This is a genomic window from Streptomyces sp. NPDC091682 (assembly GCF_044756625.1).
GTDB lineage: Bacteria > Actinomycetota > Actinomycetes > Streptomycetales > Streptomycetaceae > Streptomyces.
Genome location: NZ_JBIVTH010000030.1, coordinates 1 through 56,109, shown reverse-complemented (window position 1 = coordinate 56,109; position 56,109 = coordinate 1). Strand labels below are relative to the sequence as shown.

Annotated in this window: 52 protein-coding genes (1 of these 52 only partly in view); 28 read left to right on the top strand and 24 right to left on the bottom strand. The window is 72.2% G+C overall.

From position 1 onward, the window contains the following. Positions 1-1,446, top strand: the 3' portion of a protein-coding gene (locus tag ACIQK6_RS38945) for a Na+/H+ antiporter (RefSeq protein WP_402697192.1). The gene continues 135 nt to the left of window position 1, outside the view; only the last 1,446 of its 1,581 coding nucleotides appear in the window; its start codon lies off the left edge, out of view; it ends in the stop codon at positions 1,444-1,446. A gap of 11 nt (positions 1,447-1,457) precedes the next feature. Here the strand turns inward: ACIQK6_RS38945 and ACIQK6_RS38940 are convergent, their stop codons facing one another. The 4 genes from ACIQK6_RS38940 to ACIQK6_RS38925 all read right to left on the bottom strand — a co-directional run bounded on the left by ACIQK6_RS38940 (position 1,458) and on the right by ACIQK6_RS38925 (position 5,183). Continuing rightward, positions 1,458-2,366: a pyridoxal-phosphate dependent enzyme gene (locus tag ACIQK6_RS38940; RefSeq protein WP_329099107.1), complete on the bottom strand. Its 909-nt coding sequence runs from the start codon at positions 2,364-2,366 to the stop codon at positions 1,458-1,460. 293 nt (positions 2,367-2,659) lie between these two features. Beyond that, a complete protein-coding gene (locus ACIQK6_RS38935) occupies positions 2,660-3,250 on the bottom strand; it encodes an N-acetylmuramoyl-L-alanine amidase (protein ID WP_329099106.1) in 591 nt (196 codons plus the stop codon). A 125-nt stretch (positions 3,251-3,375) separates the two neighbouring features. Continuing rightward, positions 3,376-4,572, bottom strand: a complete 1,197-nt coding sequence (locus tag ACIQK6_RS38930; protein WP_402697190.1) for a globin domain-containing protein — start codon at positions 4,570-4,572, stop codon at positions 3,376-3,378. Between the two features lie 155 nt (positions 4,573-4,727). After that, on the bottom strand, positions 4,728-5,183 hold the full coding sequence (locus tag ACIQK6_RS38925) for an RrF2 family transcriptional regulator (RefSeq protein ID WP_402697188.1): 456 nt from the start codon (positions 5,181-5,183) through the stop codon (positions 4,728-4,730). 256 nt (positions 5,184-5,439) lie between these two features. On the opposite strand from ACIQK6_RS38925, the gene ACIQK6_RS38920 reads away from it, so the two are divergent. From ACIQK6_RS38920 to ACIQK6_RS38900, 5 genes are all read left to right on the top strand, one after another. After that, complete coding sequence (locus ACIQK6_RS38920) at positions 5,440-6,846, top strand: family 2B encapsulin nanocompartment shell protein (RefSeq protein ID WP_329099103.1); 1,407 nt, start codon at positions 5,440-5,442, stop codon at positions 6,844-6,846. 5 nt (positions 6,847-6,851) lie between these two features. Continuing rightward, positions 6,852-7,895 (top strand): family 2 encapsulin nanocompartment cargo protein polyprenyl transferase, encoded by a 1,044-nt coding sequence (locus tag ACIQK6_RS38915; RefSeq protein ID WP_402697186.1) that lies wholly within the window; start codon positions 6,852-6,854, stop codon positions 7,893-7,895. A gap of 163 nt (positions 7,896-8,058) precedes the next feature. After that, entirely contained in the window at positions 8,059-8,661 is a 603-nt protein-coding gene (locus tag ACIQK6_RS38910; protein ID WP_329099102.1) for a GNAT family N-acetyltransferase, read from the top strand. A 107-nt stretch (positions 8,662-8,768) separates the two neighbouring features. After that, positions 8,769-9,356 carry a dihydrofolate reductase family protein gene (locus ACIQK6_RS38905; protein WP_329099101.1) on the top strand — a complete coding sequence of 196 codons (588 nt, stop codon included), beginning with the start codon at positions 8,769-8,771 and terminating at the stop codon, positions 9,354-9,356. Between the two features lie 36 nt (positions 9,357-9,392). Next, a complete protein-coding gene (locus ACIQK6_RS38900) occupies positions 9,393-9,596 on the top strand; it encodes a hypothetical protein (protein ID WP_327383332.1) in 204 nt (67 codons plus the stop codon). Position 9,597: 1 nt separating this feature from the next. Here ACIQK6_RS38900 and snpA read toward each other — a convergent pair whose 3' ends face one another. Beyond that, a complete protein-coding gene (gene snpA / locus ACIQK6_RS38895) occupies positions 9,598-10,266 on the bottom strand; it encodes a snapalysin (RefSeq protein WP_329099100.1) in 669 nt (222 codons plus the stop codon). 208 nt (positions 10,267-10,474) lie between these two features. Here snpA and ACIQK6_RS38890 point away from each other — a divergent pair, with 208 nt between their 5' ends. The 3 genes from ACIQK6_RS38890 (at position 10,475) to ACIQK6_RS38880 (ending at position 13,327) form a co-directional block, all read left to right on the top strand. Then, on the top strand, positions 10,475-11,410 hold the full coding sequence (locus ACIQK6_RS38890) for a LysR family transcriptional regulator (RefSeq protein ID WP_189972299.1): 936 nt from the start codon (positions 10,475-10,477) through the stop codon (positions 11,408-11,410). Positions 11,411-11,576: 166 nt separating this feature from the next. After that, on the top strand, positions 11,577-12,206 hold the full coding sequence (locus ACIQK6_RS38885; protein ID WP_329099099.1) for an RNA polymerase sigma factor: 630 nt from the start codon (positions 11,577-11,579) through the stop codon (positions 12,204-12,206). Continuing rightward, positions 12,203-13,327, top strand: coding sequence for a CU044_5270 family protein (locus tag ACIQK6_RS38880; protein WP_329099098.1), 1,125 nt, complete (start codon positions 12,203-12,205; stop codon positions 13,325-13,327). The genes ACIQK6_RS38885 and ACIQK6_RS38880 overlap by 4 nt, the downstream gene beginning before the upstream one ends. 26 nt (positions 13,328-13,353) lie before the next feature. Here the strand turns inward: ACIQK6_RS38880 and ACIQK6_RS38875 are convergent, their stop codons facing one another. Next, the gene (locus ACIQK6_RS38875; RefSeq protein WP_402697183.1) at positions 13,354-14,175 is read right to left on the bottom strand and encodes a hypothetical protein; all 822 of its coding nucleotides are present in this window, start codon (positions 14,173-14,175) and stop codon (positions 13,354-13,356) included. Between the two features lie 148 nt (positions 14,176-14,323). Here ACIQK6_RS38875 and ACIQK6_RS38870 point away from each other — a divergent pair, with 148 nt between their 5' ends. Both ACIQK6_RS38870 and ACIQK6_RS38865 read left to right on the top strand, forming a co-directional pair. After that, positions 14,324-15,271, top strand: coding sequence for a DUF4097 family beta strand repeat-containing protein (locus ACIQK6_RS38870; protein WP_329099097.1), 948 nt, complete (start codon positions 14,324-14,326; stop codon positions 15,269-15,271). A gap of 1 nt (position 15,272) precedes the next feature. After that, positions 15,273-16,166: a helix-turn-helix transcriptional regulator gene (locus ACIQK6_RS38865; RefSeq protein WP_402697181.1), complete on the top strand. Its 894-nt coding sequence runs from the start codon at positions 15,273-15,275 to the stop codon at positions 16,164-16,166. Positions 16,167-16,242: 76 nt separating this feature from the next. Here ACIQK6_RS38865 and ACIQK6_RS38860 read toward each other — a convergent pair whose 3' ends face one another. The 4 genes from ACIQK6_RS38860 to ACIQK6_RS38845 form a co-directional block, all read right to left on the bottom strand. Then, complete coding sequence (locus tag ACIQK6_RS38860; protein WP_402697180.1) at positions 16,243-16,815, bottom strand: Clp protease N-terminal domain-containing protein; 573 nt, start codon at positions 16,813-16,815, stop codon at positions 16,243-16,245. Further along, a complete protein-coding gene (locus ACIQK6_RS38855) occupies positions 16,815-17,024 on the bottom strand; it encodes a helix-turn-helix domain-containing protein (protein WP_030013034.1) in 210 nt (69 codons plus the stop codon). The genes ACIQK6_RS38860 and ACIQK6_RS38855 overlap by 1 nt, the downstream gene beginning before the upstream one ends. A gap of 57 nt (positions 17,025-17,081) precedes the next feature. Beyond that, positions 17,082-18,044: a zinc-binding dehydrogenase gene (locus ACIQK6_RS38850; protein ID WP_328788787.1), complete on the bottom strand. Its 963-nt coding sequence runs from the start codon at positions 18,042-18,044 to the stop codon at positions 17,082-17,084. A gap of 177 nt (positions 18,045-18,221) precedes the next feature. Continuing rightward, the gene (locus ACIQK6_RS38845) at positions 18,222-19,424 is read right to left on the bottom strand and encodes an NADP-dependent malic enzyme (RefSeq protein ID WP_384827995.1); all 1,203 of its coding nucleotides are present in this window, start codon (positions 19,422-19,424) and stop codon (positions 18,222-18,224) included. Between the two features lie 526 nt (positions 19,425-19,950). Here ACIQK6_RS38845 and ACIQK6_RS38840 point away from each other — a divergent pair. The 3 genes from ACIQK6_RS38840 to ACIQK6_RS38830 are packed head-to-tail and all read left to right on the top strand — an operon-like array spanning position 19,951 to position 22,658. Beyond that, on the top strand, positions 19,951-20,913 hold the full coding sequence (locus ACIQK6_RS38840; RefSeq protein ID WP_329099093.1) for an ABC transporter substrate-binding protein: 963 nt from the start codon (positions 19,951-19,953) through the stop codon (positions 20,911-20,913). 39 nt (positions 20,914-20,952) lie between these two features. Then, positions 20,953-21,894: an amino acid ABC transporter permease gene (locus tag ACIQK6_RS38835; protein ID WP_402697177.1), complete on the top strand. Its 942-nt coding sequence runs from the start codon at positions 20,953-20,955 to the stop codon at positions 21,892-21,894. Next, positions 21,894-22,658: an amino acid ABC transporter ATP-binding protein gene (locus ACIQK6_RS38830; protein ID WP_328788785.1), complete on the top strand. Its 765-nt coding sequence runs from the start codon at positions 21,894-21,896 to the stop codon at positions 22,656-22,658. Before ACIQK6_RS38835 ends, ACIQK6_RS38830 begins: the two co-directional genes overlap by 1 nt. 130 nt (positions 22,659-22,788) lie before the next feature. Here ACIQK6_RS38830 and ACIQK6_RS38825 read toward each other — a convergent pair whose 3' ends face one another. Beyond that, a complete protein-coding gene (locus ACIQK6_RS38825) occupies positions 22,789-23,577 on the bottom strand; it encodes a methyltransferase domain-containing protein (protein ID WP_402697175.1) in 789 nt (262 codons plus the stop codon). A gap of 82 nt (positions 23,578-23,659) precedes the next feature. Here ACIQK6_RS38825 and ACIQK6_RS38820 point away from each other — a divergent pair, with 82 nt between their 5' ends. Further along, a complete protein-coding gene (locus ACIQK6_RS38820; protein WP_314243938.1) occupies positions 23,660-24,289 on the top strand; it encodes a CGNR zinc finger domain-containing protein in 630 nt (209 codons plus the stop codon). Here the strand turns inward: ACIQK6_RS38820 and sodX are convergent. Then, positions 24,193-24,615 carry a nickel-type superoxide dismutase maturation protease gene (gene sodX / locus ACIQK6_RS38815; protein WP_329099083.1) on the bottom strand — a complete coding sequence of 141 codons (423 nt, stop codon included), beginning with the start codon at positions 24,613-24,615 and terminating at the stop codon, positions 24,193-24,195. The genes ACIQK6_RS38820 and sodX overlap by 97 nt on opposite strands. Positions 24,616-24,786: 171 nt before the next feature. On the opposite strand from sodX, the gene sodN reads away from it, so the two are divergent. After that, positions 24,787-25,182, top strand: coding sequence for a superoxide dismutase, Ni (sodN, locus tag ACIQK6_RS38810; RefSeq protein WP_030009413.1), 396 nt, complete (start codon positions 24,787-24,789; stop codon positions 25,180-25,182). Between the two features lie 112 nt (positions 25,183-25,294). On the opposite strand, the gene ACIQK6_RS38805 is transcribed toward sodN, so the two are convergent. Together ACIQK6_RS38805 and ACIQK6_RS38800 are read right to left on the bottom strand one after the other, a co-directional pair. After that, the gene (locus ACIQK6_RS38805; protein ID WP_328788777.1) at positions 25,295-25,873 is read right to left on the bottom strand and encodes an HD domain-containing protein; all 579 of its coding nucleotides are present in this window, start codon (positions 25,871-25,873) and stop codon (positions 25,295-25,297) included. 12 nt (positions 25,874-25,885) lie between these two features. Next, complete coding sequence (locus ACIQK6_RS38800) at positions 25,886-26,980, bottom strand: helix-turn-helix domain-containing protein (protein ID WP_402697200.1); 1,095 nt, start codon at positions 26,978-26,980, stop codon at positions 25,886-25,888. A gap of 128 nt (positions 26,981-27,108) precedes the next feature. Between ACIQK6_RS38800 and ACIQK6_RS38795 the strand changes: the two genes are divergently transcribed. The 3 genes from ACIQK6_RS38795 (at position 27,109) to ACIQK6_RS38785 (ending at position 29,199) form a co-directional block, all read left to right on the top strand. Beyond that, positions 27,109-27,588 carry a hypothetical protein gene (locus tag ACIQK6_RS38795; RefSeq protein WP_329099081.1) on the top strand — a complete coding sequence of 160 codons (480 nt, stop codon included), beginning with the start codon at positions 27,109-27,111 and terminating at the stop codon, positions 27,586-27,588. Beyond that, positions 27,585-27,884, top strand: coding sequence for a hypothetical protein (locus ACIQK6_RS38790; protein WP_329099080.1), 300 nt, complete (start codon positions 27,585-27,587; stop codon positions 27,882-27,884). The genes ACIQK6_RS38795 and ACIQK6_RS38790 overlap by 4 nt, the downstream gene beginning before the upstream one ends. A gap of 211 nt (positions 27,885-28,095) precedes the next feature. Then, positions 28,096-29,199 (top strand): hypothetical protein, encoded by a 1,104-nt coding sequence (locus ACIQK6_RS38785; protein WP_329099079.1) that lies wholly within the window; start codon positions 28,096-28,098, stop codon positions 29,197-29,199. A gap of 564 nt (positions 29,200-29,763) precedes the next feature. Here the strand turns inward: ACIQK6_RS38785 and ACIQK6_RS38780 are convergent. Beyond that, positions 29,764-29,949: a DUF6104 family protein gene (locus tag ACIQK6_RS38780; protein ID WP_030190019.1), complete on the bottom strand. Its 186-nt coding sequence runs from the start codon at positions 29,947-29,949 to the stop codon at positions 29,764-29,766. A gap of 105 nt (positions 29,950-30,054) precedes the next feature. Between ACIQK6_RS38780 and ACIQK6_RS38775 the strand changes: the two genes are divergently transcribed. The 7 genes from ACIQK6_RS38775 to fxsT all read left to right on the top strand — a co-directional run bounded on the left by ACIQK6_RS38775 (position 30,055) and on the right by fxsT (position 43,102). After that, on the top strand, positions 30,055-32,238 hold the full coding sequence (locus ACIQK6_RS38775; protein ID WP_329099078.1) for a trypsin-like peptidase domain-containing protein: 2,184 nt from the start codon (positions 30,055-30,057) through the stop codon (positions 32,236-32,238). Between the two features lie 68 nt (positions 32,239-32,306). Next, entirely contained in the window at positions 32,307-33,362 is a 1,056-nt protein-coding gene (locus ACIQK6_RS38770; protein WP_402697172.1) for an AAA family ATPase, read from the top strand. Positions 33,363-33,367: 5 nt separating this feature from the next. Beyond that, positions 33,368-36,700, top strand: a complete 3,333-nt coding sequence (locus ACIQK6_RS38765) for an SAV_2336 N-terminal domain-related protein (protein WP_329099076.1) — start codon at positions 33,368-33,370, stop codon at positions 36,698-36,700. Between the two features lie 128 nt (positions 36,701-36,828). Beyond that, positions 36,829-37,023, top strand: coding sequence for an FxSxx-COOH cyclophane-containing RiPP peptide (gene fxsA / locus ACIQK6_RS38760; RefSeq protein WP_327383312.1), 195 nt, complete (start codon positions 36,829-36,831; stop codon positions 37,021-37,023). Positions 37,024-37,163: 140 nt separating this feature from the next. Then, positions 37,164-38,762: an FxsB family cyclophane-forming radical SAM/SPASM peptide maturase gene (locus ACIQK6_RS38755; protein ID WP_402697169.1), complete on the top strand. Its 1,599-nt coding sequence runs from the start codon at positions 37,164-37,166 to the stop codon at positions 38,760-38,762. After that, positions 38,759-40,015 (top strand): aKG-HExxH-type peptide beta-hydroxylase, encoded by a 1,257-nt coding sequence (locus tag ACIQK6_RS38750; protein ID WP_329099074.1) that lies wholly within the window; start codon positions 38,759-38,761, stop codon positions 40,013-40,015. The genes ACIQK6_RS38755 and ACIQK6_RS38750 overlap by 4 nt, the downstream gene beginning before the upstream one ends. A 63-nt stretch (positions 40,016-40,078) precedes the next feature. After that, complete coding sequence (fxsT, locus tag ACIQK6_RS38745) at positions 40,079-43,102, top strand: FxSxx-COOH system tetratricopeptide repeat protein (protein WP_329099073.1); 3,024 nt, start codon at positions 40,079-40,081, stop codon at positions 43,100-43,102. 510 nt (positions 43,103-43,612) lie between these two features. Here the strand turns inward: fxsT and ACIQK6_RS38740 are convergent. Then, entirely contained in the window at positions 43,613-43,822 is a 210-nt protein-coding gene (locus tag ACIQK6_RS38740; RefSeq protein WP_402697167.1) for a hypothetical protein, read from the bottom strand. Between the two features lie 423 nt (positions 43,823-44,245). Here ACIQK6_RS38740 and ACIQK6_RS38735 point away from each other — a divergent pair, with 423 nt between their 5' ends. Together ACIQK6_RS38735 and ACIQK6_RS38730 are read left to right on the top strand one after the other, a co-directional pair. After that, positions 44,246-44,605 (top strand): hypothetical protein, encoded by a 360-nt coding sequence (locus ACIQK6_RS38735; RefSeq protein ID WP_329099067.1) that lies wholly within the window; start codon positions 44,246-44,248, stop codon positions 44,603-44,605. After that, positions 44,602-45,267, top strand: coding sequence for a nucleotidyl transferase AbiEii/AbiGii toxin family protein (locus ACIQK6_RS38730; protein WP_329099066.1), 666 nt, complete (start codon positions 44,602-44,604; stop codon positions 45,265-45,267). The genes ACIQK6_RS38735 and ACIQK6_RS38730 overlap by 4 nt, the downstream gene beginning before the upstream one ends. Positions 45,268-45,378: 111 nt before the next feature. On the opposite strand, the gene ACIQK6_RS38725 is transcribed toward ACIQK6_RS38730, so the two are convergent. From ACIQK6_RS38725 to ACIQK6_RS38690, 8 genes are all read right to left on the bottom strand, one after another. Then, positions 45,379-45,753 (bottom strand): hypothetical protein, encoded by a 375-nt coding sequence (locus ACIQK6_RS38725; RefSeq protein WP_329099065.1) that lies wholly within the window; start codon positions 45,751-45,753, stop codon positions 45,379-45,381. Between the two features lie 346 nt (positions 45,754-46,099). After that, the gene (locus ACIQK6_RS38720; RefSeq protein ID WP_329099064.1) at positions 46,100-46,741 is read right to left on the bottom strand and encodes a hypothetical protein; all 642 of its coding nucleotides are present in this window, start codon (positions 46,739-46,741) and stop codon (positions 46,100-46,102) included. Positions 46,742-47,044: 303 nt separating this feature from the next. After that, a complete protein-coding gene (locus ACIQK6_RS38715; RefSeq protein WP_402697165.1) occupies positions 47,045-47,944 on the bottom strand; it encodes a hypothetical protein in 900 nt (299 codons plus the stop codon). Further along, positions 47,944-48,897, bottom strand: coding sequence for a hypothetical protein (locus ACIQK6_RS38710; protein ID WP_329099062.1), 954 nt, complete (start codon positions 48,895-48,897; stop codon positions 47,944-47,946). The genes ACIQK6_RS38715 and ACIQK6_RS38710 overlap by 1 nt, the downstream gene beginning before the upstream one ends. Then, the gene (locus ACIQK6_RS38705; RefSeq protein ID WP_402697164.1) at positions 48,894-49,598 is read right to left on the bottom strand and encodes an ABC transporter ATP-binding protein; all 705 of its coding nucleotides are present in this window, start codon (positions 49,596-49,598) and stop codon (positions 48,894-48,896) included. Before ACIQK6_RS38705 ends, ACIQK6_RS38710 begins: the two co-directional genes overlap by 4 nt. Before the next feature lie 214 nt (positions 49,599-49,812). After that, positions 49,813-53,724 carry a multifunctional oxoglutarate decarboxylase/oxoglutarate dehydrogenase thiamine pyrophosphate-binding subunit/dihydrolipoyllysine-residue succinyltransferase subunit gene (locus ACIQK6_RS38700; protein ID WP_329099060.1) on the bottom strand — a complete coding sequence of 1,304 codons (3,912 nt, stop codon included), beginning with the start codon at positions 53,722-53,724 and terminating at the stop codon, positions 49,813-49,815. A gap of 270 nt (positions 53,725-53,994) precedes the next feature. Next, positions 53,995-55,086, bottom strand: coding sequence for a HAMP domain-containing sensor histidine kinase (locus ACIQK6_RS38695; RefSeq protein ID WP_329099059.1), 1,092 nt, complete (start codon positions 55,084-55,086; stop codon positions 53,995-53,997). Further along, the gene (locus ACIQK6_RS38690; RefSeq protein WP_030011297.1) at positions 55,083-55,823 is read right to left on the bottom strand and encodes a response regulator transcription factor; all 741 of its coding nucleotides are present in this window, start codon (positions 55,821-55,823) and stop codon (positions 55,083-55,085) included. The genes ACIQK6_RS38695 and ACIQK6_RS38690 overlap by 4 nt, the downstream gene beginning before the upstream one ends. Positions 55,824-56,109: the final 286 nt, after the last annotated feature.

Here is a 56,109-nt window from a genome sequence, read left to right as displayed (position 1 = left end):
GCCTACGCCCTCGACCCGCACATCGTGCTGCCGCTGCTGCTGCCGCCGCTGCTGTACACGGCCGCCGTGGACAGCTCGTACCTGGACCTGCGCGCGAACGTCCGGCCGATCGCCATGCTGTCGGTGGGCTACGTGCTCTTCGCGACGGTGGCCGTCGGGTACGCGGCGTACTTGCTGGTGCCGGGGCTCTCGCTGCCGGTGGCGCTGGTGCTGGGCGCGGTGATCGCCCCGCCGGACGCCGTCGCCGCCACCGCCATCGCCCGCAAGCTGCGGCTGCCGAACCGCATCACGACCATCCTGCAGGGCGAGTCCCTGGTCAACGACGCCACCGCGATCACCGCGTACAAGGTGGCGCTGGCCGCGGCCGTCGGGGTGAGCGCCGGCTGGGCGGGCGGCATCGCGGAGTTCCTGCTGGCCTCGGTCGGCGGCATCGGCGTCGGCCTGCTGCTGATGGTGCCGATCCACCAGCTGCGCACGCGGCTGAAGGAGCCGCTGCTCCAGAACACCCTGTCGTTGCTGATCCCCTTCGTGGCGTACGCGGCCGCCGAGCGGGTGCACGCCTCCGGGGTGCTCGCGGTGGTCGTGGTCGCGCTGTACCTCGGGCACCGGAACTGGCAGGTCGACTTCGCCACCCGGCTCCAGGAGGAGGCGGTGTGGAAGGTGGTCGCCTTCGTGTTGGAGTCGGTGGTCTTCGCGCTGATCGGGCTCCAGCTGCCGGTGGTCCTCATGGGGCTCGGGGAGTACGACGGCCTGCACGCGGCCACCTACGCGATCGCCGTGTTCCTCGCGGTGGTGGTGGCCCGGTTCCTGTGGGTGTTCCCGGCGACCTTCGTGCCCCGCTGGCTGTCGCCGCGGATCCGGGACCGGGAGACGGAGACCGACTGGAAGGCCCCGGTGATCGTGGGGTGGGCCGGGATGCGGGGCGTGGTCTCGTTGGCCATCGCCTTCTCGGTGCCGATGTCGGTGCCGCACCGGAACCTGATCCTCTTCCTGACCTTCACCACGGTCATCGGGACGCTGGTGGTGCAGGGGCTGACGCTGCCACCGCTGATCCGGGCGTTGAAGTTGCCGCCGAAGGACGTGCAGGCCGAGACCCTGGCGGAGGCGCAGGCGCAGAGCGAGGCCTCGCGGGCGGCCGAGGAGCGGCTGGCGGAGCTGCTGGAGGAGCCGGAGAACAGCACGCTGCCGCCGCCGCTGGCGGACCGGCTGCGGACGGTGATGGAGCGCCGGCGCAACGCGGTGTGGGAGCGGCTGGGCGAGGTCAACCCGGAGACGGGGGAGTCGGCGGACGACGTCTACCGGCGGCTCGCGCGGGAGATGATCGCGGCCGAACGGGAGGTCTTCGTGACGCTGCGTGACGACCGCCGGATCGACGACGAAATGCTGCGGGCGCTCCTACGCAGGCTGGACCTGGAGGAGGCCGCGGCCTACCGCGAGGAGGGCTGAGCGCGCACCCCCTACGGCCGGCCCGTGACGACGGCGGCGAGGACCGTGCCGCGCGCGAAGGCGCCGGCCGCGGTGAGTTCGGTCAGCGCCCAGAGCAGCTTGGCCACGTAGATCCGCTCCACCGGGAGGCCGTGGCGGGACCCGAAGTCGGCGGCGAAGGCCTCCAGCTCGGCCGGGACCCGGGCGTAGCCGCCGTGGTGGAAGTCCTCGGCCAGGGTCCACGCGCCGGCCGGACCCCCGAAGGCGGCGGCCTGGAGGGAACGTATCTCCGCGGTCAGGAAACCGCCCGCCAGGACCGGAACCCCGAGCGCGCGCTGCCCGGGGGCCAGCCCGGCCGCGAGGCCGGCCAGCGTTCCGCCGGTACCGCAGGCCACTGCCACGACGTCGGCGGCGCCGCGCAGTTCACGGCCGAGCTCGGCGCAGCCGCGCAGGGCGAGGGCGTTGCTGCCGCCCTCGGGGACCACGTACGCGCCGCCCGCGCCCGCCGCGTCCACCAGCCGGGCCAGTTCCCGCGGCTCGGCCTTGCGGCGGTACTCCGACCGGGACACGAAGTGCAGCCGCATTCCGTCGGCGGCGCACCGGGCGAGCGACTCGTTCAGGGGCCGGCGGGCCAGCTCGTCCCCGCGCACGATGCCGACCGTCCGCAGCCCGAGCAGCCGCCCGGCGGCCGCGGTGGCCCGCAGGTGGTTGGAGTACGCCCCGCCGAAGGTGACCAGGCCGTCGTGGCCGGCGTCCACGGCCGCGCGCAGGTTGGGCGCGAGCTTGCGCCACTTGTTGCCGGGCAGTTCGGGGTGCACGAGGTCGTCGCGCTTGAGCAGGAGCCGTACGCCGTGGCGCTCGAACCCGTCGTCGTGGACCTCCTGCAGGGGCGACGGCGGGCGGGGCTGTAGGAGCACGTCAACGTTCGCGGGGCGGTTCACCCTTCCATTGTGGGGCGCCGCGCTCCCTGACACCGCATGCCGGAGCCGGAGCCGGAGCCGGAGCGTGAAGGCGCGGCCCCGGCACCGCGGGTGACGCGCGCGTGATCGGTGACCACGCGCCGGAACGGGCGGTGCCCGGTCCGCCCGGCGTGCCGAAGGGCCCGGTCCCGGGCACCCACCCGTTCGTCGTGAGCACCGAACCCGGCCCCGCAGCCCGCGGCGACACGGAACGCCCCGCGGAGGCATGACTCCGTACCCCGGCTGCCCCCGCTGGTGTTCGGCAACCGGTGGGATTACTTCAGGCGCTCGGCGATGCGGTCGCGCATGGAATCCATCGTGAAGCCCCGGGGGTCGACCTTGCCCGGCTGCCATTCGCGGTGGCCGATCACCGAGCGGGCCGTCCAGCGGTGTATCCGGCACACGGCCGCCGAGGCGCGGGCGATGGCGTCGAGCTGGACCGCCGGCCAGGGGTCCTGGCCGTCGCCGAGGTTCTCGCACTCGAAGCCGTAGAAGTGGCGGTTGCCGTCGGTGTCCGTCTCGTTGTCCGGCGGCAGCCGCTTCTCGGCGATCACCGCCGCCAGGACGTCGGAATCGCCGGCGCCCGCGTGGTTGGCGCGGCCGTATCCCACGAGGTGGACGCGGCCGTCCTTGGCGATCACCCCGTGGCAGAGCGGGCCGGGCAGGTCGCCGTGGCCGTTCCGGCAGAGCTCGACCGTGTACGGGGTGCCGCGGGTGACGGTGTGGTGGATCATCACCCCGTGCACGGGTCCCCAAGGGCCCTTGTGGTTGCGGTTGTGGGTGCGCCAGGCGCCGACTTCGACGACGGTGAGGCCCTCGTTGCGCAGTGCGTTGATGAAACGGTCCGCGGACATGGGTGCGGACATGGCCGCCTCCTTCGTTGCGGTGCGGGCCGGGCACCCTCTGTGCCTGGCCCGTCACCCTCCGGTTTAGTGGAGGCAGTCCTTCCGCGGCTAGTGCATTCGTACGGTGAGCGATCCGATCCGGCCAATCAGGCCGATGCGAGCCACAGGTCCGGGCCGAAGACCTCGTAGTGGATGTCGGCGGCCGGCAGCCCCTTGGCGATCAGCTGTTCGCGCACGGCCCGCATGAAGGGGAGCGGTCCGCACAGGTAGGCCCTGGTGCCCGGGGCGAGGGGGACGTCCGAGAGGTCCATGCGGCCCTCGCCGTCGCCCGGCTCCGCCGACTCCTCGTACCAGAACCGGGCCGAGGCGTCGGCCAGTTTGTGCGTCAGTGCCCGGTGGTCGCCCCGCAGCGGGTGGTCGGCGGGGGAGCGGTCGGCGTGCAGCACGGTCACCGGGGCGGCGTGCCCGGTGTCGGCCAGGTGCTCCAGCATCGAGAGCATCGGGGTGCAGCCGATGCCGGCCGAGGCGAGCAGCACCGGGGCGGCCGAGTCCGCCAGGACCAGGTCGCCGTAGGGGGCCGAGACCCGCAGGGTGGCTCCGGCGTGGACCCGGGCGTGCAGGTGGTTGGAGACCTCGCCGTCGGGGCCCGCGGCGGCCGGGCCGTGGACCCGCTTGACGGTGATCGCGCGGACCGCGGAGCCCGGGGAGGTGATGAGGCTGTACTGGCGGATCTGGCGGGCACCGTCAGGGAGTTCGACCTGGACCGAGACGTACTGGCCGGGCCGGTGGGCGGGCACCGGGGCGCCGTCCGCGGGGGTGATCCGGAAGGTGGTGCAGTCCGCGGTCTCGGCCACCCGCTCGGTGACGGTCCACTCGCGCCACACGTCGCCGGCGACGACCCGCTGCTCGGCGTAGAGGCGCTCCTCCAGGGTGATCAGGGCGTTCGCCATCAGCCAGTAGACCTCGTCCCAGGCCTGCGCGACCTCGGGAGTGACGGCCTCGCCGAGGACCTCGGCGATCGCCTCGAAGAGGTGTTGGTGGACGACGGCGTACTGCTCGCGGGTGACGCCGAGGCTGGCGTGCTTGTGGGCGATGCGGCCGAGCATCACGTCGGGCCGGGTGTCCGGGTGGGCGAGGAGGTGGGTGGCGAAGGCGGCGACGGAGCCCGCGAGGGCCTGCTGCTGGAGGCCGGCCCGCTGGTTCCCCCGGTTGAAGAGGTCGCGGATCAGCGCCGGGTGGGCCGCGAAGAGCTTGGCGTAGAAGAGCTCGGCTATGTCGCCGATCGCCGCCCCGACGGCGGGCAGGGTGGCTCGTACGGTCGCGCTCGACTTCTCGGACAGCATGCGGAACTCCTCGCGTGATGGACGTGACTGTGTGAATTTGCATCTAAGATGCGTATTTTTGATCGAAGAAAGTCCGTCGTGGTGCGGACTTTCGTTCGAACTCCCGCCGTTCCGGTCTGGTCGGGCGGCGCTAACCGGCCATGCGGCCGGAGGGGTCAGGGCCCCCCGGATCCGCTCGGCGCCCTGCTCGAAATGCCCAGCAGGAGCGGTCCGGTCGGGGACGCCACCAGGTCGTTCACCGTGAGCGGGTCCAGGGCGGCGAAGAAGGCCTCCTGGGCCCGGCGCAGGGCGCCGCGCAGTACGCAGGCGCCACGCAGCGGGCAGGGCGAGGTGCCCTCGCACTCCACGACGTCGCCCTCGCCCTCCAGTTCGCGCACCACGCCGCCGACCGGCGCGGCGCGCCCGGCGGCGGTCAGGGCGAGTCCGCCCCCGCGGCCGCGCCGGGCCTCGACCAGGCCGAGGTGTTGCAGCCTGGCGACCACCTTCGCGGTGTGCGTGTACGGGACCTCCATGGTCGCCGCCACGTCGCGGGTGGTCGGGAGGTCCGTTTCCTCGACGGCCAGGCGCATCAGGACGCGCAGCGCCAGGTCGGTGAATCGGGTCAGCCGCATGGGGTCACCGTAGGCAAACTTGCATCCCTGATGCAAGTTAGGTCTCCGTGAGGTTCGCGCGGGACCCCCGCGAGGTCGCGCTTGGCCGAAAGGGGTGGGGTGTGTGGGGCTGGAGAGGCCCATGGGGGAGATGGGCGACCCCAAAGGGTGCCCGCACCCGGACGGAGTAGTCCCACCCTTTTGTGTAATGGTCCCACCACGTTCCGTGCTGAAAGGCTGCTCCCGAAGATCCATGGAGTGATCGAAAGGGAAAGACATGTCGGTCCAGGCAGGTTCCGAGTCCGAGGCCCAGACACCGCAGCGCAGTCTCGGGACGACGGCCGCACGGAACTTGGCAACCACGACCAAGTCCGCGCCGCAGATGCAGGAGATCACCTCGCGGTGGCTCCTGAAGATGCTGCCGTGGGTGTCCGTGCAGGGCGGTACGTACCGCGTCAACCGTCGGCTGAGCTACTCGGTCGGCAACGGCGTCGTGGAGTTCATCAAGACCGGCACCCAGGTCCAGGTGATCCCGGCCGAGCTCGGCGAGCTCCCGCTGCTGCGCGACTACGAGGACCTCGACGTCCTCGGTGAACTCGCCCAGCGGTGCCGACAGATCGACTTCGAGGCCGGCCAGGAGCTGACCTCCTTCGGCAGCCCCGCCGACCAGGTCTTCCTGCTCGCCCACGGCCGCATCGAGCAGATCGGACCCGGCCCCTACGGCGAGGACGCCGTCCTCGGGACCGTCGCCGACGGCGCGTACTTCGGCGACGACGCCCTCGTCGATGAAGAATCGATTTGGGAGTACACCGCCCGCGCCGTCACCTCCGGCACCGCGCTCACCCTGTCCCGGCAGGACTTCCAGCTCCTCGCCGACCGGGTCGAGTCGCTGCGCGAGCACGTGGAGGACGTACGGACCCGGCCCGACCGGGAGACCAACAAGTACGGCGAGGCCGCGATCGAGCTCTCCGCCGGCCACCGGGGCGAGGCCGTCCTCCCCGGCACCTTCGTGGACTACGATGCCCGGCCGCGCGAGTACGAACTCTCCATCGCACAAACGGTCCTGCGGGTGCACAGCCGCGTCGCCGACCTCTACAACCACCCGATGAACCAGACTGAGCAGCAGTTGCGGCTCACGGTCGAGGCGCTGCGCGAGCGCCAGGAGCACGAGATGCTCAACAACCGCGACTTCGGCCTGCTCCACAACGCCGACTACGACCAGCGCATCCAGCCGCACGACGGCGCGCCCGGCCCCGACGACATGGACCAGCTCCTCAGCATGCGGCGCGGCTCCAAGTTGTTCCTCGCGCACCCCAAGGCGATCGCCGCCTTCGGGCGCGAGTGCAACAAGCGCGGCATCTACCCGGAGTCGGTGGACGTCGGCGGCAACCGGGTGCCGGCCTGGCGCGGGGTGCCGATCTTCCCGAGCAACAAGATCCCGATCAGCGACGCCCGCACCACGTCCATCCTGTGCATGCGCACGGGCGAGGACGAGCAGGGCGTGATCGGGCTCCACCAGCCGGGCATCCCGGACGAGATCGAACCGAGCCTGTCGGTCCGCTTCATGGGGATCAGCGAGCAGGCGATCATCTCCTACCTGGTCACCGCCTACTTCTCGGCCGCGGTGCTGGTGCCCGATGCGCTCGGGGTGTTGGAGAACGTCGAGATCGGCCGCTGGCGCTGACCGCCGTGAACGCCATCGCGACCGGTGAGGGCCAGGACGCCGCGGCCCTGTTGGAACGGACGAGAGAAGCGGTCGACCCGCAGCTGCGCCGCACGGTCGAGAGCCTGCCGGGTTCGATGCGACGCGTGGCGATGTACCACTTCGGCTGGGTTCACGAGGACGGCAGCCCCGCCGCGGGCGGGACCGGAAAGGCCATCCGGCCTGCCCTGGTGCTGGCCGCCGCCCAGGCCCTGCGCGGTTCCGGGGCCGGTCCGGCGGACGAGGCCGTACGGGCAGCGGCGGCCGTGGAGCTGGCGCACAACTTCACGCTGCTGCACGACGACATCATCGACAAGGACGTCCGGCGGCGGGGCCGGCCCACGGCATGGACCGTCTTCGGGACGCCGGACGCCATCATCACGGGCGACGCGATGATGGCGCTCGCGCTGCGGCTGCTCGCGGAGGATCCGCATCCGGCCGCCGCGGCGGCCTCGGCCCGGCTCGCGGCCTGTGTCATCGAGCTGTGTGCGGGCCAACAGGCGGACTGCGCCTTCGAACGGCGCCCGCAGGTCTCGCTCGACGAGTGCCTGGCCATGGCCACGGCCAAGACCGGGGCGCTCCTGGGCTGCGCGTGCGCGCTGGGCGCCCTGTACGCGGGGGCCGGGCCGGACGAGGTCGACGCCATGGATTCCTTCGGTCGGGAGGCCGGGCTGGCCTTCCAGCTGATCGATGACCTGATCGGCATCTGGGGGGACCCGGGACACACCGGCAAGCCCGCCGGGGCGGACCTGATCGCCCGCAAGAAGTCCCTCCCGGTCGTGGCCGCCCTCACCTCGGACACCACGGCGGGGAAGGAGCTGGCCGAGTTGTACGCCGGTCCCATGACCGGGGAGGACGTGCGCAGGGCGGCTGACGCGGTGGACCGGGCCGGCGGGCGGGACTGGGCGCAGGCCGAGGCGGCGGACCGGATGGGGCGGGCGGTCCAGCAGCTGTCCCGGGCCGTTCCGGACCTCGGGGCGGCGGGCGGCCTGCTGGCGCTCGCGGAGTTCGTGACGCGGCGCACGCGGTGAGCGCGCGGGGGCGCGAGTAGAGCCGGGGGCCGAGGGGGCGAGGCCCGAGGGGGAGGCGAGGCCCGTTCCGGTACCGCACCGTGCCGGAACGGGCCTTACCGCATGTCCGCGCCAACTCTAGGATCGCTCACGGTTGTTGACACGTGAGTGAAGGGTGTGACCAGTGGCGCTGGAGATACGTCAGGCGGATCAGTCGGACCGGGACGCGGTGGCGGGATTGCTCGACGAGGCCTTCCGCACCGACCCGGTGAGCAGCTGGGTCTTCCCGGACCCGGACCACCGGGCCGCGGTGCACGGGAAGTTCCTGGGCGTCTTCGTGGACGTGGCGCTGGAGGAGGGCCGGATCGACTACGCCGTGGACGGCTCGGCCGCCGCGCTGTGGCTGCGGATCCCGGCCGGTGACCCGGAGGGGGAGCCCGTCGAGGACGAGGTCCCGGCCCGGATGCGGGCCGCGGCCGACCCGGACAACGAGCGGTGCGAGCTGGTCGGGCGCCTCACGGGCGCGGTGCACCCGACGGCGGAGGAGCACGAGTACTTGCTGATGATCGCTGTCGCCCCGGGCCGGCAGGGGCAGGGGCTGGGGAGCGAGCTGATCCGGCCGGTGCTGGAGCGCTGCGACCGCGAGGGCGTGCCGGCGTATCTGGAGGCGAGCAGCGGACGCAGCAAGGGGCTCTACGAACGGCTGGGCTGGGAGTTCACGGGGGAGGCGGTACGGCTTCCGGACGGGCCGCTGATGTGGCCGATGTGGCGCAAGCCGCGGGGCTGAGCGTCGCGGTCCCGTCCGGGGCGATGGTCCTTGCGTAACCACTTCAGGCGAAGTACTTTGTGCGACGTGCCTCGGTGTGGTGGCACTGCCCAGTGGAAGAGAATCGCTTGCGCAAGCTCACGTACTTCATCGCCACGACCGTCGACGGGTTCATCGGTGCCCCGGACGGCGACGGCGATTTCTTCTACGGCCACGTGGACCCCGAGTTCCTCGGGCACCTGGTGGCCGAGTACCCCGAGACCATCTCGGCGCAGGGGCGCGCCCACCTCGGGATCGCCGACGCCGCGCCCAAGCGCTTCGACGCGGTGATCATGGGGCGCAACACCTACGAGCCGGGCCTCAAGGCGGGCATGACCAGCCCCTACGGCCACCTGCCCGAGCAGTACGTCGTCTCGCGCTCCCTCGCCACCGCGCCGGACCCGCAGGTCCGGCTGATCGGCGGCGACCTGGTCGCCGAGGTGCGCGAGCTCAAGGCCCGGGACGGCCTCGGCATCTGGCTCTGCGGCGGCGCGGACCTCGCCACCCAGCTGATCGACGAGATCGACGAGATCATCGTCAAGACCTACCCGGTCTTCGCGGGCACCGGCATGCCGATGTCCCGCGCCGGCTTCGACGTGCGCCTCCTGGAGCTCACCGGGGTCAAGACCTTCGGCGGCGGCCAGATCATTAGCACGTACGCCGTCAGCAGGAGCTGACCCGCCGAACGCACGGAACCGGCCTACCGTGGAGGTATGGCCGGTGAACAGCAGCACCACGCGCACGAGACGGTGGCCCCGCAGGCCGGGCACGAGCAGCAGACGTGCCCGGCGTGCGGGCGCCGCGTCGACACGGTGGTCAGGCGGCGCAAGTCCCTCGGGATCTTCATCCCGGTGTGGGGTCGGGGTCCCTGCCGGAACCCCGACTGCCCCGATCACGCGGATCCCGAGGAGCGGTGACTCAGCCCTTGGCGGCGAGGTCCTTCGCACCCAGACCGGAGGCGAAGCCGTTGGCCCAGAGCTGGTTGACCCGTGCGCGCTCGGCGGAGTTCGGGTTGGCGTTCGTGCACGAGGTGCCCGGGCCGCCGCCCGACATCAGCTCGCTGCACGGACCCGAGTAGTGGTCCGGCAGACCCAGCACGTGGCCGGTCTCGTGCGCCGTCACCCGGGTGGAGTTGTACTGCTGGTTCTGCCGGTAGTCGAGGAAGATGTAACCCCGTCCGTGCCCGTCCGTGCTCGCGTACGAGCCGCGTGAGTCGTTGCCCTCGCGGTACGAGAAGTTCCCGCCCGAGGACACCTCCTGCAACTTGACGTTGGACACCGAGCCGTTCCAGATCTGGGTGGAGCGGGCTATCTGGGTGCGGAAGCTCGGGGCGCTGCGGGTGTTGTACGTGACGGTCACGGCCAGGGCGCCGGGGTTCGCGGCGCGCTGCTCGGCGACCGCGCGCTGCACGGCCTCGAAGAAGGCGGCGTTGGCGGCCGCGTTCTCCGGCGAACGCTCGTAGGTGGCGTAGCTCACGGCGTTTCCGACGGGGGCGGGCGCGGCGGTGGCGGTGGGGACGACACCAAGGGTGGCGGCGAGGCCGAGGCCGACGGTGGTGGCCAGCATGGCCTTACGGGAGTGGCGCATGTGGGGGAGCTCCTACTCGTCCGGTGCGGTGGGGGTGGTCTTTCGAACCGGAGTCTGCGGGAGCCGAGGTGCCCGGCGGATGATGTCACTCCCCGATAGCGCGGGCCTATCGGGGAGATTTCGGCAGCCCAACTAGCGTGAGAATGGCGGGATTCGGGGGGCTATCGGTGGCTGGTGCGGTCAGCAGGGGGCGGCCTACCCTCGGAGGATGGAGCTTGAGGTCAGGCACCTGCGCGCGCTGTGCGCCATCGCCGACGCCGGAAGCCTGCACAAGGCCGCCCGGCAACTCGGCGTGAGCCAACCCTCCCTGACGACCCAGCTGCGCCGCATCGAACGGGCCCTCGACGGCGAGCTGTTCCTGCGCGAGCGGACCGGCTGCCGGCCCACCCCCTTCGGCCGGACCGTCCTGGGCCGGGCCCGCCCGCTGCTCGCCGAGATGGCCGCGCTGGTGGCGGAGGCCCGCGAACTGGCCCACGCATCGCGGCTGCGCATCGGCTCCACCGCCAGCAGCGCGCTGCCGGGCTGGCTGCGGCGGATCCACCGGCGGCTCCCGGACACCGAGACCTCGCTCGTCGTCGACGTCTCCGCCAACGCACTGCTGCGGATGGTGGCCGCGGGACAGCTGGACGTGGCGTTCGTGCACGAGGTGGAGGGCAGTCCGCTGCGGGTGCCGCCCGGACTGCAGATGCACGTGCTGATGGAACGGGAACCGCAGTTCGTGTCGATGTCCCGGGACCATCCGGCCGCCGGGCAGGCGGTGGTCTCCTTACGGGACCTGGCCGCCGACCGCTGGATGGTCGACCCCTCGGTCGACGGTGAGTGGGACGGCCTGCGCCGGGTCTTCGCCGGGGCCGGACTCGACCCGCCGGTGCTCCACGCCGACTACCACACGGCGACCTCGCTGATCATCTCCGGCGAGGCGGTCGCCCCGTGCCAGCCGACCTCCGGGCCGCGCGAAGACATGGCGATCCGGCCGCTCTGCGGGGACCCCCTCGCCGTGCGCCTGCTGCTGGCCACCAGACCGGGCGCGCACGCGGAGGTCTACGAGGACCTGCGCGCCGCCTATCGCGAGGCCGCCCTGCGCACGCCCCCGTACCGGGCCTGGCTCCACCACCACGCGAGCCCGCTGCTGGAGGTGGCCTGACCCGGCGCCCCGGGTCCGCCCCCTCCTAGGCTGTCCCTTCCGGATCGCTGCCCCTTTCGGATCGGGCCGACGCCCCGCGGGCGGCCGTCCGCTCCGCGACGGACGTGACGCAGGTCACGGGAACTCCGCCCCGGGTGCCGGACAGCCGACAGGAGTGACGACAGAGATGCGAACCCGGGTGCGGTCCGGAGATCCGGACGCCTACGCGGAGCTGTTCGACAGCTACGCCCGCACCCTCTACAACCACGCCTTCCGGATGACCGGCGACTGGGCCGCCGCGGAGGACGTCATGTCGGCCGCCTTCCTGGAGGCGTGGCGGCTGCGCGCCGCGATCGACCCCGAAGGCGGCTCGCTGCGGCCCTGGCTCCTGGGCATCGCCACCAACCTCGCCCGCAACCACTGCCGCAGCAACCGGCGCTATCGGGCCGCCGCTGCCGCCGCCACGGCGGCGGCCGGCGCCGCCTCCGTGCCCGACCACGCCGAGGAGGTGGCCGGCCGGTTGGACGACCGGCGGCAGATCGCGGCCACGCTCGGGCAGTTGAGTGCGCTGCGCGGACCCGAGCGCGAGGTCCTCCTGTTGTGCCTGGGCGAGGGACTGGAGTACGCGGAGGTCGCCCGGGTCCTCGGCATCCCGGTCGGAACCGTCCGTTCCAGGCTGTCCCGCGCCCGTACGAAGCTACGCAAACTCGCTGAAACAGAAATGAAGAAGAAAAACCGGGAACTCGCGGCCCGGCCCCGACAGACACATGGCGACCGCACGAACACGGTCCGGTCCGCACAGGAAGGAACCCGATGAACCCCGACCTCTCCCGGCCCCGCCCGGCCGGCCAGGAGGAGCACCCGCTCCTTGCGCCGTTCGCCGAACGGGAACTGCCCGCGGGCCGCCACCAGTTCCACAAGGAGCGCCTGATGGCCCAGATCCACGAAGACCTCCGAGCCGCCGACACCGCCACCTCGGTCCCCGCCCGGACCGCCCCCGCCCGTGCCGCCGGGTCGCGCAACCCGTTCCTGCGCCGGGCGGTCCTCGTGCCCGCCGCCGCCTTCGCGCTGGCCGGAGCGCTCGCCGTCGGCTTCCTCTCCTACGTGGACCGGGGCGCCGCGGACGGACCCGGCTCCACGATCGCCACGGGCCCGGCGCTGACCACCCGGATCGGCACCGCCGACCCCAAGGGGGCGCCGCAGCTCCTGGACCGGATCTCGCTGGCCTCCGCTTCGGTCTCCGGCCCGGCCGTGCGCGCGGACCAGTTCGTCTACATCGGCAGCAAGACGGCCAACACCTACGTGAAGACCGTGGGCAAGAAGAGCACCCTGGTCAGCCTGCCGCTGCACGTGCGCCACCAGTGGAACTCCCCGGACGGCACCAAGGGCTGGCTGATCGAGCCCGGCAACACCGGACCGGAGGGCGTGACCCTGGCGGGCCCCGACGAGAAGGGCAACACCCCGACGCCGTACCTGAACGCGCCCACCTACGACTACCTCGCCGCGCTGCCCACCGATCCCGACGTGCTGCTCCGACGGATCTACGAGGAGACCAAGGGCATGGGCAACGGCCCCGACCAGGAGGCCTTCACCACGATCGGCGACCTGCTGCGCTCCAGCTACCCGCCGGCCGAGCTCACGACCGCGCTCTACAAGGCGGCGGCGAAGATCCCCGGCGTGGTGACGGTCGACGAGGCGGTCGACGCCGCGGGCCGCAGCGGCGTCGCGGTCGCCCGGCTCGACGAGCACTCCGGCCAGCGCGTGGAGTGGATCTTCGACCGGCAGACCCTCACCTTCCTCGGCGAGCGCAGCGTCCAGGTACAGGGCGAGGCCGGCGAACAGGGCCTGATCAAGCCCGGCACGGTCGTGTACACCAGCGCCGTCATGACCCGGACGGTCGTCGACCGGATCAAGGAGCTGCCGCCCACGGCCCCCTGACCCCCCGCCCGGGCCCGGCACCGCCCTTAGGTCGGGTGTCGCGCCCGGGCCCGGTCGTACGCCAGGGTCGCGGTCCCGTGCGCCAGCAGGACCGCACCGGCCGTCGCCCAGCCCGGGCTGCGGCGGCGGACCGCCCAGGCCAGCAGGGGCGCGCCGGCCGCCACGTGGGCCGCGCCCAACAGTCGGGCCCGCGGGCCGCGGACCCACGGGCCGAGCGGGCCCCGTTCCGCCGCGTCGAGCTCGGCCCGTACCGCGTCGCGCCAGCCCGACCACTCCAGCGTCTCCACGCCGGGAGCCACCCGGGCCGCAGCCCGCAGCCGGTCGGCCGGTTCGCCCGGGGCGAGCCCGGGCGGCAGGGCGAGTCCGGCGCGCGAGAGCAGGGCGACCAGCGCGAGCAGCCGGGCCTCCCCGTCCACGGCGGGGTCGCTGCCGGGGCGGGTGAGGCGCTCCAGTTCCTCCAGGTCGAGTACGGGGTCCAGGCCGAGCCGCGCCGACAGGGCGCGCATGGCATCGGGCTCGCCGGCCGGGCGCCCGGTCACGTCCCACGCGTAGGAGACGGTCCGCCGGAACCCGCCGGCCAGGGCGAATCCGGTCCGGCCGCCCTCCCAGCACAGGCTCAGCACCGGCCGGTCGGTACCGAGCGCGATCGCCGAGCCCCAGCCCGAGAGGACCTCCATCACGGTCTCCGGGCCGTCCCGCCACGGCTTGTCCTCGGGGACGAGCACGCTCCACGCGCCCGCCGGGGCGAGCAGCAGGCGTACGCGCAACAGGTGTGCCGGGGGCCGGACGGCAAGGGGTTCGGCACGGCAGAGCAGCATTCCGCCGGTCGCGGCCCTGGATATTGACATGCGCACACAATAGTGCAAAACACCCCGAACCGTGGGGTTTCGGAAGGGCGCTTGACTTCGTTCAACCGCGATATATCGTGTTAACAGAAGACGCGATATGTTGCGTGCGTCGAGCCCGGTCCGTGAACGCACGAGGAGGATCAGCACCATGGCAGAGCAGTCGCCCGAGTCGTCGCCGTCGCCGTCGACATGGCACTTCGACGAACCGCAGAAGCTCACCTTCGAGGAGCCGGTGACCGAGCTCCGCGTCCGCCTCGTGAGCGGCACGGTGAACGTGGTCGCCGCTGAGGAGGGCCCGGCCCGCTTGGAGGTGACCGAGGTGGACGGGCCGCCGCTGTACGTCGTGCAGGACGGCGGCACGCTCACCGTGTCCTACGAGGACCTGCCCTGGAACGGCTCCCAGGGCCTCAAGCAGTGGTTCGAGACGAAGCCCTGGAAGGCCTGGGCCGGTTCCGCCTCCGGCCGCAAGGCCTGGGAGCGCAGCGTCGCGATCACCCTCACCGTGCCCGCCGCCACCCAGGTCCACGTCGCCGCGGTCGGCGCCGCCGTCTTCGTTTCCGGCATCTCCGGCGGCACCGACGTCAACGGGGTCTCCGGCGACGCCACGCTGGTCGGGCTGTCCGGCCGGGTCAAGGCGCACACCGTCTCCGGCGGCGTCGAGGCCCAGTCCGTCTCCGGCGAGTTCGGCTTCCACTCCGTCTCCGGCGGCCTGACGGTGGTCGACGGCTCCGGCGGCAACGTGCGGGCGGACTCGGTCAGCGGCGACATGCTCATCGACCTCGCGGCGGACCCCGCCGACCCGAAGCCGGTGGACATCTTCCTCAATTCCGTCTCCGGGCAGGTCGCGATCCGTCTCCCGCACCCCGCCGACGCCAAGGTCGAGGCCAACACCGCCACCGGCCGCGTCTCCAACGCCTTCGAGGACCTGCGGGTCTCCGGCCAGATGGGTGCCAAGCGGATCACCGGAACCCTCGGTTCCGGCGCCGGCACCCTGCGGGCGACCACGGTCTCCGGCTCGATCGCCCTGCTGCGCCGCCCGCAGGCCGACGCGGACCGCCCCGCCGCCCCCCTCGCGCTCGACAAGAAGGTGCTCTGACATGCCGCCCGTCTTCGCCCACGGCCGACTCCGCCTGTACCTCCTCAAGCTGCTGGACGAGGCCCCGCGCCACGGGTACGAGGTGATCCGCCTGCTGGAGGAGCGCTTCCAGGGCCTGTACGCGCCGTCCGCGGGCACCGTGTACCCGCGGCTGGCGAAGCTGGAGGCCGAGGGGCTGGTCACGCACGCCACCGAGGGCGGGCGCAAGGTGTACTCGATCACCGACGCCGGCCGGGCCGAACTGGCCGACCGGGGCGGCGAACTGGCCGACCTGGAGCTGGAGATCCGCGACTCGGTCACCGAGCTCGCCGCCGAGATCCGCGACGACGTGCGGGGCGCGGCGGGAGACCTGCGCCGCGAGATGCGGGCCGCGGCGTCGGCGTCGGCGACCCAGGTCGAGGACGAGTCCTGGAAGGCCGCCAAGGAGGACCTGCGCAAGGCGCGGCAGGAGTGGAAGGAACAGGCGCGCCGGGCGAAGGACGAGAGCCGCCGCGCCCGCGAGGAGGCGCAGCAGGCCCGCCGCCAGGCCAAGGAGGCCCAGGAGCGGGCCCGCGAGGAGGTCCAGCGCATCGCGGGCCAGCTCCAGGAGCAGTTCGCCAAGTCCGGCGGCGTCCTGGGCAGCCTGGCCGGAGCCTGGCTCGGGGGCGGTACGCAGGCCACGTCCTCGGCGGGGGACGCGGCGGCCCATGCGGCGGCGGACGGGGACTGGGCCGCCGACCTGGTGCCCACCGGCGACCCGGCCCGAGACCTGGACCGGCTGCTGGACCGGTTCCGCGACGAGGTCCGCGACGTGGCGCGGGACCGCGGGGTGACCGCGGCCCAGGTGGCCGAGGCCCGCGGGCACCTGAAGGCGGCCTGCGGCCGGCTGGGAACCACGTTCGGGGCCAGGTCGTAGCCCGCCCGCGGCACTGCTGCCGGGACGCCGCCCCGGGCTCCGCCCCTCAAACTCCCCCCAGCTACCGCCGGGGCGGTCAGGCTGCCAGGGTGGTTTCGGCCGTGCCGTAGGTGACGCCGTGGTCCGACAGGACCTCGGAGACGGTGCCCGGGCGGGAGATCAGGGCCAGCAGCAGGTGCAGGGTGCCGATGTGGTTGTCCTTGCGGCCCAGCGCGATGCGCAGCGACTGCTCCAGCACCTTCTTCGCGCCCTCGGTGAAGGGGACCCGGTAGCTGCCCGCGCGGTCGTCCGCGTCCTCGCGCCCCAGGGCGGAGCGGATCGAGGCGCCCAGGGTCCGCCTGCGGGGCGCGGGGGCCGCGAGGGCGCCCTGGCCGTGGGTCTCCTCGATGCGGGAGACGATCTCGGTGAGGTCGATGCCGAGTCCGGCCAGCGCCTCCTCGTCCGCCCTGGACATGCCGCCCCGGCGGCGGGCCGCCGCGAGGTCGGCGGCAACGGCCGCGCGGTCCACGCCGAGCGGGTCCAGGACGCCCAGGGCCAGCAGGGAGAGCAGCAGGTGCTCCTCGGTGACGGTGGGGGCCCCGGTCTGCCGGGCCTCGGTCGCCGCCCCGGTCACGGTCGACCGGGCGTCGCGGGTGAAGCGTTCGAACATCAGAGCCTCCCGTACTTCTTGTGCACGGCCTGCCGGCTGACGCCCAGCTCGGCCGCGATCTCCTGCCAGGACCACCCCTGCGCGCGGGCGCTGCGTACCTGTACGGCCTCCAGCTGCTCCAGCAGCCTCCGGAGGGCGGCCACGGCACGCAGGCCCACGCGCGGGTCACGGTCACCGGCCCGCTCGGCGAGATCAGTGGCTTCGGTCATGGATGTCAATGTAGGTTGACGCGGGAGGCTCGTCAACCCCAGTTGACGCCGAGGCGGTCAGGGGGTGAGGACGATCTTGCCGAAGAGGTCGCCCGCCGCGAGCTTCTCGAATCCCTCCCGCGCCCGGTCCAGCGGCAGCACCTCGTCGATGACCGGCCGCAGCCCGGTGGTCGCACAGAAGGCGAGGAGGTCCTCCAACTCGTCCTTCGAGCCCATCGTGGAGCCGACCACCTTCAGCTCCAAGAAGAAGATCCGGGTCAGCTCGGCGTGCGCGGGCCGGTCGCCGCTCGTGGCGCCGGAGATGACCAGGGTTCCGCCCGGACGCAGGGACTTCACCGAGTGCGACCAGGTGGCGGCGCCCACCGTCTCGATCACCGCGTCCACCCGTTGCGGCAGCCGTGCGCCCGGCTCGAACGCCTCGACCGCGCCCAGCTCCACGGCCCGCTTGCGCTTGGCCTCGTCCCGGCTCGTGGCGAACACCCGCAGGCCGGCCGCCTTGCCGAGGGCGATCGCGGCGGTCGCGACGCCGCCGCCGGCCCCCTGCACCAGGACGGAGTCCCCGGGGCGGACCCCGGCGTTGGTGAACAGCATCCGGTACGCCGTCAGCCAGGCCGTCGGAAGGCAGGCGGCCTCCTCGAAGGAGAGCTCGGCGGGCTTGCGCAGCACGTTCCAGGCGGGGACGGTCACCTGCTCGGCGAAGGTCCCCTGGTAGCGCTCGGTCAGGATCGAGCGGGGCTCGTCCGGGCCGACCCCGTGGCCGCTCTGGCCGATCACGGAGTGCAGGACGACCTCGTTGCCGTCCTGGTCGATCCCGGCGGCGTCGCAGCCGAGGATCATCGGGAGTCTTTCCTCGCCGAGGCCGACCCCGCGCAGCGACCACAGGTCGTGGTGGTTGAGGGAGGCGGCCTTGACGTTCACGGTCACCCAGCCGGGCTTGGCCTCGGGGGCCGGGCGGTCGCCCAGCACGAGGCCGTTCAGCGGCTGGTCACGGTCGATTCGGGCGGCGTAGGCAGCGAACATGCGGCGACGCTACCGCTCAGTAGGGCCTGGTTCCAGACCTCCCGCCACCGCACGGGTGAGGCCTTCGTCGCACCCGGCCCGGTCCCGGGCGGGGGCCGCGCGGAAAAGCAGAGGCCCGGCCGGAGGTGATCCGGTCGGGCCTCTTGGCGTACTGCTCAGGTCCGGTCAGGTCCGGTCTCAGACGAGACGGGCCACACCGTCGGCCTTGGCCGCGGCGGCCACGGCCGTGGCGACCGCCTCGGCCACGCGCTCGTCGAACGGCGACGGGATCACGTAGTCGGCGGCGAGCTCGTCACCCACGACACCGGCGATGGCATCGGCGGCGGCGATCTTCATGCCCTCGGTGATCCGGGTGGCGCGCACCTTGAAGGCACCCGCGAAGATGCCCGGGAACGCCAGCACGTTGTTGATCTGGTTCGGGAAGTCCGAACGGCCCGTGGCCACGACCGCCGCGTACTTGTGCGCGACGTCCGGGTGGACCTCCGGGTTCGGGTTGGCCATGGCGAAGACGAACGCGTCCTTCGCCATGGTGGCCACCGCCTCCTCGGCGACGGAGCCGCCGGAGACGCCGATGAAGACGTCCGCGCCGTTCAGCGCGGTCTCCAGGGAGCCCGTCTGGCCGGTCTTGTTGGTCAGGCCCGCGATCTCCGCCTTGACGTCCGTCAGGTCGGAGCGGTCCGCGGACACGACGCCCTTGCGGTCGGTGACGCAGACGTCGCCGATGCCCGCGTCCACCAGGATCTTGGCGATGGCGATGCCCGCCGCGCCCGCGCCCGAGATCACGGCGCGCAGGTCGCCGAGGGTGCGACCGGTGAGCTTGGCGGCGTTGCGCAGCGCGGCCAGCGTCACGATGGCCGTGCCGTGCTGGTCGTCGTGGAAGATCGGGATGTCCAGCGCCTCCTGGAGGCGGCGCTCGATCTCGAAGCAGCGGGGCGCCGAGATGTCCTCCAGGTTGACCCCGCCGAAGGACGGGGCCAGACGGATGACCGTCTCGACGATCTCGTCCGTGTCCTTGGTGGCGAGCGCGATCGGAACCGCGTCCACACCACCGAACTGCTTGAAGAGGATGGCCTTGCCCTCCATCACGGGGAGGGAGGCTTCCGGGCCGATGTCACCGAGGCCGAGCACGGCCGTGCCGTCGGTGACGACGGCGACCACGTTGGACTTCCAGGTGTACTCGTTCACCAGCTCCGGCTGCTCGGCGATGGCGGTGCACACCTTCGCCACGCCCGGCGTGTACGCCAGGGACAGGTCGTCCTTGTCGTTCACCGGAACCGTGGCCTGGATGGCCATCTTGCCGCCCCGGTGCAGTGCGAACACCGCGTCGGGGTTGTTGTCCGTCGCGCTGTCGCTGCGAGGGTTGACGATCTCCGCTGCCACTTCGTGTGACCCCTTAATTCCTTTTGTTCGTTGAGGGTGGCCACTCCTGGTTAAGGGGTGGGCGGGCACCGCGTCCGTACTCCGCGTCAACGGTTGGCCCGTCTCCGCGAAGGGGAGGTTCGTACGCGCGGGCGCGCCGCACGCGCGCCCTGAGCCCCGGATGAGGGGTGTAAGGATCTGTTCTACCCGAAGAACGCTCGCCCAGACGAGTCGATTCCCGCTCAACTGTAGGTCCCCTGCCCGGCTTTTGGCGAAAAGTCCAAACCTTGCCGTCCAGTGGGCGAGACGCCCCGTAGAAACTGCGGCAAAAACAGCAGGTCACAGCAGTATCTGCGGCCTCGAACCCCGTTCTCCGCAGTCCTGTTGGGCTACCCGGGGCGCCCGTTATGCGATTTTGACCTGACGGGCACCCTGAATGTCTCAGTCCGAATGGCAAGATGCCGTAATCACACAAGGTCGCGACACTCGATGGTGCGTGTTCGACCGTTTTTCGTTGCTTTTCCACCAGCGCCGGAGGAACCAAGCCATGACCGCTAGCACCACCCGTCGTACGACCGCTGCACGGTCCCGGATCGCCGCGGTCGGCGCGATCGCGGTCGCGGGCGCCCTGATCCTCACCGGTTGTGGTGACCAGACCGACAAGGCCTCCAGCACCCCGTCGGGCTCGGCCGCCAACAGCAGCGCGCCGCTCTTCGCCAAGCTCCCGAAGAAGATCCAGGACGCGGGTGTCATCAAGGTCGGCACGGACGCCACCTACGCGCCGATGGAGTTCACCGAGGGCGGCAAGATCGTCGGTGTCGACCCCGACGTGGCGGCGGCCCTGGCCAAGCAGCTCGGCGTGCAGTTCAAGTTCGAGTCCGGCACCTTCGACACGCTGATCGGCAGCATGCAGACGGGCCGCAGCGACCTGGTCATGTCCTCGCTCACCGACACCAAGGCCCGTCAGGAGGGCCTGGACGACAAGGGCGCCAAGACCGGTGCCGGTGTCGACTTCGTCGACTACTTCTCCGCGTCGACCGGCATCCTGGTCAAGAAGGGCAACCCCCAGAACATCAAGACCCTCGACGACCTGTGCGGCAAGACGGTCGCCGTCCAGCGCGGCACCACGTACGAGGAGTCCGCCAAGACCCAGGCCGAGAAGTGCAAGACGGACGGCAAGGGCGAGCTCAAGATCGAGTCCTTCCCGACCGACGCCGAGGCCCAGACCCGCGTGAAGGCCGGTGGCGCCGCCGCCGACCTGAACGACTCCCCGGTCGCCGCGTACATCGCGCAGACCGCCGGTGGCGGCAACGACTTCGAGGCCATCGCCAACCCGACCGACGCCGGCCTCTTCGGCATCGCGGTGGACAAGAAGAACACCGAGCTGCGCGACGCGCTCAAGGAAGCCCTTGACGCGGTCATCAAGGACGGCACCTACAAGGCCGCCCTGGAGAAGTGGAACGCGGGCTCCGGCGCCGTGACCGAGGCCAAGATCAACGCCGGTTCCTGACCTCCGCGTACCACCGCAGCACACTGAAGGGCAGTCACTGTGACTGACAAGCTCGACAAGGTCCCGGGCCCGGCGGACAACCCGCCGGCCGGGGCCGTCCCCCCCGAGGCCATCAAGGCCATCCCGGTGCGCCACTACGGCCGCTGGATCAGCGCCGTGGTCGTCATCGGCCTGGTCGTGGCGCTCGTCTTCGCCTTCTCGCAGGGCAACGTGCGCTGGGCGACCGTTCCGGAGAAGCTGTTCGACCCGTCGATCCTGCGCGGTGTCGTCAACACGGTCTGGATCAGCATCACCTCGATGGCCCTGGGCCTGGTCCTCGGCATCCTCTTCGCCGTCATGCGGCTCTCGAAGAACCCGGTGACCAGCACGATCGCCTGGTTCTACATCTGGCTGTTCCGCGGCACCCCGGTGTACGTGCAGCTGCTGATCTGGTTCAACCTCGCCCTGATCTTCCCGATCCTGAACCTCGGGTTCTACAAGGATGAGATGACCCAGGTCATGACCCCGTTCCTGGCCGCCCTGCTGGGTCTGGGCCTGAACGAGGGCGCGTACATGGCGGAGATCGTCCGCGCCGGCATCCAGTCGGTCGACGAGGGCCAGACCGAGGCCTCGCACGCGCTCGGCATGACCCGCACGCAGACGATGCGCCGCGTCGTACTGCCGCAGGCCATGCGCGTGATCGTGCCGCCGTCGGGCAACGAGTTCATCAACATGCTCAAGACCTCGTCGCTCGTGGTCGCCGTGCAGTACTTCGACCTGCTGCGCGCCGCCCAGGACATCGCCTCGACCTCGTTCGCGGTGATGGAGATGTTCTTCGTCGCGTCGATCTGGTACCTCGCCCTGACCTCGGTGTTCAGCGTCGGCCAGTACTACCTGGAGCGCCGTTACGCCCGTGGTGCGCTCCGCTCGCTGCCGCCGACACCGCTGCAGAAGATCAAGGCGAAACTGTCCAGCTTCTCGAACCGCAAGGCGGTGGCCTGATGACGACTGCCATGGTGAAGGCCGAGGGCGTCCACAAGTCCTACGGTGCGGCGCACATCCTCAAGGGAATCGACCTGGAGGTCGCCCCGCGTGAGGTCTTCTGTCTGGTCGGCCCGTCCGGCTCCGGCAAGTCGACCTTCCTGCGGTGCATCAACCACCTGGAGCAGATCAACGCCGGACGGCTGTACGTCGACGGGGACCTCGTCGGCTACCGCCAGAAGGGCGACAAGCTCTACGAGCTGAAGGACAGCGAGGTCGCGGCGCAGCGGCGGGACATCGGCATGGTCTTCCAGCGCTTCAACCTCTTCCCGCACATGACGGCCATCGAGAACGTGATGGAAGCCCCGGTCATGGTCAAGGGCGAGTCCAAGGCGGTGGCGCGCGAGCGCGCCATCAAGCTCCTGGACCGCGTCGGTCTCGGTGACAAGGGCGGGAACTACCCCACCCAGCTCTCCGGCGGCCAGCAGCAGCGCGTGGCGATCGCCCGCGCGCTGGCCATGGAGCCGAAGCTGATGCTCTTCGACGAGCCCACCTCAGCGCTCGACCCGGAGCTGGTCGGTGACGTCCTCGACGTCATGCGGGACCTGGCCGAATCGGGCATGACCATGATCGTGGTCACGCACGAGATGGGCTTCGCCCGCGAGGTCGGCGACAACCTCGTCTTCATGGACGGCGGCGTGGTCGTCGAGTCGGGCCACCCCCGCGAGGTCCTGGGCAACCCCCAGCACGACCGCACGAAGGCGTTCCTCTCCAAGGTGCTGTAGCCCGGAGGTGCGGTTACTCCGAGGTGCAGTTACGCAGAGGTCCTGTTGCTCCGAGGTGCAGTGGCCTGCACCCGCGGACGGACGAGGGGCGGTACGGGATCCCGTACCGCCCCTCAGTCATTTCGGGTCCCTACTTCAGACCTAGGACCAGCGCGTCCGAGGGGGAGCGCCAGACCGTACGGGCCTCAGCGAAGCCGGCGGCGCGCAGGGTCTCGGCGTGCCAGGCCTCGGAGGGGGTGTCGCCGTCCGCGTGCTCCCCGTAGATCTCGAAGCGCCGCTTCACGTGCTCGGTCAGCGCCGGGTCGGCGCCCGCCAGGTCCCACCACTCGCGCCAGTCCACCGCCCCGGCCGACTTGGCCCGGTCCATGCCGGCGTGCCGGTGGGCGCGCTCGGCGGCGTTGATGCGCGGGGTGGCCGGTTCGGGCATGTGGTCGGCGTTCATGAACACCCCGCCGGGGGCCAGCAGCGGTGCGAGCTGCCCGTAGAGCACGGCCAGGTCCTCGCTGTGCAGCCAGTGCAGGGCGGTGGCCGTCAGGATCGCGTCGTAGCCGTCGTGGGGGAGGGCGGCGCGCCAGTCCGGGTCCTTGAGGTCGGCGGTCACGAAGGTGACGCGTGCGTCGCCCGCGAAGTGCCCTTCGGCGATGGTCAACAGGGCGGGGTCGAGATCGACGCCCGTACTGGTGGCTTCCGGGAACCGCTTGAGGACGCGGTCCGTAATACTTCCCGTACCGCATGCGAGATCCAGCACCCGGGGGGCGGGTCCCACCAGTGCCTCGACCATGTCCAGCATCACCCGGAACCGCTCCTCGCGGTCGGGCATGTACCACTCCTGCTGCCGGTCCCAGCTGTCCTGCCAGGACTGCCAGTCGGTCGCGCCCGTCGCTTCGGTCGTATGCGCCGTATCCGCCGTATCCGTCATCCCGAACCCCTCCATACGTAATACCCTCGAAGACGTCTCAGCTGTTACCGGAGACATTAATCCGCAGTCGTAAGGACTACAAGTGGAACTGGCCCATTACTCGGACTTCGCCGTGCGCCTGGTCAACACCGAGGAGCCGGCCCGCAACAAGGACGCGCTCACCTCGGTGGACGCCGTCCGCGCCCTGTTCGGCGCAAGTCAGCAGATGGCGCGCCGCGTCACCGACGGTGACGTCACCCGCTTCCGCAACGTCCGCGGCCGGTTGCGCTCCGTCTTCGAGGCCGCCGACGGCGGCGACGAGGTCCTCGCGGTCGACCTGCTGAACTCGCTGCTCATGGAGTTCCCCGTCAGCCCCCAGGTGTCCGGCCACGAGACCCTCGCCGACGACGGCCGCCCCGACTGGCACATCCACCTCGCCGAGCACCCCTCGAACGCCTCCGCCGGCTACGCCGCGATGGCCGCCATGGGACTGGCCTTCGCCCTCACCGAACACGGCCCCGACCGCCTCGGCCTGTGCCAGGCCGCGCCCTGCCGCAACGCCTACCTGGACACCTCCACCAACCGCTCCCGGCGCTACTGCTCCGACCGCTGCGCCACCCGGGCGAACGTGGCCGCCTACCGGGCCCGCAAGCGGCTGGAGGCCGAGGAGTCCGCCCGTAGCGGGCGCAGCGCCGAGACCGCCCAGGACAGCCGGGCCCTCAGTGAACGCTGATCCTCCTCGCGCGGCCTGAAGCGCAGCACCGCGGTGGCCAGCACCAGCTCGGCCGGCACCGGCCCGAAGACGGTGCTGTCGCCGGTCTCGTTGTACGGGTTGTCGCCGAGCACCCACCAGCTGCCGCCCGGCCGCCGCTCCACCGCGCGCTTGATCACCAGCAGGTCCTGCTGGAGCGGATGGCGCAGCACGACCACGTTGCCCGGCCGGACGGCAGCCCCGTACCGGACCACCAGCTGGTCCCCGTTCAGCAGCGTGGGCACCATCGACGGCCCCGTCACCTCCGCCACCCCGAACCGCTTGCGCGGGCGCCCGAACTCCACCATGCGTGTCCTCCTCGTCACCCCCGCATGCTGCCGCACGGGCCCGTACGTTCGCTCACCGGTCCGGCCGCGCGCCTGGACTTTTGTCCTAAGCCCATGGGGGCGCCCGCGAAATCCGGTTCTTCAGCGAGTAATCTCCACCTTGAGAAGACGATCACGAGGAGGACAAACTCCATGCTTTCCCGCCTCTTCGCCCCCAAGGCGAAGGTCTCCGCCCACTGCGATCTTCCGTGCGGCGTGTACGACCCTGCCCAGGCCCGCATCGAGGCCGAGTCCGTCAAGGCCGTGCAGGAGAAGTACCAGGCCAACGAAGACGCCGACTTCCGTGCGCGCGCCATCACCATCAAGGAGCAGCGCGCCGAGCTCGCCAAGCACCACGTTTCGGTGCTGTGGAGCGACTACTTCAAGCCCCCGCACTTCGAGAAGTACCCGCAGCTGCACACCCTGGTCAACGACACCCTGAAGGCCCTCTCGGCCGCCAAGGCGTCGAACGACCCGGCGACCGGCGCGAAGGCTCTTGAGCTCATCGCCGAGATCGACCGCATCTTCTGGGAGACCAAGGCCGCCTGAGCCGGGGCGCCCGAAGGATCTCCCCGCGCTGCTGTTCAGAGCGCACACGACACCGGCCCGACCGCCCCGAAGCGGCCGGGCCGGTGTCGTGCGCACCCTCTGCGGGACGCCCTCAGGGCGTCTCACCGAGGACGGTCCGCAGCCAGTCGAGGGGGTCCTGGCCCAGCAGCTCGTCGGCCAGCCGCTGCCCGGTCTCCGTCGTCAGACGGGCCCTGCTGTTGTCGATCCACCGCTGGGCGTGGGCGTGTCCCTGGGCCTTGTACTCGATGCCCTGGAGCATGCACTCCAACTTGTCCGCGTCGCGGGCGCAGACGGCCTCCGGCGAGTCCTTGGCCTCGTACTCGGCGACAAGCTCTTGAATCGTCGAGGCGAGCCGCTCCGGCATGCCGAGGGTCTGATCGGCAGTCACCGTGCCCGGGTCGGCGTTGGTCGCGTACTTCTTCCCGAGGTGGTTCACGTCCCCGGTACGGGTCTCCTGGGTGTCGTGCCACACGGCGAGGAAGGCCGCCCGCGCGGGGTCGGCGCCTTCCAGCTTCGCGATGATGGACGCGATGAGCGACGTGCGCCAGGAGTGCTCGGCGACGCTCTCCGGGTCGTTGACGCCGGCCATCCACCAGCCCGTGCGGCGCGTGTGCTTGAGCGTTCCCGCCTCGTAGAGGAAACCGGCCACCGCGGACAGGTCGTCAGCCACTGTGTCTCTCCTTCATGCCTCGGCGAGGCGGATCGCGTACCGAATGCCTTCCAGCTCCCGACGCGCGTGCGGCGAGGGCCCGGTGCCATCCAACAACACGGGCAGCCGGTCCCGGAGGGTCCGCCCGGCGGCGGAGCTCAGGAGGGTGGGGCGCGCGGCGAGTAGGGCCCACAGGGTGTGAATGTTCAGATCGAGGAAGCCCTGCTCGGGCGCGAGGCCTTTCACGAGGTGCTGGAACACTCTGTGGCCGTGCCAGGTCCCGCGTCCGGGTGCGGCTATGAAGTCGTCGGAGAGCTGGAGGTGAGGGCTCTCGCCGAGCCAGTAGGCCCAGTAGTTCAGATTGGCCGCCTCGCCCGCCTCGTCGTCCAGCGTGGTGGAGATGAAGTGCCGCATGGGGTCTCGGTCGCCCTGGCGGGCGGCGACGGCGGCCACGGAGCGCGCCGCCAGCCAGCGGGTGAGCCAGTCCTGCGGACGCTCCGCTCGCTGCTGCTGCGCGAGCCAGGCAGCGGTGTCCGGTGCATCGTCGTAACCGGCCAGGTAGAGAGCCTGACGGCGGAGCAGGAACTCGCCCGAGCGGGCTTCTTCCGCAGTTCGGCGGATGCGCCGGAAGAACCGTCGCCGGTCGTCCGCCGATAGCGCGGGTCCGTCGGGGCTGGGGCCGCGGCGTGGCCTGCCGAGGGCCACGTGGGCGCGCATCGGCTCGGGGGCCACCCCGTTCAAGGGCCAGACCAGTACCTCGACGAGGTCGCGTTGCAGGACCCAGGTACCCAGGGGGCTGTGACCTATGGGCACGTCGTCGGTGAGTACGTTCGCCAGGAGGAGATCCGCCTCCAGTGCCTTCTCCAGGGCGAGGAGCAACGCCGTACTCGCACCCATGCGCATGAGCCGGTGGCGATGCGCCAGCATCTGCCCCACCGCCAACGAGGTCAGCGGCCGCCTCCCCGACTCCCAACCCGCCACCGTGTCCACGGAGACCCCGAAGGCTTCGGACAGAGAATCCTGCGTGTGACCCAGATGCTCCCGGACCAACCGAAAAACGTAGCCGGACACCACGCCGCCGCGACCCCGTTGCCGGGTTCCCTGACCGGGGGTCGGGGTGGGATCCACCGGTGCGCCCACGACACTCTCCCGCCTGCGAAATGTCACCAAAGTACCCGTACTGGGGGTCACTTCGTGGGGCGAGCTCTGATTCCTACGCTCGTGTCATCACCCGCTGACGACCGTAGGGAGCCTCCGTGTCCTGGAAGAAGACGGCCGACTGGTACGCCAGCAGCCTCGCCGATCCCGCGGCGGCGCATGCCGCGTGGTGGGAGCACGGTGTCGCCGTACTGCCGCTCGGGGCCCGTTTCGAGGCCGTACGGATCCCGGACCCGCTGGCCCGCGCGGCCGCGGAGAGCAGTGACGAGCGTGTCGTGGACCTCGCGCTGACCCTGGCCCTGGAAGGGCCCTTGATCCACGACTCGCGCGGCAGGAACCGCTACGCGCTCGTTGAGCCGGGTACGGCGGAGTGCTGGAGGACCCGGAGCGCAGTCGAGTGCCTCGGCCACGGCACCCACCTCGGGGTGCCCGAACTAGGCCGGGACCGGCCCGTTCCCGGCCGGCCCCTCTACTGGGCCTCGCTCCCGGGCCCGGGGGCGTACTTCTGCCGGGTCGCCGCCGTTCAGCTGCTCGTCCGGGTGGGCGGGGCACGGCTTGCCGAGGGGGCGGCGAGGTGACGGGCTGCCCGGATCGCCCGTCGGCCGAGGTGTCCGACGCGCACCCCGACGGGGAGTGCACGCGGGCGCAGGCGCGCTGCACCGGGTGCGGCCTGCCGGCTCCGATCGCGATCAAGTACGGCGGTCTCATGGCCGACTGCAGCCTCTGCCGCTACGGGTGGGGCGTCCACCACGACCCGGTGAGCTGCTGGCAGCACACCCGCACGGAGGAGGGCCTGATCGCCCGGATCAGCGAGGTGGCGCCACTCCTCGTCGCTGCTCGCGCCGTGCTCGACGAGATCGTCGACACCCTCTGACCTCCCGCCCCACCGGGGAGCGGGCATCCTGCACACCGAACCGATTGGAGACCCTGATGGGCAAGCACGCCGGACCACCGCAAGACAAGCCGTGGACGCCGCCGTCCCAGCCGTCGAGCCCGGACGGGAGCCGGCCGACACCCCAGCCTTCCACCCCGCCCCCGCCGCCGCCGGGTAAGAAGTGAACCGGGACATCTGCCGCGAGGCCCTGGTGACAGCAGGGTTACTGCGCGAGCCATGGCTGGCCGAAGCCTTCGACAAGGTCGACCGCGAAGCGTTCGTCCCGGGAGCCGTCTGGCTCCCGGTCCGGGACGCCGAAGGCCTCTGGACCTTCGTGGACCGCGACGAGGAGCCGGACGTCTGGCGCCACGCCGTCTGGAACCCTCACCAGTCGGTCGTCACCCAGCTAGACGACGGCGACGTGACACCCGGCCCCAGCGCGGGTGACTTCACGTCCTCCGTGTCAGCCCTGGACATCGTCATGCGGAAGCTCCAGCACTTGGACCTCACACCACGGTCCCGCGTCCTGGAGATCGGCTACGCATCCGGCTACCACACGGCCCTGCTGTGTGAGCGCGTCGGCTCGGATCGGGTGGTCGCCATCGAGGTGGATGACGAGCTTGCACGTGCGGGCGCCGCGAACCTCAAGGCGGCCGGCTACGACCCGGAGCTCATCGTCGGGGACGGGCTCGAAGGCGTCCCCGGCGGGGAGCCGTTCAGCCGGATCATCAACACGGCGTCCCTGCGGCGCGTTCCGTACGCCTGGATCGAGCAGTCCAGGCGGAGCGGGGTGATCCTCACCCCGTTCGGGACGGCCTACAGCAACTCGGGGCTCCTGCGGCTCCGCGTCGACACCTTGGGAACGAAGGCGCAGGGAGCCTTCATCGGCGAGTCCTCGTACATGTGGATCCGCTCCGAGCGGCCGACTGTCGACCTCCAGGTTCCGGACGATTCGACCAGCCGGAAGTCGCCGATCGATCCCGCTCAGGTTCTGGGGGCCGGCTACCTCCAGGATTTCGCCATCGGCCTCCAGGTCCCGGACGTCTCCTACTCACACCGCGGGGAGGGCGACGACCGGCAGGTCCAGTTCGTGGACGAGGCTGGCACCTCGGCAACGATCGTCCGCTACGGCGACTGGTGGGAGGAGGACGCCGTCCGCTCGTGGGGACCGCGCGATCTCTGGGCGGAGGTGACTGCGGCGTACACGTGGTACGAGGTGCGAGGACGGCCGCACATCACCCGCTTCGGCGTCACGGTCGACGGGTCCGGCCAGTACGCATGGCTGGACGACCCCCGACAGCTCGTCGGCTCCTGAGCAGTAGCTCCGGTCGGGCCCGTCCCGGCCGGGGCACCCGGTCTGATCCTGTCTCGGCGGCCCTGGCGCCGCCTGCGCCGAGCGCACCTTGAACGGCCGCCCGCCCGCCGAGTACCTCCGGTAGGTGGGCGGCTCCTTTTGTGCGCTGGGGAGCTGGTCCCATGCGCGTTCGGCCTCCGGCGTCTGCCGGCGCGTGCGCGCGTAGCCCTGCGCCGCGGCGATCGCTTCGTCGTAGAGGTCGCGATCCGCGGGGAGGGTGGCCGAGCGCTCGCGTCGCAACCGTGCGATCAGCCACGGCACGTCCCGGACCAGTGGGGGTTCGCCAAGGAGCGCACGCGCAGGTATCCCAACGGATCCCGCCATCGGCGGCTGTGCCATGTGCGGGAGTCCGCCGGCGGCAGGCCGGGAGGTAGCTCCTTCACCGGACCCATGGTGCCGGGTAGCGGCGCCCGAGCCGATGGAATTGCTCGTGCACCGGTCCGGGCCGCTGCGGCGGCGGACGGAACCGGCCAGTACGGGGCGGGTCCGGGCAGGGCCGTCAGGCCGTCGCCCGGACCCGGAGGATCACTCCTCGTCCTCGTCCTCGTCGTCCAGCCGGGCCAGCCAGGTGGCCAGGCGTTCCACCGGGACCTCGAAGTCCGGGTTCAGGTCGACGAAGGTGCGCAGCTGCTCGGCGAGCCACTCGAAGGTGACCTCCTCCTCTCCGCGCCGCTTCTCCAGCTCCTCGATGCCGCGATCGGTGAAGTACAAGTCGGGCTCCGTGCCGTGATGGGGGTGTGCAGGGGGTGTTTCCCGCCAGGATAATCCGCCTATCGGCGACACCTCCCGCACGCGTCGTCCCCGGGTCTAGCCTGGATGCCCAACGAGCGGGGGGTGCGGATGACGGACGGGCGCACGACAGGGTCCGCGCGCGCCTTCGAGCTTCTGGAGCCCCTCGTCCAGGCGGCGACCGTACGCGTTCACGCCCCGCCGGGCGGGTATGACAACCCTCGCAGCCATCGGACCGGTCCCACGTGGGGGAGCGGCTTCTTCATCGCCCCCGGATGGGTCCTGACGTGCGCGCACGTGGTCGGCGAAGGGGGTGCTGCGGTGCGTCTGACGGGACGCGAGGTCGGCATCACCTTTTCCGCCGGCACCATCACCGGCACGGTCACCGGGCGCGTGGAGTGCGTACTGCCCGAGCGGCTGGAGGAACGGCGGCCCGGCCGGCACGCGCTGTGGGACCTGCCCGACCTGGCGCTGGTCAGAGTGCTGGCTCCCGTCTCGCACGCCTGCGCATGGCTGACCGACCGCTCCAGACCGCGCTTCGACGAGGTCGCCTACTTCGGCTGCACCGAGGACCTCGGCACCCCCGAGATCACCGGCCGCACCACCCGGCTGCGCGGAACCGCCGGGAACGGCGCGGCCATCCGGCTCGGCGACGACGACGAGATCGAGCCCGGCATGTCCGGCGGGCCCGTGGTGGACCTCGTCCGCGGTGAGGTCGTCGGCGTGCTCAAGGCCCGGCGGCAGGCGGGGGGCGGCGGGCTCGCCGTCTCCGTCGTGCAGCTGCGCACCCTGCCGATGGCCGCGCGGGGCCAGGTCGGGCTCTACCGCCGGATCATGCAGGCCCACGACCTGTACCACTACGACCAGCACCTCAGCGATCTCGACAACCGGCGGACCTGGACGGACGTGCACGGCGAGCTCCCGCCGGAGGCGGGCGACCCGTACGCCGGCCGGGGCCGGCTCACCCCCGGCGAGCGCACCACCCTGTTCGGGCTGCTGGCCGGGCTGCCCCCGCCGGGCTCCTCCGAGGTCGTACGCGCCCTGGTCGAGGCGGCGCGCGGCGAGGAGCCGGACCCGCTGCCGCCTGCCCCGCTGAGCTGGCGCGACGGGCTGGGGCTGCTGCACGACCCGCCGGGCGGGACCGGGGAGGCCGCGGCGATGCTCCGGTACGCGACCGACGTGAGCGTGGCCGAGTACCGGGAGCCGGTCACGCCGGGCGCGGACGAGGAACTGTGGGACTGGGTACGGGCCACGGCCGAGCGGCTGTGGCGGCCGCTGCGGCGCGAGCTCGGCGAGCGCCACGAGCGGGGCCTCGCCGAGCGCGAGCGGCGTCGCCGCGCTTCGGCCGGGCGGGCGGCGCTCGGTCCGGCGCGGCGGTCCGGCGGGCTGCCGCCCGGTGCCTCGGTGCTGCTGGAGGTGTGGGCGCACGGCTGGGAGGACCTCTACGACTGGCGGGTCTCCGTGCTGGCCGGTCCCGCACACGCCGGGCGGGTGACGCCCGTGGACTCGGGCGTACGGGCCACCCTGGCGGGCCTGCCGGAGGCCCTGCGGGCCCCGCTCGCCGAGGGCTTCCGGCGCTGCGACACCCACGAGGCCGCGGCCCTGCTCGAAGTGGCCGTGGCACCCGAGCTGTTCGGGCTCGCGGTGGACGAATGGGTGGTGGTGGGCGGCGTACCGCTCGGCGTGCAGCGGCCGGTGGTCCTGCGCCACCCCGCCGGTGCGCACCCGGGCGGTGCGCACCCGGGCGGTGCGCACCCCACAGGTCCGCACCCGGGCGGTGTGCCCCCGGGCGGGGCCAGGGAGCACCCCGCCGACCGCGAGGGGACCGACGCGTCCGCCCGCTGGGCGCGGGTCCAGGCGGGACCCCTGCAGGACGAACGCGCCGACTGCATACGGGGACGCCCGCGCAGCCCCGCCACCGAGTGGCTGACGGGACTCCCCGACAACACCGTGCCGGTGCACTGCCGCGCGGCCGACCAGGAGCCCACCCTCGGCTCGCTGCACGCGGTACGCGACGCCGGGTACGGGGTGGTGGTGACCCGGCGGCCGCCGCCGGACCCGGGAGCCTCCTGCGCGCCCTTCCACCGCGGGCTGCGGGAGGAGCTGGCCGACGCCGGGCGGGCGGAGGCGCTCCCGGTACGCCTGCAGAACCTGCGGGGGCGGGCGTACGGGGCGGATCCCGACGCCTACTGGGCGACCGGGACGGGGCTGGTGTGGGAGGACCCGGCGCGGCCGCTGCCGGACGAGGAGCCGCTCCAGGGCGACCTGTGACGGGGGCCTGTGACGGGGGCCTGTGACGGGGGCGCCGCGGACGACGCGAGGGAGGGAGCAGGAGCACCATGAACGACGAGTGGCTCATTTACCGCGGGGTGGGCGAGCCCCACGACGGGATCGACGCACTGCCCGACCCGCCGCCCTGGCGGGACTTCGACGGCGGCCCCGTGGCGGAACCGGGCGGTCCGGCCCAGGTCGCCGACGGCAACGTGGCCCGGCGGCTCGGGGCGCACCGGCAGGTCGCCGAACTGCACCGGCCGGAACCGGAGGAACTGGAGGCCATCAACGCGGCCCTCTACTTACGGCGGCCGCTGCTCGTGACCGGCTTCCCCGGCACCGGGAAGTCCACCCTCGCGCACGCCGTCGCCCACGAGCTGAAGTTGGGTCGGGTGCTCCGCTGGCCGGTGGTGTCCCGGACCGTGCTCCAGGACGGCCTGTACCGGTACGACGCCCTGGCCCGGCTGCAGGACGTCCAGATCGCAGCGAGCGGCGGAGGCGCCCCGATCACCGTCCCGGCCGCCGCCGTCCCGGCCGTCGCCGCGGCCTCCGGGGTGCCCGGCATCGGGAAGTACATCCGGCTCGGGCCGCTCGGCACCGCCCTGCTGCCGACGGCCCGGCCCCGCGTCCTGCTCATCGACGAGCTCGACAAGAGCGACATAGACCTCCCCAACGACCTGCTGAACGTGCTGGAGGAAGGGGAGTTCGCCCTCCCCGAGCTGGAACGGGTCGCCGACAGCGAGCCCGAGGTCCAGGTGCTCACCGACGACGGGACCAAGGTCACCGTCCGCGGCGGCCGCGTCCGCTGCCGGGCCTTCCCGTTCATCATCCTGACCAGCAACGGGGAACGGGACTTCCCGGCCGCCCTGTTGCGCCGCTGCATCCAGCTGAAGCTCGGTCAGCCCGGCGAGAAACGGCTCGCCACCATGGTCCGCGCCCACCTCGGCGACGAGGCGGCCCGCCTCGGAGCCGACCTGATCAGGGAGTTCCTCAGCCGCTCCCAGACCGAGCTGGTCGCCGCTGACCAGCTGCTCAACGCCTTGTACCTGACCCACTACGCCGCCCCGCCCACCCGGGAGGACCTCGCGGACCTGCTCATCCAGCGCCTCGACCGCCCGAGGTGAGGGCCGTGGCATCCGCCGGCGCACCCGGCGTCCGGGAACTGGCCGCGCTGTTGCTCGCGGCCGGGCTCGACCCGTCCGCCGGGGAACTCGCCGACGCCCTGTGGCTGGCCGGGCACATCGGCGGGCCCGGGCGGTCCGCCCCGGGCGGTCCGGGGCCGGGCGCCCCGGAGACCGCGCCCGAGGATCCGGGCGGGGAGCCCGCCGGACCCGTACGCACAGAAGTGGAGGTTGATGCTCCGGTCGGGCTCTACGCGCCCGGGGCGGCCCGGGCCGACGGCGCCGACGGGCAACGGCCGGAGGAGTCGCCCGAAGAGTACGGAGTGCCCGTACGGGTGCCCGGAGCCGCCGCGCTGCCCCGCATCCTGGACGTCCAGCGGGCCCTGCGGGCCCTCCAGCGACACCGCCCGCCCGGCCCGCCCACCCGGCTGGTGATCGACGAGGCGGCCACTGCCGAGGCCAGCGCCCGCGCCCTCGGACTGGTCATCCCGGTGCTCCGGCCGGAGAGCCGGCGCGAGGCGACCGTACGGCTGGTGATGGACGCGTCCCCGTCGATGGCCGTCTGGCAGGACATGTTCGAGGAACTGCGCTCCGTGTGCGAGCGGCTGGGTGCCTTCCGGGACGTTCAGGTGCACTACCTGCACCGCCTGGCCGACGGCACGGCCGCGCTCGGCCGCAGCCCCGCACCCGGCTGCGTACGCGCCTCCGGCCTGCGCTCCGGCGACCAGTTGCGGGACCCGACCGGCCGGGCCCTGACCATGCTGGTCTCCGACTGCGCCGGGCGGCTGTGGCGCGAGGGCACCGCGCAGCGGCTGCTGCACCGGTGGGCCGAGTGCACCCCGTGCATGGTCGTCCAGCCGCTGCCGCAGCGGTTGTGGGGGCGCAGTTGGCTGCCCACGGAGCGGGGCACGCTCACCCGGCCGGAGGGCGGCGGGCAGCAGCTCGCCTTCCGGCCCGACCGACCGCCGCTGCCCGGGCGGCCCACGGGCGGGCTGACGGTGCCCGTGCTGCCGCCGAGCGCGACCGCCCTCGGTGCGTGGGCCCGGCTGCTGGCCGGGCTCACGGCCGGGCCCGTACCGGCCGAGGTGGGCCGGGTACTGGCCGACCACCCGGCCGCGCCGCTGCCGCCGCCCCGCGCGGTGCGCCCGCCGCGCGAGCTCGTGGCACGGTTCCGGTCCTCGGCCGCACCCCAGGCCGTACAACTCGCGGTGTACCTGTCGGCGGCGCCGCTGACGCTGCCCGTGATGCGGCTGGTGCAACGCACGATGCTGCCGGACTCCGAGCCGTCCGACCTGGCGGAGGTGCTGCTGAGCGGGTTGCTGCGGCGCAGCGGTCCGGGGCCGGGGCACTGGTACGAGTTCGTCCCCGGGGTGCAGGACGTACTGCTGGGGCCGCTGGGGCGGGACGAAGCCGCGCTGGTGCTCAAGCACTGCTCGGAGTACGTGCTGGCGCACTTCGGCCGGGGCGTACGGAACTTTCCCGCGCTCGCGGTCTCCCAGCTGACCGGGACCCCGCCGGCGGTCGCCGACCCCGGACCCGAGGAGGACGAGCGGGCGCCGGAAGGGCGGCTCCCGCAGGCCTTCGCGCAGGTTTCGGCCAAAGTCGTACGGCGCTACCTGCCCGGGATGCCGCAGGAGGGCCCCCCGGTACGCCGGCCCCCCGCGGCCCCGGTACCCACCCGGGCCGGGGCGGTGCGCGCCGCCCGGGACCGGCTCGCGGACGCCGACGCCGATGCGGAGGGCGGCGCGCGGGCGCTGTACGAGGCCGTGGCGGTGCTCCGGCGGGCGGTGACGGCCCCGCCGGGGCCCGGCGATCCGCCGGAGGAGGCGGAGACCGAGCTGGCGGGGGCGCTGCTGCGGCTGTGGGCGGCCCAGCGGGACCCGGAGCTGCTGGCCGAGGCGGAACGGGCCGTGACCGGGCTGCGCACGGCGCGGGCGGGGGCGGTGCTCGGTCGGGTGCTGTACGAGCGGGCGCTGGCCGCCGGACCGGACGCGGAGCTGCTGGCGGCGGCGGACATGGAATTCGCGGCGGCCGGCGCCGCGGCCGACCCGGAACTGCAGCGGGACTGCGCGGTGCGGCGGGCGGAGACCCTGATCCGGCTGAGCGGGCTGCGGGACGAGGCGGGCGCGCTCCGCGAGGCCCGGGCGTCCCTCGAACCCCTGGCGGGCCGGGCGCCGGGCGCGGACCCGGCCGCCGGTACGGACGGCGGCGGGGAGGGCACCGGCGCGGAGGGCGGCGGCGGGGAGGGCGGCGGCGGGCGGGAGGGCGGCCCGGCCCCGTACCCCGAGCTGCACCTGGCCCTGGGCCGCGTCCTGCTGGCCCTGCTGCCCCGCACCCCGGACCCGGCCGAGCGCACGGCCCTGGCCGAACAGGCCGCCGCCCGCCTGGCCACGGCCCTGCCCGCCCTGCCCGCCGCCGCCCCCGGCCGCACTGGTCACACCGGCCGCACGGGTCACACGGGCCACATCGGCCGCACCGGCCCGGGCACCGCACAGGTACGGGTGGAGCTCGCCGAGGCGCTGCGCCACCTCCCCGGCCGGCTGGAGGAAGCCGCGGGGCAGCTGGACGCAGCCCTGGCGGAGTCCGGCGGGGACCCGGAACTGCGGGTGGCCGCCCTGGTCTGCCTGGCGCGCGTGCACCGGGAGCGGTACGCGCGGGACGCCGACCCGACGGCGCTGGAGGACGCGGCCGAAGCGTACGGCCGGGCCCGGCGGCTGATCCCCCGCGACGCGGAGGCCTTCGGGGAACTGCTGCCCGAATGGGGCGACGTACTCCTGGACCGGGCCCGGGCCACCGACGGGCGGCGGTTCACCGGGGCCGCCGTACGCGTCCTGCGCGAGAGCCGGTCCGCGGTCCCGCAGTCCGACCCCGGCGCGGCCCACCGGCTGCTGCGGCTGGCCACCGGGCTCCGGCTGCGGCACACGTACGAGGGCGACCCGGTGGACCTGCGGGAGGCCGAGTACCTACTGGAGCTGGCCGTCCGGCACAGCCGCAACCCGCTGGAACAGGCCCGTATCTGGCGGGACCACGGCGACGTCCAGCAGGAGATCCACGGCCACACCCGGGCGCTGGAGCGCCTCGACCGGGCGGCGGACTCCTACCGGCGGGCCTGGCGGGCCGCCCTCGAGGCCGACGTGGAGGACCGCGCGGACACCGCCGTCCAGCTGGCCGCCCGCGTACAGCAGTTGCGCGGGGACGTGCTGGAACGCATGGCCCGGCCCCGCGCGGCCCTGGACGCGTACCGCTCGGCACTGGAGCTCTGGACGCGGACCCGCGAGGGTGCCGCGGGGCGCTCGGAGGCGGTCCGCGTGCGGATCCTGGCCCTGGAGGCCGGGTTCTGACGCCCGCACCGGGGGCGCGGTCCGGACCAGGGCCGCTGTTTCCACGGCCCGGCCGACGGGAAAAGGAAGCCGATGGGAAAAGGAAGTGGACCATCCGGTGTGCGACGCGACAGGGGGCCCGGCGGCACATGGTGACGAAGCAGCAGGAAGTGGCGGCGGCGACCCCGGAATGCCCGGGGCGGCTGCCGGATCTCTCCGGGCTGGACCTGGCGGCGCTGCGCGGGATCGACCATCCCGTGCTGGCCGGGGTGATCGAGGGCATGGTCGAGCGGGTGACCCATCCCGCGGAGATCCTCAACGCCTTCGACTCCAGCGTGGCCTGAACGCACCATGCCTGATCCGTCCTACCTTGAAACCGAGTTGACCACTTTCCGCCGTTAGCCGGGACCGTCCCCAGGGCAGGGATGGACCGTCCGCCGGGGTGTCCCCGGGCGGTTCTTTGTCGGGGGAGGGAGGTGCGGCGATGCGGCGAGCGGTCACGAGCGGAACCCCGCTGCCCCCACCCGGCGCCCCCGACCCGACGGTGTCTTCTGCCCCAGCACCGCACACCGACCTCACCGCGCTCCCTGACCAGGCTCCGCCTCCCGCCCCGCACGCCGACGCGCCTCCCACCCCGTACGCAGAAGCGTGTTCCGCTCCGCGCATCGAAGCGCGGCCTGCCGTGCACGCCGACGCGCCTCCCGCCCCGCGCGGCGACGCGGTGCCCGCCGCGCACGGCGACGCCGCGGTGGTCGCCCAGTGGCTGCGGCACGCCCGGTACGCGCCCTGGCCCTACACCCGGCTCGACGTGGCCGCCGCGCGGGCCGCCGGCCACCGGCCCCACCCGATACGCCAGTTCGTCCTCAAGACCCGCAGCCGCTGCAACCTCGCCTGCACCTACTGCTACGTCTACGAGATGGCCGACCAGGGCTGGCGCGACCAGCCGTCCGCCATGACCCCCGCCACCACCGCCCGCGCCGCACAGCGGATCGCCGAGCACGCCGCCGCCCACGACCTGCCCCGGATCGACCTCGTCCTGCACGGCGGCGAACCGCTGCTCACCACCCCCGCCCGGCTGGCCGAGCCCGTCGACGCCGTCCGGGCCGCCGTGGCCGGGGCCGCCCCGCGCACCCGGGTCACCGCCACCGTCCAGACCAACGGCACCCTGCTCACCCGCGGCCGCCTCGCCGCCCTGGCCGCCGCCGGGATCCGCGTCGGCGTCAGCCTCGACGGCGGCCTGCCCGTGCACAACACCCGCCGGGTGGACCGCGCAGGACGGCCCGGCTTCGCGTCCGCCGCCCGCGGCCTGCGGCTGCTGGCCCGCCATCCGCAGAGCTACGCCGGGGTGCTCTGCGTCGTCGATCTCGACCACGACCCGGTGGAGACCTACGAGTCCTTGCTCGCCTTCGCCCCGCCCAGCATCGGGCTGCTCCTGCCGCTCGCGAACTGGAGCGCCCCGCCGCCCGGCCACCACCCGGACCGGACCCCGTACGCGGACTGGCTCCTCGCCGTCTTCGAGCGCTGGTGGCACGACGGCGTACGGCGCACCCGGATCCGGCTCTTCGAGGAGATCATCGCCCTGTTGCTCGGCCTGCCCACCACCACCGAGACCCTCGGGCTCACGCCCGCCGCCACCGCCGTGATCGAGACCGACGGCTCCATCGAACAGGCCGACTCACTGAAATCCGCGTACGAGGGGGCCGCCGCGACCGGGATGACCCTCGACACCCACAGCTTCGACCAGCTCCTCGACCACCCCGGACTCGCCGCCCGCCAGCTCGGCCTGGACGCGCTGGCCGCCCGGTGCCGCGCCTGCGAGCTGGTCGACGTGTGCGGCGGAGGGCACTACCCGCACCGTTACCGTGCCGGCGAGGGCTTCCGCCAGCCGTCCGTGTACTGCACCGACCTCCAGCCGCTGATCCGGCACATCGCCGCCGCCGTCCAACGGGCCGCGCAGAACGCCCGTGCCGCGCAGAGCGCCGGGGCCCCGCAGGCCGTCCGGGCCCCGCAGAGCGCCCGGACCGCCGCCGATCCCCCCGCGACCCCATCCCCCGCCGTCCATCCCCCGGCGGTCGCCCCATGACCGACGCCCTCACCGCCTTCACCGTCTCCTCGCCCACCCTGCGCGCCCTCGCCTCCACCGAACCCTCCATGGAGGGCACCCGCCTGGTCCGCGACGTACGCCGCTCCAAACGCCTGCTCCTGCTGCGGGCGGTCCTCGACGCCGCCCCCGGCGGCCGGTCCGGGGAGACCGCCGACCACTGGGCCCTCCTGGAAGAGGCCGAGCGCCGTGACGCGGGCGCCGTGCGCGACGTACTGCACTACCCGGCCACCGGGGTGTGGGCCGAGGAGACCCTGCGCCGGCTGCACGCCCCGTGCGGCCCGCCGCCCGACCTCGGACACCTCGGGGCCCTCGCCGTCGCCGCCGCCCTGCGCGCCGGGATCCCCTTCAGCCACACCCTGCGGCCCCTGCACGGCCGGCTCGTGCTGCCCACCCTCGGGCTGCTGCGCCCGGACCGCCCCGGCCCGCTCGCCCTCACCGAACGCTCCTGGGACCCCGACGATCCGGCCACCGTGCCCCTGCACGCCCTGCCCGGCGGCCGGACCGCCCTCGACGACCTCGACCCCTACCGGGCGCCCGGCCCCGCGCAGCCGGCCCCGGTCCGCCCCGCCCGCCGGCTCACCCCCAAGGGCCACAAGCGGTGGGACACCCAGTGGTCCGGCGCGCTCGCGCTGCTCCAGCGCTACGACACGATCCGCGCCGAGGAAACCGTCCAACTGCTGCGCTCCGTCGTACCGCTGGCCGGCGGCTCCCGCTCCAGCGGTGCCACCCTCCCCGCGGCCGCCGGCTCCGTACTCGCCCGCGCCCAGGCCCCGCCCGCGCTCGCCGCGACCCTCGTCCACGAGGTCCAGCACGGCAAACTGACCGCCCTCACCGACGTCCTGATCCTGCACACCGCCGACCACACGCCCCGCCACTGGGCCCCCTGGCGCAGCGACCCCCGCCCCCTGGAGGGCCTGCTGCACGGCGCCTACGCCCACCTGGCCCTCGCCGGGTACTGGCAGCGCGCCGCCCTCTACGGGGCCCGCGGCGCCTGGGCCCAGCACGCCCGGATCCGCGCGCAGGTGGCCGCCGTTCTGCCGGCCCTGCGGGCGCACGAGCGACTGACCACCGCGGGACGGGAGTTCACCGATGCGATGGGGGTCGCCGAACGCGCCATGGACGACCTGCCGCCGCCCGGCGACCAGCACACCGCGGCCCGCCGGGCCGTCGACCGCGAACGCCGCGCCTGGTGCGAGGCGCACCCCGAACTCGCGCCGTTCGCAGACGGCTGACGGACCGTCCGCTGCGGTACCTTTCAAGCCCGTCCACCGCCCGGATTCCAGGGAGACGGCCCGATGACCACCGGTAGTCGCCAGGACCGTGAACCGGCGGCGCAGCAGCCGCCCCAGCCGCCCCAACCGCAGCGATTCGTCATCAGCTTCGCGGGGTTCAACCGCCCCTGGGCGGTGTGGATCGCGCACCGCCTGGAGGAGCACGGCCACCGCGTCGCCCTCCAGCGCTGGGACCCGCAGAGCAGCCCCGGCATCGACCAGGCCCTCGACGACCTGGCCCGCTCCGGCAGCCGGGTCCTCCTCGTCCTCAGCGAGCGCTACTTCTCCGCCGGCACCCACACCGACGAGCAGTGGAACACCGCCCTGCGCGCCGTCACCGACCGCCATCCCGACCGGTTCGCGGCGGTCTGCCTCACCGATGCGCCGCTGCCCAGCGCCGTCGCCGTACTGGAGAAGACCGACCTGTGGGGCCTGGACGCGTACGAGGCCGAGTATCGCGTGCTGCGCCGCCTGGAGCTGCCCACCGACCGGATCGGCACCGAGACCGGCCGCCGCGGCCCCCGCTTCCCCAACGACCCGCCGGAGATCTGGGGCCGCGTCCCGCGTCGCAACCCGCGCTTCACCGGCCGCAACGACGTCATCGGCACCTTGCGCGAGGCGCTGACCGAAGCCCCGCCCGGAGCGTCCACCGTCACCCTCCTCGGGCTCTCGGGCGTCGGCAAGACCCAGGTCGCCACCGAGTACGCCTACCGCTTCGCCTCCGAGTACGACGTGGTGTGGTGGGTCCCCGCCGAGGACCGGCCCACCCTGCGCGAACGCCTGGCCGACCTGGCTCCCGCGCTCGGGCTGCCGCGCGGCGCGGGCAGCTACGGCGAACAGATCCGGGCCGTCCTCGAAGCGCTGCGGCGCGGGAACCCGTACGGCCGTTGGCTCATGGTCTTCGACGGCTGCGACAACCCCGACGACCTGATCGACCTGCTGCCCTCCGGCGCGGGCGATGTGATCATCACCTCGCGCAACCGCGAGTGGGCCGCCCGGCACACCAGCCTGGTCGAGGTCCCCCTCTACGCCCGCCCCGAGTCGATCACCTTCATCCGCCGCCGGGCCCTGCGCCTGACCGCCGACGAGGCCGACCAGCTCGCCGAGGCCCTGGAGGACTACCCGCTCGCCCTCGATCAGACCGCCGGCTGGCTCGCCGACTCCCCGCTGCCGGTCGGCGACTACCTCGTCCTGCTCCAGCACCGGATGGACTCCCGCGACGCCGTCACGGTCTCCGAGGACTACCCCCTGCCCTTCCCGACCGCCCTCGCCATACTGCTCAACAACGTCCGGGAGAACTTCCCCGACGCCCTCGCCCTGCTCCGGCTGTTCGTCTTCTTCGCCCCCGGCCCGGTGCCGCTGCGCCTGCTGCGCGAATTCCCCGCCGACGACGTGCCCGAACAGCTGGCCGGGCTGATCAACGACCAGATCCGGTGGAACGCCGCCCTCAACAAACTCGTCCAGTTCTCCGTCGTCCGGCTGGAGTACTCCGACCTGGCCGTGGAGGAGGGCGGCGGCGGGCTGGAGACCGTACAACTGCACCGCATGGTCCACGGCATCGTCCGCGAGGACCTCTCCGAGGAGGAGGCCGAGCCCCTGGCCCGCGCCGTCCGTCAGGTCCTCGCCGCGGCCGACCCGGGCCGACCCTCCGACTCGCGCCTGTGGCCCCGGTACGCCGAACTCATCCCGCACCTGGCCACCTCGGGCGTGCTCACCAGCAGCAACCCGCGCATCCAGAACTTCCTGCTGCACTGCCTGCGCTACCTGATCCTCGCCGGGGAGTACCGCACGTGCCTGCGGCTCTCCGAGGAGACCGACCTGATCTGGCGGGCCCTGCTCGGCGAGGACCACCCCAAGGTCCGCGAACTCAGCTACCACTACGGCGGAGCGCTGCGCAACCTCGGCCTGTTCCGGCGCGCCGAGACCCTCACCCGTGCCCGCGCCGCCCAACTCACCGAGGAACGCGGCGACCGCGACCTGGAAACCCTGCGCGCCACCAGCTCGTACGGCGGGGTCCTGCTGTGCATCGCCCGCTTCGAACCGGCCCGGGAGATCTTCGAGCACTGCCTGGCCACCTACCGCGAACTGCTCGGCGAGGACGACTCCACCACCCTCGCCGCCCAGAACAACCTCGCCGCCACCTACCGCCTGCTCGGCCGCTACCAGGACGCCTACGACCTCGACCTGGACACCCTGCGCCGCCGCGAACGGGTCCTGAGGACCCACCACATCTCCACCCTGTCCTCCGGGATCGCCTGCGCCATGGGACTGCGGCTGATGGGCCGCTACCACGAGGCACAGACCCGGCAGGAACAGGGCGTGAAGATCAACACCCAGGTGCTGGGCCTGGAACACCCGCAGACCCTGCGCGCCGAGCACAACCTCGGGATGTGCCTGCGCCGCTCCGGGGACATCCCCGGCGCGGGCCTGCGCCTGCGGACCGTGTGGGAGCGGGCCACCCGGGTCTTCGGCGTCGACTACCCGTGGACCCTGATGGTCGCCTCCGACTACGCCACCTACCTCAGGGAGTACGGGGACATCGGAGAGGCCCGCCGGATCTCCGAGGACGTGGTCCGCGGCTACCAGTCCCAGCTCGGCCTCGCCCACCCGTACAGCATCGGCACGGTCGGCAACCTCGGCCTCGTCCTGCGGGCCCAGGGCGAACGCACGGCGGCCCTCTCCCTCGCCGAACAGGCACTGGTGGGCATGCGGGGAGCCCTCGGCGACCGGCACCCCTGGACCTTGGGCTGCGCCCTGAACGCCACCGGGCACCGCAACATCACCGGGCGGCTGGAGGACGCGCTGGACCTGAGCCGCGACACGCTGCGCACGGCCGAGCGGGTCCTGGGCCCGGACCACCCGATGGTGCTGAGCGCCCAGATCGCCCTGGCGGCGGACCTCCGGTCGGTACGGGAGTACGAGGAGGCGGCGAAATACGAGGACGCCGGCATCAAGGGCCTCACCCGCACCCTGGGCCCGCAACACGTCCACACGATCTCGGCGAAACAACAGACCAGGCCGTACTGGGACTTCGAGCCACAGCCGTAGGGCCGGGGGGCGGGCCATGCCGGGCGGGCTCGGGCTGGCTCGGACGGTGGCGGATGTCCAGAGTCGGGGCCGACTGGAAGGGCCGGCTTCGGTGAGCGGGAGCCACTTGATCGGCATCAGGGATGCGTACGGGGTTTCCCGTCAGTCTCATCGTCTCTCCGGTTCGTGCCGGTCCCTCAAGGGCGCTCGTTCCTCGCGTCGCTCCGCGATGGCCTCCGGCCACCCTTGACCGACCGTCCCGCCCCGGAACGTCGAAGACTGCCGGGAAGCCCCCGAAGGAACGGGCCGGGGGATGAGAGGCCAGGACGGGCCGGTCGGGGATGCCCGACCCGGTCGGGCGTAGGTGCCCGTTTCCGAGGCGGGGCCCAAAGGACCGGCCTTCCGTGTCGCGGGAGCGCCTCAGATCGCTACGCGCTCCTCACCTATGGGCGTCTCCCGCCCGTCTCGGGCCGGGCAGGGGCCGCCCGAGATCTGTGCGGGCTTCTCGTTGACGGTGTCCGGAGGGGGTGGTCATTCGGCTGGTTCGACGTTGCTGGCCTCGGTGGTGAACTCGCGGTCTGAGGCGGCTCGGATGTAGGCGAGTTCCGTCCAGTGCGGGTGGTCGGAGTCCGACACGTTCTCGTTGATCACGGCCATCAGTACTCCTTCGGTGCCGGACGCGCCATCGCGTACGCGGTGGCGCAGCAGGTGGTGGGGGAGGTATTCGTACCGTTCAGTCATCGGACGGCTCCGGGAGGGAGGCGACGAAACGCTCCCAGCCGACCCGAGCGCGGTCGAGGAGTTCCTGACTGGGCCCGGGCGTCGAGAGTCGATGGGGCGCTTCGGCATGGCCTCATGGCCTCCATGTCGGTGTCCTTCCAGAGGGTCCGTCGGCTGGTTACGGTTCAGCCTGGACGTCCTCCAGGGATGCGGAATGTCCGCCCGTTGTACTTCCGTTTGCTGTGTGTCCCGATGCGTGTCCGTGCCGTGCTGGGCTACGAGTACACCTGCCACCAGCTGATCAGAGCTTGTGGCCCTCCGGGAGTCGGTCGGGCACACGCTCTTCGCCGGTGAGGCGGGCGCAGGGATGTCCGGCGCATCCAACGGGGCGGCGTGCCGCGTCTGCGGTACCGGGGACGAGGGGGACGCGGGATAATCAGGTTCATGGTCATGTCCTCCTCCAGTAGCGCGGTGCCGTCGGCAGCCGAGGTGCTTCACGGCCGGTACGCGAGCCGGCTTCCCGCTTCGCTGGAGAAGCTCGCAGGTCCGCAGCACGGAGTGGTCGAGCTGCCCCTGCACGTTGCCTGGTCCGGGCTGCGCGCCTACGACCTGGACCGGCCCCGCCTGCGCATGGGCCTGTACCGCACCGTCCTGGCCGAGGGACAGCACGAAGACCTCGTGGCCCTGCTGAACCGCGACCTCCTCGTGGCCCAGTGGCCGGTTCTGCGCACCCTGGTCAGCAGACACGTGCGACAGGTCTGGGAGGAAGCCTTCCCCGAGCTCGAAGGGTCTGCCGCCGCGTGAGGCTGAGCGACCTGCACCGCCGGCTCCTGGCCGCAGTTATCGACATCGGTACCCCGTATCCCCTCGTGATCACTGGCGGATACGCGGTCCAGGCCCACGGTCTCGTCGAACGGCTCAGTCAGGACCTCGACGTCGCCACGGAGAACCCGGCTCCGATGGCAGAGATCGTCGCGAGCCTGGAGCAGGGCCTGGCAGCACGGCGCTGGCAGGTCCGTGTGATGGAAGTGGATGCGCTCTCGGCCCGGCTCATGGCTGCCGATCCGGACACCGGGGAGGAGTGCGAGGTGGACGTCCTTAAAGAACACTTCTGGACGCCGCCCGCCCAGACCGAGTACGGACCGGTTCTGGCGTTCGACTCCGTCATCGGCACCAAGGTCCGTGCCCTGGCCGACCGCGGTGCTGTCCGCGATCTGATCGACGTCCACGCGGCTTCTCACCACCGCACGATCAACGAGCTCGAACGCCTCGGCAGGCGCCACGGCCGCGACGAATTCCGGCTCCACGACCTCCGTGACCGCTTGACCGGTGCGGACTGGGCCGACGACGACGAGTTCGCCGCGTACGGCCTCACCGAGGACGAGACGGCTGAACTGCGTGCCTGGGCCCAGCGCTGGGCGAGCGACCTCGACCAGCGCCTGCACGATCACGACGACGAGGGCTGACATCTAGGTACGCCGGAAGGCGGTTGCGCCTCGAAGACCTCGTTCAGCGTGAGCCAGGTCGTCACCCCACTCGTTACCGCCCGCGTCGCGTCCGGCAACCCCGGCTATTTGCTACTTGAGAATGATGTTGGCGCCGAAAATGTTTCCGACCTCCGCGCATTCCTTGACGTTTTCACGGCTGAAGTAAGGGGTGCTGGCGGTGCCGGTCAGGCCCTTCGCGGTCGCGGTGCAGTACCACTTGCGCGGCCCCTTGTACGCCACCCTCCAAACCTCGCTCTTTCCTGCCGCCATGTTTCCGGAGCATTGCGTTGCGATGTCCGTGTGGACGCAGATGTTCGCGATGGTCGCCGAGAAGTTGCTCAGGCGGAAGGCCGCGACCGGTGCTGCCTGGCTCGCAGGTGCGGTCACGAACATTCCCGCACTGATGGCCATCGCCATTCCGGCGACCGTGGCCATTTTGGTGGTCCGCTTGATGGTTCGAGACATGTTGCCTCCAGGCGTAGGAATTCTATGCTGCAATAGATGAATGGATTGCCCGTGCGCGGGTGACGGGCATACCGGGTATGTCTGCGGCGAATCGTTGCATCGATCTGACAATTCCCCGGGTGGATGCGTTCGATTTCGGACATCGCCTTACGCGATTCCCGATCCGCGATCGCGCCGATATGCCCGTTGTAATGGCGGAGGTACGTATTCAACTTTCCGGTGCTCGGTCCGTCCCGGCCCGGAGTTGTCGGACCTCGAAACGGGGTCGGCACGCGCGGTGCTACTCAGAGTCAGGTTGGGGCGCGCCGTTGTCGTTGTCTTGATCTTGGTGGTTCATGGCCGGTCGTCAGGCCTTGCACCGGTGCTGTTCGGCCTGCCGTGCGAACTCGCCGCGCTCCCGGCGGGCCGCGTCCGCCTCCTCGCGCATCGTGTCGAGCCGCTCCTCCAGCTGGGCGACCCGCTCGCGGTAGCGCTCCAGTTCGACCCGCACGAACTGCACGTCGGTCACTTGCTGTGCGGACTCCTGGCGGATCTCGTCCGTCTCCACCTCGAACCGGTGCCTGGCCACGTCCAGTTGGGCGATGGCCATGTCCGCGGCCTGCTCCGCCAGTGCGGTGCGCCGTTCGGCGTCCCGGGCCCGCTGGGCCGCAGCCTCGGTCACGGCCTTGATGCGCTCCTCCGCCGCGGTCGAGTCCGTGATGATCGCGAGCTCCTCGATGTAGCCCGGCAGGTCCGTGGACAGCTGGGAGATGAGCGCCACGAGGTCGGCGCGGGCGCCGGATCCGTCCTTGCCCGCCTTCTTGGCCTCGGTGGCCCGGCGCTTCTCGTCCTTGCGCTGCTGGCGCTTGGCCCGGAACCTGCGGAACGCCCCCAGCGCGTTGTGATCCGGGTGGGCGCAGTACGCGGGCTCGGGGTTGCCGGGCGTCGGCGCCTCGGGGTGGTTGGTGCACTCCGGGTAGGCGCAGAGGGGAAGCGTCTCGACCGTCATCGTCCTGCTTTCTCATGAGATTTCGGATTCGTCGGAGACGGGCCGGTATCGGGTGCGGCGCGCGCCGTCCGGTCGGACTCGGTGATGTACGAACACGCTAGATGCAGCAGGGGACTTGTGGGCGTCCCGTGAGGGGGCGTCATGAATCGGTAAGATCATCGGCCGCCAGGGGGCACGACAGCCGGAAGGCCCGGCCCCTGTGAGGGGCCGGGCCTTCCGAACAACGCATCCGCCCGTACGAGGACTTCGAAGCGCAGCCCTGATTCAGCCCCGCCGGCGTTCGCGTCGCGCCCGGCCGCGGTGTCAGTCGACGGGACGCAGTGCCCGCTCGGAACGCAGTGCCGCCCAGGCGGCCACGGCGGCCAGGGCCGCGACCCCGGCGAGGGCGAGACCGCCGGTCAGGGGCGACGGATCGGTCGGGGCCTGATTCCAGAAGTAGAGCTGGTACTGGGCCTCGGAGGGCAGGTTCAGCAGGTCGGCGATCCAACGGTGCGGCAGGAACGGAGCCGCCGGAAGCAGCACGAGCGGCGCGGTCACCAACAGGGGGCCGACTCCGAGCGCGAGGGTCCCGATCACGCTGCGCAGCAGGGCCGCCCCGAGTCCGGCCAGGCAGACGAAGAGGAACTGGATGAGGACGGCGCTGGCGATCGCGCCCGCGGCCTGGCCCCAGGCGGCGGACTCGACGGGCAGGGGAGGCACAGGGGCGGCCGTGCCGCCACCGAACCCCGGGGGGATCGTGCGGGGCCGCACCGGCCACAGCCGGGCGAGCGCCGAAGTGGCCAGCCACAGCAACACGCCGGTGACGATCTGCACGGCGAGGGACAGGGCGAGCGCGGCGCCGGCCTTGCGCGCCCACAGCACCCCGACGCGGTTCTCGAACAGGCGCAGGGCGCTCCAGGTACCGCCCTCCAAGGTCTGGCCGAGTCCGGTCGCGACGACCACTGCCGTGAGGAGGAGCCCCAGCAGGGTCCCGGACTGCCAGGCCGCCACCCGCAAGGCGGACGGGAGCGAGGTGAGCGCCGACACCGAGGGGTCGAGCACCCCGTACGAGGCGCCCGCCGTCCAGAGCCGGACGACGAGCCCCGACGCCACCGCCGTCGCCACCGCGGTGGCTCCCCAGACCGGGGCGGTCCACAGTGCTCGCAGTTCACCGGCCCAGGCGGCCCCTGCTGCGCGCGCCGGCCGGCGCCGGGTACCGGCCATCAGGCGCGGTCCCGGGTGCGGTTCAGGCGGTTGAGCCCGAGCCACAGCAGTCCGATGAGGGCCAGGGTCGGCAGGACGCGGAGCAGGACGGGGACGGTGGAGGGATCGGTGGAGATCCAGAAGTGGTCCCATACCCCGTCCACCGCACCGAAGCCGACGAGGTCGGCCAGAGCGCCGCCGGGAAGCCAGGCGCCCAGCCCCGGAACGGCGGAGGTGCGGACCACGAGGACGAGCAGCAGCATTCCTGCGAGGAAGGTGCGCAGCGGCTGGCGCAGCAGTGCGGCCAGGGCGACCGCGACGGCCGCCGCCCCGGCGAGTACCGCAGCACCGGCCAGTACACCGAGAGCGGTGTCGGCCAGGACGGACCCGAGCGCCCCGGGCGAAGGCAACAGATAGGCGTCACGGCCGAAGAACAGGCCGAACGCGGCCGTCACGGCGGCGGACACGTACAGCAGCGTCAGGCTCCACACCCAGACCGCGACGGCCTTGGCGGCGAGGAGCCGACCGAGGCGGGACTCGTAGAGGAGGAGCGGCACGATGCTGCCCCGGCTCCACTCGCCGGCGACGGAGAAGGCCGCCACCATGACGAGGAGCGCGAGCCCGGGCACGGACGTCAGCAGGCCGACGGTCCACAGCAGCGAGCCCACCGGGTGCTGGCCGTGCGCCGCACGGACCGCCTCGGCGGTGAACCGGTCCTGGATCCGCTCCAGCGCGACGGCCTGCAGGGGCACATCGGCGAGGCACTTGGCCTTCTGCTCCGGGCCGTTCATCGGGGATTCGCACGACTTCGGGAGGAAGTCGAGATTGGCCTGCACCTGCTTGAGGTTGTACGAGGCCATGCTCTGGCTCACCCAGGCGCAGTACAGGGAGCCGAAGACGAACAGCACGGTGAGCGTGAGGGCGAGCGGGTGCCCCAGCAGCCGCCGGGTTTCGGCGCGGACGAGGCGGTTCACGAGCGCGCCCCGTTCCCGACGAGCCCGAAGAACCAGTCCTCGAAGGCGGCCGGACCGCTTTCCGGTTCGTAGCCGAGCGCGTCGAGCGTGCCGGCGGCGACGACGCGGCCCTGGGCGAGCATGATCACGCGATGGCAGATGCGCTGGATCTCGTCGAGCTGGTGGCTGGAGACGAGGACGGCGGCCCCGCGCTCGGCCTCCTCGGCCACGATCCGCCGCACCATGCGCAGTCCCTCGGGGTCGAGCCCGTTGGTGGGTTCGTCGAGGATCAGCAGGTCGGGCTGCTTGAGCAGCGCCGCGGCGATGGCCAGCCGCTGCCGCATGCCCTGCGAGTACGTCCCGAGGCGGCGGTCGGCGGCGCCGGTCAGCCCGACGCGGTTGAGCGTACGGGCGATCCGTCCGCCGTCGGGAAGCCCAGCCGTGTCGAGCAGGGTGCCCAGCATGGCGCGCCCGGTGGACCACCGGTGGAACGCGGGCGCGTCGAGCGCGGCCCCGAGCCGGTCGAGCTGCCGCGGCCGCATGGGCAGGGGGTCCCCGAACAGCCGCACCTCACCGGAATCGGGGGTGGACAGCCCGGTGATCACCCGCATCAGGGTGGTCTTGCCCGCGCCGTTGAGCCCGAGGAGGCCGACGATCTCGCCGGCCTCCAGGCTGAGGTGGACCCCTTCCAGCACGGAGTGCTTCCGGAAGCTCTTGGTCACTTCGTGACAGGAAAGGACGATCATCATCTGAGATTACTTCCAGTCGAAGACGACGCGACACGACGAGTGCACGAAGCGCGGGGAGTTGACTTCCGCACCTCCCGGTCGGCGGGTGCCGGGGAACGACGAAAGGCGGTACCACCGGAACATCCGGTGGTACCGCCTTCGTGAGGTGGGGGAGCCGGGCCTTCGTGCGGCCCGGCTCGGGGCGCGGTTACGCCTCGAAGACCTCGTTCAGCAGGAGCTGCTGCTCCGCCTGGTGGCGCTTCGCGGAGCCCACCGCCGGGGACGAGCCGTGCGGGCGCGAGATGCGCCGCAGGCGCTCGCCCGCCGGGACGTCCGCGCCGACCGCCAGGTCGAGGTGGTCGATCAGGTTCAGCGCGATGAACGGCCACGCACCCTGGTTCGCCGGCTCCTCCTGCGCCCAGATGTACTTGGCCGCGTTCGGGAACTTCGCGATCTCCGCCTGGAGCTCCGCACCGGCGAGCGGGTACAGCCGCTCGATGCGGATGATCGCGGTGTCCGTGATGCCGCGCTTCTCGCGCTCGGCCTCCAGGTCGTAGTAGACCTTGCCGGCGCAGAAGACGACCTTGCGGACCGCGTTCGGGTCCACGGTGCTGTCACCGATGACCGGACGGAACGAACCGTTCGTGAACTCCTCCGCCTTCGACGCCGCCGCCTTCAGGCGCAGCATCGACTTCGGGGTGAAGACGATGAGCGGCTTGTGGTGCGGGTTGTGGACCTGCCAGCGCAGCAGGTGGAAGTAGTTCGACGGCAGGGTGGGCATGGCCACCGTCATGTTGTCCTGGGCGCACATCTGGAGGAAGCGCTCGGGACGCGCGGACGAGTGGTCCGGGCCCTGGCCCTCGTAGCCGTGCGGGAGGAGCAGCGTGACGCCGGAGGTCTGGCCCCACTTCTGCTCGGCCGAGGAGATGAACTCGTCGACGACGGTCTGCGCGCCGTTGACGAAGTCACCGAACTGGGCCTCCCACAGGACCAGCGCGTCCGGACGGGCCAGCGAGTAGCCGTACTCGAAGCCCATGGCCGCGTACTCGGAGAGCAGCGAGTCGTAGACGTTGTAGCGGGCCTGGTCCTCCGACAGGTAGAGGAGCGGGGTGTAGTCCTCGCCCGTCTCCCGGTCGATGAGGACCGCATGGCGCTGACCGAAGGTGCCGCGGCGGGAGTCCTGGCCGGACAGCCGGACCGGGGTGCCCTCCATCAGCAGCGAGCCGAAGGCGAGGGTCTCGCCCATGCCCCAGTCGATGGTGCCCTCGTCGATCATCGCCGCGCGGCGCTGCAGCTGCGGCAGCAGGCGCGGGTGGACGGTGACGCCCTCGGGGATGGTGACCTGGGACTCGGCGATCCGCTTGACGACGTCCTGGGAGATCGCGGTGTTCACCGCGACCGGGAAGTCGGCGGCCGGGGCCGGGGCGGCCGGCGCGGCGATCGCGGGCTGCGTGGCGGCCTCGCGGACCTCCGCGAAGACCTTCTCCAGCTGGCCCTGGAAGTCCTGGAGCGCCTGCTCGGCCTCTTCCAGCGTGATGTCGCCGCGACCGATGAGGGACTCGGTGTAGAGCTTGCGCACCGAGCGCTTCTTGTCGATCAGGTCGTACATCAGCGGCTGCGTGAAGGCCGGGTTGTCGGACTCGTTGTGACCGCGGCGGCGGTAGCAGATGAGGTCGATGACCACGTCCTTGTTGAACGCCTGGCGGAACTCGAAGGCGAGCCGCGCGACGCGGACGACGGCCTCCGGGTCGTCGCCGTTCACGTGGAAGATCGGCGCCTCGATCATGCGGGCCACGTCGGTCGCGTACATCGAGGAACGCGAGGACTCCGGGGCGGCGGTGAAGCCGACCTGGTTGTTGATGACCACGTGCACGGTGCCGCCGGTGCGGTAGCCGCGCAGCTGCGACATGTTCAGCGTCTCGGCGACCACACCCTGGCCGGCGAAGGCCGCGTCGCCGTGGAGCGCGAGGGGCAGGACCGTGAAGTCCGTGCCGCCCTTGTTGATGACGTCCTGCTTGGCGCGGGCGACACCCTCCAGGACCGGGTCGACCGCCTCCAGGTGCGAGGGGTTCGCGACGAGCGAGACCTTGATCTGCTCGCCGTCCAGGCCGGTGAAGGTGCCCTCGGCGCCCAGGTGGTACTTGACGTCGCCGGAGCCGTGCATGGACTTCGGGTCGAGGTTGCCCTCGAACTCGCGGAAGATCTGCGCGTACGACTTGCCGACGATGTTCGCGAGCACGTTCAGGCGGCCGCGGTGGGCCATGCCGATGACGACCTCTTCGAGGCGGGCCTCGGCGGCCGAGTCGATGACGGCGTCGAGCAGCGGGATGACGGACTCGCCGCCCTCCAGGGAGAAGCGCTTCTGGCCGACGTACTTCGTCTGCAGGAAGGTCTCGAAGGCCTCCGCCGCGTTCAGGCGGCGCAGGATGCGCAGCTGCTCCTCGCGCTCCGGCTTGGTGTGCGGGCGCTCGATGCGGTCCTGGATCCAGCGGCGCTGCTTGGGGTCCTGGATGTGCATGAACTCGACGCCGGTGGTGCGGCAGTACGAGTCGCGCAGCACGCCGAGGATGTCGCGCAGCTTCATCATCGACTTGCCGGAGAAGCCGCCGACCGCGAACTCGCGCTCCAGGTCCCACAGGGTGAGGCCGTGCTCGGTGATGTCGAGGTCGGGGTGCTTGCGCTGCTTGTACTCCAGCGGGTCGGTGTCGGCCATGACGTGGCCGCGGACCCGGTAGGAGTGGATCAGCTCGAAGACGCGGGCGGCCTTCGTGACGTCGTCGTCGTGCGAGGCGTCGATGTCGCGGTTCCAGCGGACGGGCTCGTACGGGATGCGCAGCGACTCGAAGACGGCGTCGTAGAAGCCGTCCTCGCCGAGCAGCAGGTTCGCGACGATGCGCAGGAACTCGCCGGAGGCCGCGCCCTGGATCACCCGGTGGTCGTAGGTCGAGGTCAGGGTCATGACCTTGGAGATGCCCAGCTTGTTCAGGGTGTCCTGCGAGGTGCCCTGGAACTCGGCGGGGTAGTCCATGGAGCCGACGCCCATGATGACCGACTGTCCGGGCATCAGGCGGGGCACGGAGTGCACGGTGCCCAGGCCGCCGGGGTTGGTCAGCGAGACGGTGACGCCGGTGAAGTCGTCCATCGTCAGCTTGCCGACACGGGCGCGGCGGACGATGTCCTCGTAGGCCTGCCAGAACTCGAAGAAGTTGAGGGTCTCGGCCTTCTTGATGCCGGCGACGACGAGCTGACGGTCGCCGTTGGGCTTCACCAGGTCGATCGCGAGACCGAAGTTGATGTGCTCCGGCTTGACCAGGGTCGGCTTGCCGTCCTTCTCCGCGAAGGAGTAGTTCATGGCCGGCATGGCCTTGATCGCCTGCACCATCGCGTAGCCGATCAGGTGCGTGAAGGAGATCTTCCCGCCCCGGGCGCGCTTGAGGTGGTTGTTGATGACGATGCGGTTGTCGAACAGCAGCTTCACCGGGACGGCGCGGACGGAGGTGGCCGTCGGCACGTCGAGGGAGGCGTTCATGTTCTTGGCAACGGCAGCCGCCGGGCCGCGGAGCGTCACCAGCTCGGGGCCCGCGGGGGCCTCGGTGGCGGGCGCGGCCTTTTGGGGGGCTACGGAGGAGGTGGCGGGCGCGGCCGGTGCGGCGGCCGGGGCCTGGGAGGTGACAGTCACAGCAGGGGCACCAGAGGGGGTGGCAGGAGCAGGGGCAGGAGCTGACACGGGCGCAGAAGCCGGCGCGGCGGCAGCCGCTCCGGTGGAGCCGGTGCCCGCACCAGGAGTCGGGGCAGGGGCTGCGGCGCGCGCCGCCCCCGTGGCGGCGGCGTCGGTGACCTGCGGCGCCGCGGTGACGGTGGTGGCGGCCTGTGCGGAGGCGCCGTCCGTCGTCGCGGGCTTCTCGGGACCGTCCGACTTCACCGGAGCGACGGCGCCCCCCGGCTTGTAGTCGGCGAAGAAGTCCCACCAGGCCCGGTCGACCGAATTCGGGTCCTGGAGGTACTGCTGGTAGATCTCGTCGACGAGCCACTCATTGGCGCCGAAGCCTGAGGCAGGGTTCTTCCCGCCCTCTGCTGCTTCGGTCGTGGTGCTCGAGTTACTGGGGGACTGTGGCGACACGGCGGCAACCGCCCTCTTCCGCTTCACAAGGTATGGACAGCGGGAATAAAGGCTACGCCTCCTTGGGCGCTGCATGCAGGCCGGGCGGGACTTACGTCGCGCAGGTCACATCGAACGGCGGGTTTCATCACGTGGAATGGCGGGAAACCAGCCTGGTTCGGGTAGGGGGCACCGAGGTTGCGGCCCCCTGGCTTCGCACCCCTGACGGACCCCGGCTACATGTGGCCGAGATCATGTCCTTCCCACTCGAACCCTACGTCAACACGGCGCCTATGAGCTGCCCGGAAGCGTGACGAGGATGCGGCAGCCGCGTGACGATTCGGCCACCCCGATCCGGCCTCCGTGCAGTTCCACGGCCCAGCGGGCGATCGCCAGGCCCAGTCCGGTGCCTCCGTCGCCGCCGCGCGCGCTGCCCCGGTTGAACCGCTCGAAGACGCGGTGGCGCTCCGCCTCGGGGATGCCCGGGCCCTCGTCCCGCACCTCCAGTACCAGGCTTCCGGGCGCGTCGCCGGTCCGGGCGCGGACCGTGACCCGGCCGTGCGGAGGGCTGTGCTTGACCGCGTTGTCGATCAGATTTGCGACCACCTGGTGCAGCCGCTCGGCGTCCGCGTGCGCCCACAGCTCGGGCGGGAAGACGTCCAGGTGCAGGTGCACGTCGTTGCGGCTGTGCCCGCCCGAACCGGAGAGGAGCCCCGGTCGGCCGGCGGCCGCCAGCCGCGATTCCTTCAGCACGCCCGACAGGTACGGCCACACCTCGAAGCGGCGGGCGCGCAGCGGGACCACGCCGTTGTCCACCCGGGACAGGTCCAGCAGGGTCTCCACGAGCCCGCCGAGGCGCTCGGTCTGCTTCAGCATCGTGCGCATGGTCTCCGGATCGGCGGCCGAGACCCCGTCGACCACGTTCTCCAGCACGGCCCGCAGCGCCGCGATGGGCGTGCGCAGCTCGTGCGAGACATTGGCGACGAGCTCCTTGCGGTGCCGGTCCACGGCCTCCAGGTCGTCCGCCATCAGATTGATGGTGGAAGCCAGGTCGCCCAGTTCGTCGCGGCGCCCCGCCCCGCGTACCCGCCGGGTGAAGTCGCCGTGGGATATGGCCCGGGCCACCGTCGTCATGTCGTCCAGCGGTGCCGTCAGGCTGTGCGCCACGAACTGGGTGATCAGCATCGAGGCGATCACCGAGAAGACCGTGATGAACCGCAGCTCGGTGTCGGTCCGCAGGGCCACCAGCAGCAGGCCCGTCGTGATGAAGACCGAGACCACGACGAGCGTGCCCAGCTTGGTCTTGATCGAGAAGGGCGAGAAGGGCCGCAGCCCCACCGGAGGCCGTTGCCGTGGCCGCAGCCGGTTCGGCGGGCCGCTCATGCCTGGGCCGGGGTCTCCAGGGCGTACCCGACGCCGTGGACCGTGCGGATCCGCTCCGCGCCGATCTTGCGGCGCAGGGCCTTGATGTGACTGTCGACGGTACGGGTCCCGGAGGCGTCGGCCCAGTCCCACACCTCGGCCAGCAACTGCTCCCGGGAGAGCACCGCCCGCGGGGTCCCGGCCAGGCACACCAGCAGGTCGAACTCGGTGGGGGTCAGGTGCACGTCCTCGGTGTGCACCCGGACCCGGCGCTGCGCGTGGTCGATCTCCAGATCGCCCAGGCGCAGGGTGGCCCCGCGCGGGGTGTGCGCGGCCATGGTGGCCCGCTCCACGCGCCGCAGCAGGACGTGGACCCGGGCGGCCAGCTCGCGCATCGAGAACGGCTTGGTCATGTAGTCGTCCGCCCCGACCCCGAGCCCGACCAGCAGGTCGGTCTCGTCGTCGCGCGCGGTGAGCATGAGGACCGGCACGGGCCGCTGGGCCTGGACCCGGCGGCAGACCTCCAGGCCGTCGAAGCCGGGCAGCATGATGTCGAGGACCAGTAGCTCGGGCAGCCAGCTCTCGGCTGCCGCCACGGCCGAGGGGCCGTCGCCGGCGGTCTGCACCTGGAAGCCCTCCGCGCGCAGGCGGGCCGCGATGGCCTCGGCGATGGTGTGGTCGTCCTCGACGACCAGCACACGCCGTTGGGCGCCTGGTGTCGCCGCGGCGCTCTGATGGGTGGTGTGTGTCTGTTCCATGTCCGCCCCTGAAGATCCCGCGTGAATGGGGTGCAGCGTAGAGGAGGCGTCGGCCTGCGGCTACGTGGGGTTCGGACATGGCATATGTACGGGACCGCGATAAGCGGAATGCGCGATACCGGGTGCCGGTTCCCCCAGGGGGCCGGCACCCGGCGGGCGAGACCGGTCAGGTGCCTCGCCGTTCTTGGCCCCCTAGAAGACTCGTGAAGATCTTGTTGGAGGGCCGTCCGGCCGTAGGCCGGGAGGCCCTCTCGCTTATGCGGTGGCCGTGGTGAGCGTCCAGGTG

Coding starts and splice junctions, on each gene's coding strand:
- ACIQK6_RS38935 (WP_329099106.1), bottom strand. CDS start 3,250: ATGTCCGCACCCATGTCCGCGGACCGTTTCATCAACGCACTGCGCAAC.
- ACIQK6_RS38930 (WP_402697190.1), bottom strand. CDS start 4,572: ATGCTGTCCGAGAAGTCGAGCGCGACCGTACGAGCCACCCTGCCCGCC.
- ACIQK6_RS38925 (WP_402697188.1), bottom strand. CDS start 5,183: ATGCGGCTGACCCGATTCACCGACCTGGCGCTGCGCGTCCTGATGCGC.
- ACIQK6_RS38920 (WP_329099103.1), top strand. CDS start 5,440: ATGTCGGTCCAGGCAGGTTCCGAGTCCGAGGCCCAGACACCGCAGCGC.
- ACIQK6_RS38900 (WP_327383332.1), top strand. CDS start 9,393: ATGGCCGGTGAACAGCAGCACCACGCGCACGAGACGGTGGCCCCGCAG.
- snpA (WP_329099100.1), bottom strand. CDS start 10,266: ATGCGCCACTCCCGTAAGGCCATGCTGGCCACCACCGTCGGCCTCGGC.
- ACIQK6_RS38890 (WP_189972299.1), top strand. CDS start 10,475: ATGGAGCTTGAGGTCAGGCACCTGCGCGCGCTGTGCGCCATCGCCGAC.
- ACIQK6_RS38885 (WP_329099099.1), top strand. CDS start 11,577: ATGCGAACCCGGGTGCGGTCCGGAGATCCGGACGCCTACGCGGAGCTG.
- ACIQK6_RS38880 (WP_329099098.1), top strand. CDS start 12,203: ATGAACCCCGACCTCTCCCGGCCCCGCCCGGCCGGCCAGGAGGAGCAC.
- ACIQK6_RS38875 (WP_402697183.1), bottom strand. CDS start 14,175: ATGTCAATATCCAGGGCCGCGACCGGCGGAATGCTGCTCTGCCGTGCC.
- ACIQK6_RS38870 (WP_329099097.1), top strand. CDS start 14,324: ATGGCAGAGCAGTCGCCCGAGTCGTCGCCGTCGCCGTCGACATGGCAC.
- ACIQK6_RS38865 (WP_402697181.1), top strand. CDS start 15,273: ATGCCGCCCGTCTTCGCCCACGGCCGACTCCGCCTGTACCTCCTCAAG.
- ACIQK6_RS38860 (WP_402697180.1), bottom strand. CDS start 16,815: ATGTTCGAACGCTTCACCCGCGACGCCCGGTCGACCGTGACCGGGGCG.
- ACIQK6_RS38855 (WP_030013034.1), bottom strand. CDS start 17,024: ATGACCGAAGCCACTGATCTCGCCGAGCGGGCCGGTGACCGTGACCCG.
- ACIQK6_RS38850 (WP_328788787.1), bottom strand. CDS start 18,044: ATGTTCGCTGCCTACGCCGCCCGAATCGACCGTGACCAGCCGCTGAAC.
- ACIQK6_RS38840 (WP_329099093.1), top strand. CDS start 19,951: ATGACCGCTAGCACCACCCGTCGTACGACCGCTGCACGGTCCCGGATC.
- ACIQK6_RS38830 (WP_328788785.1), top strand. CDS start 21,894: ATGACGACTGCCATGGTGAAGGCCGAGGGCGTCCACAAGTCCTACGGT.
- ACIQK6_RS38825 (WP_402697175.1), bottom strand. CDS start 23,577: ATGACGGATACGGCGGATACGGCGCATACGACCGAAGCGACGGGCGCG.
- sodX (WP_329099083.1), bottom strand. CDS start 24,615: ATGGTGGAGTTCGGGCGCCCGCGCAAGCGGTTCGGGGTGGCGGAGGTG.
- sodN (WP_030009413.1), top strand. CDS start 24,787: ATGCTTTCCCGCCTCTTCGCCCCCAAGGCGAAGGTCTCCGCCCACTGC.
- ACIQK6_RS38775 (WP_329099078.1), top strand. CDS start 30,055: ATGCCCAACGAGCGGGGGGTGCGGATGACGGACGGGCGCACGACAGGG.
- ACIQK6_RS38770 (WP_402697172.1), top strand. CDS start 32,307: ATGAACGACGAGTGGCTCATTTACCGCGGGGTGGGCGAGCCCCACGAC.
- fxsA (WP_327383312.1), top strand. CDS start 36,829: ATGGTGACGAAGCAGCAGGAAGTGGCGGCGGCGACCCCGGAATGCCCG.
- ACIQK6_RS38755 (WP_402697169.1), top strand. CDS start 37,164: ATGCGGCGAGCGGTCACGAGCGGAACCCCGCTGCCCCCACCCGGCGCC.
- ACIQK6_RS38750 (WP_329099074.1), top strand. CDS start 38,759: ATGACCGACGCCCTCACCGCCTTCACCGTCTCCTCGCCCACCCTGCGC.
- fxsT (WP_329099073.1), top strand. CDS start 40,079: ATGACCACCGGTAGTCGCCAGGACCGTGAACCGGCGGCGCAGCAGCCG.
- ACIQK6_RS38740 (WP_402697167.1), bottom strand. CDS start 43,822: ATGACTGAACGGTACGAATACCTCCCCCACCACCTGCTGCGCCACCGC.
- ACIQK6_RS38735 (WP_329099067.1), top strand. CDS start 44,246: ATGGTCATGTCCTCCTCCAGTAGCGCGGTGCCGTCGGCAGCCGAGGTG.
- ACIQK6_RS38725 (WP_329099065.1), bottom strand. CDS start 45,753: ATGTCTCGAACCATCAAGCGGACCACCAAAATGGCCACGGTCGCCGGA.
- ACIQK6_RS38720 (WP_329099064.1), bottom strand. CDS start 46,741: ATGACGGTCGAGACGCTTCCCCTCTGCGCCTACCCGGAGTGCACCAAC.
- ACIQK6_RS38715 (WP_402697165.1), bottom strand. CDS start 47,944: ATGGCCGGTACCCGGCGCCGGCCGGCGCGCGCAGCAGGGGCCGCCTGG.
- ACIQK6_RS38695 (WP_329099059.1), bottom strand. CDS start 55,086: ATGAGCGGCCCGCCGAACCGGCTGCGGCCACGGCAACGGCCTCCGGTG.
- ACIQK6_RS38690 (WP_030011297.1), bottom strand. CDS start 55,823: ATGGAACAGACACACACCACCCATCAGAGCGCCGCGGCGACACCAGGC.